Genomic DNA, 57,671 nt, shown 5'->3' on the forward strand with positions numbered 1-57,671 from the left:
GGACCTATGACTGTGGTTTCTGCGGCATTAGTGGCAGGTGCTATAGAGCTAGCAGGTAGCCTTGAGGCAGCAATGCCAATTATAATCTTAACCTTTCTTCTTGGTGGTGTTTTTCAGATTGTATTTGGACTACTTAATATTGCTGGTTATGTAAAGTACTTTCCTTATCCAGTTGTGTCTGGCTTTATGAGTGGTGTGGGTCTTATTATTGTAATCTTACAGTTATTTCCTTTTGTAGGATTGGAGTCGGCTAAATCTACTTGGTTAGTTATTACAGATCTCCCACGTTTATTTGCAGAATTTAATTGGCAGGCACTTGCCTTAGGAGGGCTTACCGTAGTTATCTATTATGCTTTTCCCTATATCACAAAAGTAATTCCTAGTGCTTTGGTAGCACTTATTGCAGCGTCCTTAGTAGGTTATTTTTTAAAATGGGATGTACCTGTAATTGGCGAAATCCCATCAGGATTACCTTCACTACAGCTTGATGGTATTTTCTCGATTGATGCGAGTGCTTATTCTCTAGTGGCTGAGTATGCCTTAGTATTGGCAGTTTTAGGTTCTATAGATTCTTTATTGACCTCTGTTATTGCTGATAACATGACAAAGACAAAGCACAATAGTAACAGAGAATTAATTGGACAAGGAATAGGAAATGCAATTGCATCTGTATTTGGTGGAATTCCTGGTGCAGGAGCAACAAAAGGGACAGTTATTAATATCAATTCTGGTGGTCGTACACGTCTATCTGGTGCTACTCATGGCTTATTTTTATTAGCAGTGTTGTTAGGATTAGGCACATTAGCAGCGCATATTCCATTATGTGTATTAGCAGGTTTATTAATACCAATAGCATTTAAAATTATTGATGTAAAAGGATTGAAACACTTATTAGTAGTGCCTAGAGCTGATGCCATAGTCTTAATTATTGTTTTATTAATTACAACCTTTGGAAGTTTAATACAAGCTGTAGGGATTGGATTATTATTAGCCTCTCTATTATTTATGAAGCGTGCTAGTGATATTGGTGAAAAAGGTTTAGAAGTAGGTACCATTGCAGGTTTCGATGGTGAAAAGCCTTGGCAAGATGAGATTGAGTTTTATGATAAGTATAAGGATAAGGTTTATATAAAACATTTGTATGGACCATTGTTTTTTGGTTTTACCTCTCATTTTCAGGATGAGATTGCTAATATACCAAAGGAGGTAAAGGCACTTATCATACGTATGGATCGAGTTCCCTATATTGATCAGTCTGGTTTGTACGCTTTAGAAAATGCAGTCTTAGACCTCGAAAAGCGAGGCGTTCAGGTATTGTTAACTGCCGTTCAGGAACAGCCTAAAGACAAACTTATTTCAATAGATATTGTTCCCGATCTAATTTCGGAGGAGCATATTTTTAGTAATATACAAGATGCCTTCGATGCACTTAAAGCGCAGTTTAAGCTTTAAGTTGTAACAACATTTTTATATCGGAGCGTTTATAGGGACTGTTTGACTCAAGTTCTTGTTCTACAAACCCATATTTTCTATAAAGATAGATCGCATTTTCAAGTTTGGTATTAGAATAGAGGAGAAGGGCTTTTAAATGATGTGACTTGCCAAAATCGATACAGTGTTGTAACAATCTCTGTCCTATTTTTTTGCCTCGTTCTTGAGGTAATACAGCCATCTTAGTTAATTCTAAAACACCTTCAGTTTCTGTTGGCATTAGGGCTACTGTGCCAACGATTTTAGAGTCTATTTTGGCAAAAAATATAAATCCACCTTTATCGATGATATAATCCTCCGGTTTGCTCAATACCTCTTCGTCAAAGGGCTCTACATAAAAATAGGTTTGTAACCATTCAATATTTAAATCGTAAAAATACTTGGCGTAAGCACTATCAAAATCTATGATATCAATGACCATGGGCTTTAATGAAATCTGTAATTAAATAACTAATAGCTTTACCAACATTCACAGGTGATTTTTTGAAAGGAACCGCTTCACATATATGTAAGTAAGTCGCTAATTTATTCGAGCCAAAATGATGAACAAATTGTCTAGCCTGATTCATAGAAAAACCTGAAGGTGTCATGGCGCTACTAGGCATGTTTTCAATAGCATCACAATCTACCTCAATACCAAAGGGTGTATTAGCTATAAAATTGGAAGCATTTATTAATTCAGATTCAAAGCTAATTTTCTTTTGAATTTCTATAGCTTCAAATGTATTGTATTTAACATCCTTTATTTTATTTAAGGTTTTTAAAATGGTATTCGATGTATAATTTTCATGTAGCCCAAAAATAAAATAGCGTTTAAGAAATCCTTCAGCATAAGCATAACTAAATCCGTTTCCACTATGTCGCCCTTCTTCAGATCTAAAATCTGTATGGGCATCTAGATTTACAACATTTATTTTACTGTTTGATGCCAGTGCACTTCCTTTAATATTGCCATAGGCATTGTTATGACCACCACCAATAATTATAGGCACTTTACCAGCTTTAACAATAGTAGACACTAAATAACACACGTCTTTGTCAATTTCATCAACTATTTTACGTAGTCGTGGTATCTGTTTTTTCTTATTGTTAAGTTCTTCTATTTCGTTGATGTAATCTTGGTAATCTAAATGGCCTAAAATTAGAATTCTTTTTGCGTTAATAAAGCCATTACTCTGAGTATTCAAAAGGCTACTTAGTACTACATCCCAAGCCTTTCTACATCCTTTTTTTCCATAGTTTGCTCTAACTCCGATATCTTCTTTTATACCAAAAACGACATAGTCGACATCTAAAGCTTGGATATCTTCGTATATGTTATTGAGAGATGGTAATAACTTAATGTTTTCACCAAATTTCGTTTCACCTTTTCTAAGGTTAATTAGAGCATTTCTAGTTTGTTTAGTAAGTAAAACAAGGTTTTTCATAAGGTGAATTAATTAAAGATAAATGTACATTTTTATTTTATCTTTAATGAAGTTAAAAAAGGAATAACAATAACTTAAAACATAATTTATGGAAGGTTCACAAAAGTCTAATAGCGGTTTAAAAATAGGTTTAGGCATACTATTGGTTTTATTTTTAGGAACAGCATTTTACACGTCAAAACTTTACAGTGAAAAGCAAGAGACAGAACGTGTATTAATTAGCGAGAAACAACAAGTAATGAAAGATCTTAGCAATATGGCTAAAGATTATGACGATGCTATCGCAGAAGGAGAAAGAACTAATCAAGATTTGATTGATGCTCGCGAGCGTATTCAAAATCTTATGGATTCATTAAAGGTATCTCAGAATAGTGTGAATAGCTTATGGAGATACAGAAAGAAGTACTTGGCACTTCAAGAGGAGATGGAAATATTACTTGAAGAAAACGATCGTCTTAAAGTAGAGAACGAACTGCTTGCGGTATCATTAGATAGTACTCAAGTACAGTTAAAAGAACGTACAATGTTTACAGATTCTTTACTAGTTCAAAATACAGAATTAGCAAATGTAGTTGAAGATGCCGCTTCGCTTCAAACGGTTGGTCTTAAAGGATTAGGTGTTATTGAACGACGCAGCGGTAAACAAATACCAACTGAACGTGCTAAACGTAGTGATAAGATTAAAATTTGTTTTACTGTAGCCAAGAACACATTAACTGAGGCTGGTGACAAAGAATTATATGTGCAGGTTATAGACCCAAAGAATAATGTATTGGGTGCTAATGGTCAGGTACAATTTGAGGATCAGGTTTTAAATTACAGTATCATTAGTCGTTTTAACTACGAAAATAGAAACTTAGATATATGTGAATACATTAGTGCTTCGGACGAATCAAAGTTTGAAGAAGGGCGTTACCGCGTCAATGTATTTAATGATAAAGAGCTTATTTCTGCTTCAGAATTTGTATTGAAGTAAGACTGAGCTTAAAAATTGGTTGATTGATAGCAAAAAATCCAGAATTAATGATTCTGGATTTTTTTATTCTAGTAACTGTCCATTAATAATAATCTGCTCTACAGGATTATGGGCAAACTGGTAAGGAATCTCACTATAATGATCCATTGGCTTTGTAATTATAAAATTGGCCTTTTTACCTCTCGTAACACTGCCGTACATGTTGCTTATTCCCATGGCGTAAGCACCATTAATCGTAGCGGCATTAATAGCTTCTTCTGGTGTTAGTTTTAATTTAACGCAGGCCGCACCGACAATAAAATTCATATTACCACTTGGTGCAGATCCAGGATTGTAGTCTGAAGCAATGGCCAATGGTAGACCAGAATCTATGAGCTTTCTTGCTGGAGTATAAGGAATACCTAAGAAAAAGGAACAACCTGGTAAAGCGACTGGCATGGTGTTGCTTCCTTTTAAGGCCTTTATATCAGAATCATCCAATAATTCTAAATGATCTACAGAAAGGGCATTATGTTTTACACCCATGGCCACTCCTCCTAAAACATTAAATTGGTTAACATGGATTTTAGGTCTGAAATTATAGGACTTACCAGCTTTTAGGATACTTTCTAAATCCTCAATATCAAAATAGCCCTCTTCGCAGAAAACATCAATAAAATGCGAAATATTTAGTTCACTAGCCTTAGGTATCAAAGACTCTGTAATCTGCTTTACATATTTCTTTTTGTCTTTTCTGAAGGGTTCAGGAATCGCATGTGCGGCGAGTAGAGTAGGTGTAATAAAAGCTAAAGTATCTTGTTTAATACGCTTTATTACTTTTAGCATCTTTAATTCTGCATCTACTGAGAGTCCATAGCCTGTTTTAATTTCAACAGCTCCGGTACCCATTTTTATGACCTCATCTAATCGTTTGATGGATTGGTTGTAAATATCATCCTCAGAGGTTTCCTGAAGCACTTTGGCCGAATTTAAAATACCACCACCAAGATTTGCTATTTCAGCATAACTTAAACCATTTATCCTATCAACAAACTCACTTGTTCTATCACCAGCATAAACAATATGCGTATGCGAGTCGCACCAAGACGGTAATACGATTCTGCCAGTGGCATCGATTGTGGTTTCTGCTTCAATAGGATGGTAATCCTCCATTTTACCATATTCAATAATCGTATCGTGTTCAATGTATAAATACGCATTTTCCAAAACGCTTAATTGATTCATATCCTTACCCTTTACGATAGTGACATTATGGTCATAAACTTGGAGGAGTTGCTTGATATTAGTTATTAGAATTGACATAGTTAGTGGATGGTTTAGTGTAAAGATTGTTAATTTTTCTCAATAAAAAAAACGCCACTCTTTACAGAATGGCGTTTCTAAATTATTGAAAATCCTCTTATTTAAGACTTCCAACCATATCTTCTGGTTTAACCCAATCTTCATATTCTTCAGCTGTTACATACCCTAAATTAATGGCCTCCTCTTTTAAGGTTGTTCCGTTTTTATGGGCTGTATTTGCAATTTCAGCAGCCTTGTAATAACCAATTTTAGTATTTAATGCGGTTACTAACATTAAAGAATTATTTAATAACTCTTTTATCACAGCATGATTTGGTTCTATACCACTTGCACAGTTAACATCAAAACTAACGCAAGCATCTCCGATTAATTGAGCTGATTGTAAAATGTTAGCAGCCATCATTGGTTTAAATACATTAAGTTCATAGTGTCCTTGTGTTCCACCAACACCAATGGCGACATCATTACCCATTACTTGCGCACAAACCATTGTCATTGCTTCACACTGCGTAGGGTTAACTTTTCCCGGCATTATAGAACTTCCTGGTTCGTTTGCAGGGATTGTAATTTCACCAATACCAGAACGAGGTCCAGAGGCCATCATACGTATGTCATTAGCTATTTTATTAAGTGAAACAGCAATCTGTTTTAAAGCACCATGTGTTTCAACAATAGCATCATGTGCTGCTAATGCTTCAAATTTATTTTCAGCGGTCACAAATGGAAGGTCTGTAAATTCAGCAATATACTTAGCCACCAAAACATCGTACCCTTGTGGTGTATTAAGACCAGTTCCAACTGCAGTACCACCTAATGCGAGCTCACTTAAATGTGATAAAGTGTTTTCTAGTGCTTTAAGACCATGATCTAATTGAGAAACATAGCCAGAAAACTCTTGCCCTAAAGTTAATGGTGTAGCATCCATTAAATGCGTACGACCAATTTTTACAACATCTTTAAATGCAATAGATTTATTGTGTAATGTATTTCGTAATTGAATAACACCAGGTATTGTAGTTTCTACAACTTTTTTATAGGCGGCAATATGCATACCAGTTGGGAAAGTGTCATTTGAAGATTGCGACTTATTGACATCATCATTAGGTTGAATAGTCTTTTCACCCTCACCAATAACTTTACCTGCTATTTGGTGTGCACGATTAGCAATCACTTCATTAACATTCATGTTACTTTGAGTACCAGAACCTGTTTGCCAAATTACCAATGGAAATTGATCATTGTGCTTATTATCTAATATTTCATCACATACTTGTGCTATTAAATCTCTTTTTTCTTTAGATAAAACACCTAATTCACAGTTGGTATAAGCTGCTGCTTTTTTGAGGTAAGCAAAGCCATGTACAACTTCTAATGGCATCGTTGCTGGTGCACCGATTTTAAAGTTATTTCTCGAACGTTCTGTCTGAGCACCCCAGAGTTTATCTGCTGGTACCTTAACTTCGCCCATTGTATCTTTTTCTATTCTATAATTCATGTTTCAATAAATTTAAAAGCTTTGCAAAATTAAAGATTTAGAATCTTCTAAATACTGAAGAAAGTCATTTTCTTTCTAATAAGAGACTAATAAAGTAAGCAGAACACCTCTGATTTAAAATAAGAGCTTGAAATGACTATTTATCTATGATTTTACCATCAATCATGGTGAGTTTTCGATCTGCCATATTAGCTAAATCTTCATTATGCGTAACAATGACAAAAGTCTGGTTAAACTCATCTCTGAGTTTAAAGAAAAGCTTATGTAGTTGTTCAGCAGATTCACTATCTAAATTTCCTGATGGTTCGTCTGCAAAGATGATATTTGGGTTATTAATTAAAGCCCTAGCAACTGCTACACGTTGTTGCTCTCCACCTGACAAGCTATTAGGTTTATGATTCAAACGGTTTCCTAATCCGAGATATTCTAAGAGCTCTATTGCTCTTTTTTCAGCCTCAGGTTTACTTGTATTATTAATAAACGCTGGAATACATACATTTTCTAAAGCCGTAAATTCTGGTAGTAATTGATGAAACTGAAAAATAAACCCAATATTCTGGTTTCTAAATTTAGCTAGTGCCTTTTCTTTGAGGTCTTTTATTTTAGCTTCATTTATTATTAATTGAGTATTCGCGGTATAGTCTGGTTTATCTAAAGTTCCCAATATCTGAAGCAATGTAGTTTTTCCTGCTCCAGAAGCACCTACTATCGAAATTATTTCACTTTCGTTAATGGTAATATCAACACCTTTAAGAACTTTTAAGTCCTTGTAGGCTTTTCTAATATCTTTTGCAGAAATGATTGTTTTACCCATACCAGCGTGAAAGTAACACTAAAAGTGTAATTGCACAATATTAGGAAGAGGATTGTTTCTTTTTAAATACGGATTTTATTCCGTTATAATCTATAAAGTATTGGACGCGTAATGAAAAGGTATTTCTTATAGGTTGTTGAAATAACAAATCGAGACTTTCGGTAAAGTTATCATCAGCATTTTCATCGAAATTAAACAACTGATTTCTATATAATGCCGTAAGGAAACTGCCAGGTGCAAACTGCCATGAATAACTTAAATCTACATTCCACGTGCTAAAGTTAATGTCTGGGTCGCCTCCAATATTATCTTTATTAAAACCATCTGCTGTAGTTAATCGTCCATTATCTAACAATGTAAACATATCATAGTCATACATTACGGTATCCCAATAGTGTCTAAAAGTAAGGCCTAAACTATGAAATGGATTAAAGGTATAGTTACCAGAAAGGGTATTGGTAACTATTTGTCTGTTACGTTCACCAAGTATAGGGACACCATTAACATTTGTTGCGTAACCACGGTCTCCATTGCGATAGTCAAAATTTAATCCATAAACCATTAGTAACTTATCTGAAAAACGGAAACGTGGTTCAAATTCAAAATCATAACGGAAAAGGTCACGTCCTTCCTCAAATAATGTTGCCACATTTGCTCTTATATCTATTGCAAACGCTCTATTATAATTAGTTGATACCCAACCGCCAGTACTCACAGAATTCTCAAAGATAAAGGCGCGTCCATCCCGAGATTCAAAAAAGTCATACTGCTTACCTGGTTGTACATTTAATCTAAAACCATAAGCGTCTAATTTTCTGGTAAATGCTCGATAACCACCACCTATATTAAATCTTGAGAAGGTATTTGGATCTACTAATCTTCTATAATTAGTAAAGAAATTAAAACGATAACTATTTAATCGACCTGAGGGTTCAAAGGTTTGATAAGAAAAGTCGAAACCAAAGTCATTTCTATTATTTCTAAGGTTAAGACCTAAATCATTTATATCATACTTAGTGTCTGCAAATCTATGATCAAAGCTATACCTAAAATTACCAGCTACTTTACCGACAAATAAAAAGCTACTAAATCCTGTTTCTGTTGATGCGTTCTGGTAATTTACATTACTCATACGAAGTTCGGTGTCTAATCTGTAGGTATTCTTTTTGTTAACGAGATTTGCCACTAATGCCGTAGCATTGCCATCCCTAAATTCTCCTTCTCTGGTAACATTGGTGTTAATAAGGCTAATTGCAGAATTACCTCCAAATTGTTTTTCTACTACTAATATGTTATAGTTTGTAAAAGGTTCAACAACCTCCTCTCTTGTTTCACCTGTATCCTCATTAGTAATGGTACCATAAGTCTTTTCTGTAATGGCATTTAAAATACCTAAACCCCAACCATCTTTTGTTCGTCCTGAGACTTTTAGTGCATTAAGTACTTTAACTTCTCCTGGCACATTTGCGGACTCATTAGTAGCCAAAATAAGTTCACCCGTTGGAGCACTACCAATTCGCCTTGAAAAAAACAGGCCACCCTTAGAAAATAGGTCTACACCTTCTGTAAAGAATTGTCTCTGTTCAGAGAAGGTTTGTTCAAACGGACCTAGATTTAATACGATATTATCAAAACCAGCTTGACTGAAATCTGGAATCAACGTTGCATCTAAAGTGAAGTTATCTGTAATACCATATTTTATATCCATACCAAAGCGCAGATCAGAATCTACCTCACCATCAAAAGTGTTTAATATTCCGGTTGTAAAAGGGTAGAGGTTAAGCCTAACAGGTGGTTTAATATTATCTAAACCTGTCATTTCTCCATTATAAAGACCAACATAACCTTTGGTTGGGTCAATCGGATTCCAAGTATATTGAGAACGGTCTCTTCTAAATTGTCTATGAAATTGTAAACCCCAAGTTGGTTCTTCTTGATCTGCAAAGCGAAGCGTGCGATAAGGTATTTTCATTTCGACAGTCCAACCGTCATCTTTCATTTCAACAGCACTATTCCATACAGCATTCCAACCAAAATCCTCACCTATACTTGGATTTGAAATGGCATCAGCTTGTTGGCCAGAGCTAAATACAAAGAAGCTCGTATCGTTTTGTGCATCGTTATTTGGATTTAATACAACTAAGAAAAAATCTGTTTGACCAAAGTTATCACGATTAACCAATTGTTTCATGACAAGATTAGGATCATCGTAGAGGTAAGCAGCAACATAAATCGCTTGGTCATCGTAAGTGACTTTAACTTCTGTGCGTTGTTCCTCAGGAAGCGGATTTCCAATTTCTGGTCTAAATTGAATGAAGTCTGTGGCAATCTCTGCATTTTTCCAAGCAATATCATCTAATTTACCATCTATTTTCGGCGCTTTCGATGTACGTTCAATCTGAAGTGATTTTTTTTCTTGGGAGACGGAAAGTTGAAAAAATAAAATGACTAAGACTAAAGATAATATGAAACGTGGTTGCATAGTTTTGGGTGGGAAGTATTAACTGAAGTCTATTTTTTGAGCTATCTATTTGTATTAAAATGCAAAGCTACATTTACTCATAGGCATGCGCTCTTAATTAATCGTTAAAAAGGTTTAAAGGATGTTAACGTATTTTAAGATGAAATGGCAGTATTAATTAATTTGGAATACTTATTGCAAATTAAAAGTAAACAATAAAACACTTTAATGAATAAACTTAAATTATTAGCAATAAGCCTCTTATGCGATGCTCTGGGTTACGTATCCTTATTTTTCCCTCTTTTTGATTTTATTTGGGCACCCTTGTCGGCATATCTTATGACTAAATTGTATAAGGGTAAAGAAGGCAAAATTGCTGCGGTAATTTCATTTATTGAAGAGGCTTTGCCCTTCCTAGATGTTATTCCAACTTTTACCTTAATGTGGATATACACCTATGTCTTAAAAACAAAAACTCAAAATATTAATGCATAAAAAAAGCACTCATTAGGAGTGCTTTTTTTGGTTTAAGTTTAATAAATATTAAAGGATGGCAACACCTGTCCAAGTAATATTAAAATCTTCTGATCCTCCAGTTGCAGAACCAAATTCATTTGAATCATCTACTGTAGATGGCTCATGAATTAATCTGATTTGTAGATTTCCATTACTTACTGCACCTGCAACCCAAGTTGTATTAACACCTAGTTTGCTTCCGTCAGGTCCAGCGATATCACCTGCATCTCTTGTCATGGTAAGATTAATACCATTTACAGCATATGCAAAAAAGTGCTCGTCTGCTTCTGGAATGATATCGTCATTTAACACATCATCAGCAGGGTTTTCTTGTTCATTAGTGATAGCTAACGTAAGAGCATAAGTCGCACCACTGGTAAAAGTACCAACAATATTCTCAGTAGAAGTACCATCCTCAAAACCATCTGGTGCTGTACTTGTTAAAGTTACAACATCCGTTGCATCTGCAGTATTTGTAAATGTTAAGGTTAAGTCTGTAATAAACTCCTCTTCAAGTACTGGATCTGGATCATCATCATCTGAACATGACGTGAAAGTAGTTACTAGCGCCATACATATTATTGCGCTTAGAAAAAATTTAGTAGATTTCATAAAATTAAAATTTAAATAATTGATTTTCATTGTATTAAAGTTTGAATATTAAGTTAAAAATTTATTTAATAGTTAAGTTGCAATTGCAACGTTATGTTTCTTCCTAGTTCGTCTGCGAAAAATCTCAAACGATTTAAGTAATTTCTGTATGTGGTATCCAACAGATTATTTATGCCAAAACTTACATTTAAATTAGTCCTGTTTTTTATACTAAAAGTAGCATCAGCATAGAAATGCAATAAATGATATGCAGGTGGAGGTGAACTTATATCAACTAAGATCATTTCCTCATTGAGTTCATCTTCTACCTCGAAATTAAAATCAGGAAAATCTTTTTGTTCAAACACACATTCTGATTTTAAGCTGGCAGAAAAGTTGTTCCAAGATTCGTTATTATAGGTAATTTGATTTGTCGTATTGAATGGTGGGATATCTATTATTGCCATATCTGTACTTAAATCATTACCTTTTATATAGGCAGTTTTATTTTGAAATTGCCATTTGTCATTTATTTTATAGTTAACCGAAACATCTAAACCATACATTTCTGCGTCAGTTTGCTGGTATTCCCATAAAGGAAAAGGTCCTCTAACTGTACTAATGAAGTCAAAAGGTCTTAAGTAAATAAAATCTTTAATTCTATTATAAAAAACTTCAGTAGTTAGATTTAAATTATTGGTATTATAAATGTATGACGCAGAAACCCTATTTGAAATTTCTTGAACAAATCGTATATCTCCTAATTCAAATCGTGCGGCAGAATGATGAAGTCCATCACTAAATAACTCTGCTACATTTGGTGGTCTACTGGCTAGACTATAGTTAATTAAAACTGAGTTTTTGTCATTAATACTGTAATTTATGCCAGCCGATGCAGATAAATTATGATAGTCGAAAATAGGATTTGTAAGGTATTGGGTTGGAGTTTCATCAATTATTATATCTGAGAAATCCTCATCATAACCACGTTCTTCCCAACGTGATTTTCTATAGAATTTTTTGGCATCAATCCTGTTAAAATCATAACGAATTCCAGCATCACCAAGTAGGTTATCATTTATCTTAAATTCGGTAGTCACATAAGTGCCAAAATCATATTTATTATAATCAGGGATAATACGTCTTACACCCGTTTCAGGATCAGCAAAGTTGTCCTGAAAGCGACCCATTAATCCAAAATTTATTTTTTGGTTTAAATTAGAGTCTAAACTAACATCTGCTAAAAGTGAATGAGTCTGCAAAGTTAAATCAATTGCAGGTATATTTCTTCTGTCACCTAGTCTAACATCAAATTCAAGACGTTGATTATTTTGATAGTCATACTGAAGATTCAGCTTTCCAAAGTTCTTAAAACGCTTGTAAAATTTAGCTTTTGCTAAATGATGTATAATTTCTTGTTTAGGCGCATTAATATCATAGCTAAAATCTTCAATCAAAAATGGCTGTCCAGAATTTATTGCACGCTCTAAATCAAAAACGCTTCCAATGTGTGAGGTACCTAAAATACCAATCTCATTATCTAAGTAACTGTAATAGAATTCAAAACCAGTTTCAAAATTTGATTTCCCAAACCGAACCGAGATACCCTTTGAGTCTAATCCCGTATTGGTTAAATTATAGTCAGGTGCTTCAAAGTCCCCATTTCGTTTATACGAGCCCTGAAATGATGCGTACCAGCCAGAACTATAGTTTTTATTTAAACTTGTTGAAATATTATAACCGCGACCGTTAGTTTGTCCACCCAATATAGTTTTTCCATACAAGGTATCTAGTCTAATAATACGTTTTGGATTTATTATGACAACGCCTCCTACGGCATCACCGCCATATGCAAGTGCACCTGAGCCTTTTATTACTGAAATCTGATTGGCACTATTTACGTCAACATTTGGAGCATGTTCAATTCCCCATTCTTGATCTTGTAATCGTACTTCATTATTCATAATAAGAACTCTACTACTATGTAAACCATTAATCATAGGTTTTACAATTGTATTACCAGTGTTTATTGATGATACTCCTGGAACTTCTTTTAAGACGTCACCAAGGCTTAAACTACTATATTGATCAATTAAATCACTCTTTAGAACTGTTTCTTGTGCTGTAGTGGAATTAGTTTGATCTTTGCCCACAACGACAACTTCATTTAATTGCTCTAAATGATGTTCTAAAACTATTGATTCATATGTATCACCTTTAACATTAATCTGCACTACTTTCGTTTTACATGCCAAATGAGAGATTTCAATTTTATATGTTTTATCACATAAATTCTCAAATTTGAATTTTCCTTCTTTATCTGATATTGCAATCTTATTTGTACCTATAAGTTTTATTGTGGCATTTTCTAAAACAGTGTTGTCGTGAAAATCTGAGACTTGCCCAATCAACAGATTGGTGCAATTTTGAGAATAGCCAAAACTTATAACCAGTAGAAATAAGACTAATAAGATATTTTTCATTTTTTAATTATAATATCTTTGTTATTAATCTTGTTATTCCGTTATTGACGTATTAAATAAGGTATGGTGGTGCTTTATTTCTTCTAGAAAAACTCAGAATGGGATTATAGAATGAATCATAATACCCGATAACGTCTTTTTTATTAAAAGTATCATCATTTGACAATCCAACGAACTTATATTCGAAGGAATTATCATAATCCAAACTATTAAGGTTAATTGCAATTAAGCATATCTCACATGGAATTTCTTGATCATTATCATGATCTTGAGTATTGCTTGTAGTTTGATCAGAATTTTCGTGATGGAGGTAGACATGAAGTCCTATGGTATTACTAGTTAGTAATAGTGATAGAAAAAATAGTGCTATAAACTTAATAAAGTTCTTCCTCATTCTGTCTCCAAACCTAGTATTTACTAGATATCAAGGTCTTTTAATTCTTATTTTCGATCTTTAAAAAAACCAAATCGTCTGAGCATTTTTTTTTCGAATTCCCAAAAAAACCTAAACTGTCCAAACAACCAGCCAAATATAATTAAAAGTATTTGATAAAATACAAGGCCAATAATAATAAATAATACCCAATATAGGATAGGGTTTAAGTTTTCTTTAGTAATCCCTAAAAACTTTATTATAGGCCGTCCAATAAGCATTGAAGAAGATCCTGTAATTGCAAAAACAATGAACACACGTATCATTTCCCATCTGTAATTGAGTATCCATTTGTTTTCCAGCTTTTTAAACAAAAAGAGGGTGATTTTAATTAGGATGTAAGCGATTACAACCGCAACGATAAGAACCCAATAAATTTCACTTTCAGAAAGTAGTGCTTTCGAAATTTTATAGGCAGAATAACATACACCAATTAACCCAAGTAAAGGGAATAAAAGTTGCCAATTTTCTTGAATCTCCCATTTTTCCTTAAAAGCCTTCATAATTTGCATTTGCGGTGCAAAATTACGTCAAATTCTAGGAACAAAAGCGGTTAATCGTTGATTATATTTAAGTTGAAAGTAAACGAAATAGTTGTAAAGAAGGTAGTTGACTTCATAACCATAGTCGGTATTAACATCGTAATCAATTCGTAACTCATACAAACTTGGGTCGTAAACTTGTGGTTGGAGGTTACGTTGATTCCAAGACTGAACTAACAAGGCGTTTCTCGATTCTAAAAAAGTCTGAGAGTGAAAACCTCTTGGTCTAGCGGTACCCATAAGCCATTGTCTAAAACCAGGCTCTATAATTATTATCTCATAATCTGTTTCATCACTACTTATTGAGACTGTATCAGGTTCAACTAAAGCATCTTCAGAATCATGATTAATGACTTGGCTGGTGTTATAGGATTTACAACTGAAAATTAATGCTAGAATTGTAAGGATATTTATAAGCTTCTTCATAGACTATAAATTTAAAAATTAAAACTCATTTTTTTCATAATGATTATACAAATCAAAGCGGTTTGCATCAAATTAAAAAGCTAAATATTGTGTAGGGTTAGTCTTAATGAGTGAAATGGCAATAAAACCTATTCAAATAAAAAAGTAGCTCCAAAAAGAGCTACTTTTTTATTTATATATAATAGATGACTATTTTCCGAATAAACCTCCGAGTAACCCACCAAGGCCACCTTTCTTTTTACTACCTCCAAGTACCATACCTGCAACATCATCAATCACACTACCATCACCATCTGCATCAAGAATTTGTTCTAAAAAGCTCTGTTCATTTTTGGTTTGACTACCACCTAACATTCCACCAATAAGGCCTGTTAATTGATTTTCTGAACTTACGTTGCTCTGACGTGCTTGCTTCCCAAGAACACCCATTAATATAGGAGCTGCAACTTTTAAAATATCACCAACAGAACCTGCATCAATTCCTGCTTTCTGACCAATTACTTTTTGCACGCCTTGTTGTCTACCACCTAAAACATGACCTAATATTTTTGCACCATCAACCTTTACATCTTCATCAACACCACCACCAAAAAGGCCTCCTAAGTTGTCTAATATACTACCATCGTGCTTACTGTTTAAAGCACCCATTAACCCTTGTGCACCTTGAGGGGTTGAGGCATTGCGCTCCATAGCTTTCATTAATACTGGTAGCGCCATTGTTAAAACACTGCTTGTTTTGCTTGAATCATTTCCTGTAGAACCAGAAACACCATTTATAATAGTTTTTCCAAGATCACTGTTTAATAAGTCTAAAATCCCTGACATACTTCTTTTTTTATCGATTAATTTTTTACGTTTTTGAAGGTACAAAAAAAGTCCCAACATAGTTAGGACTCATAAGTTTTAAGAAAGTCACAGATAATTTTAAATTATCCTAGAATACTTACAATTTGATCTGCTAATTCTACACCAATACGATCTTGTGCTTCATTTGTTGCGGCACCAGTATGAGGTGTAAGTGAAAGTGATGAATTCATAAGTAATTGAACCTCTGGCTGTGGCTCTTTTTCAAATACATCTAGAGCAGCTCTCGCTACTTTACCACTTTCAATTGCTTTTACTAATGCAACTTCATTAACAACACCGCCACGCGCCGCATTAGCCAAAATGACACCATCTTTCATTAATTGAAAGTCCTTTTCATCTATAACATATTCCTTCTGAGCAGGGACATGTAAAGTGATAAAATCAGCATTCTTTAAAACCTCTTCCTTAGAGGTTGTTTTAATATTGAAACTTACTTTTTGCCCATCGTAAAAATCTAAATCCAAGTTTGTCTCCTCAATAAATGGATCATAAGCCACAACCTTCATACCGGCTCCAATACCAATCTTAGCCGTTGCTTGTCCAATTCTACCAAATCCAATGACACCTAAAGTTTTACCTTTAAGTTCTATACCCTTAGCATAAGCTTTCTTTAAGCTCTTAAAGTTTTTGTCACCTTCTAATGGCATATCTCTATTAGAATTGTGTAAAAATCTTGCTAATCCATAGAAATGACCAAAAACAAGCTCTGCAACAGAGTGTGAAGATGCTGCAGGTGTATTTATGACATGGATCCCTTTTTCTCTTGCGTACTCAACATCGATATTATCCATACCAACACCACCACGTCCAATTATTTTAAGTCCAGGGCAATTATCGATAATGTCTTTTCTCACTTTAGTTGCACTACGTACCAGTAATACAGAAATGTCATTATCATTTATATAATTCTGAAGCTGCTCTTGTGCAACAGTTGTCGTCAATACTTCATAACCAGCTTTTTCTAAAGCAGTAATACCACTTTGAGAAACGCCATCATTCGCTAATACTTTCATTTTTCTTTTCGTTTTATGCTTTTCTTTCTAATTCACTCATAACTTCTACCAAGGCCTTAACACTGTCGAGACTTAAGGCATTGTACATAGACGCTCTATAACCACCAACACTGCGATGACCATTAAGACCATTGATACCTGCTTCTTTCCACATCGCATCAAAGGTTTCCTTAAGGTTTTCATTTTCTAAGGTAAAGGTAGCATTCATTGTAGAGCGGTCTTCCTTAACGGCATAACCTTTAAATAATGGGTTTAGGTCTATTTCTGAGTAGATTAAACGCGCTTTCTTCTCATTTTCTTCTTCAATTGCCTTAATACCACCTAAGTCTTTGAGCCATTTTAGTGTTAACATGGAAACATATACTGGGAATACAGGAGGTGTATTGAACATACTGCCTTTTCCAATATGAATTTTATAATCCATCATTGATGGAATTTTTCTTGAAACTTTTCCTAAAACATCTTCCTTTACCACAACTAGTGTTGTACCTGCAGGCCCCATATTTTTTTGAGCTCCTGCATAGATAATGTCAAACTGAGAAAAATCGAGTTGACGTGAAAAAATATCACTACTCATATCACATACCATTGGAATTGGAGAATTTGGAAATTCCTTAATCTGTGTTCCGAAAATGGTATTGTTTGATGTGCAATGGAAGTAGTCATAGTCTTCTGGAATATCATAACCCTTAGGAATATAATTATATCCAGCGCTTTTAGAGGAGGCTACTTCATAAATATCATCATAAATTTTAGCTTCTTTTATGGCTTTATCAGACCATGTACCAGTGTTAAGATAACCAGCTCTCTTTTCTAGCATATTAAGCGCAACCATTAAAAATTGGGTACTCGCCCCACCTTGTAAGAATAAAGCTTTGTAACCTTTACCTTCAAGACCTAAAAGCTCTAAGGCTAACGATCTCGCATTTTCCATTATATCTACAAATGGTTTGCTACGATGTGAGATTTCTATAAGGGATAAGCCATCGTCATAGTTAACTACAGCCTCAGCTGCTTTTTCCATTACAGACTTAGGTAATACGCAAGGACCTGCACTAAAATTATGTTTTTTCATGATAGTTATTTTAGAGGTACAAAAATGCTAATTTATTAAGGAATAAGCATTAGCAATTTGATAATTTTTAGATTATGTTTTTAACAAGAATTCAACAGTGTCAACATTGTCTGCATAATCCCATAATTGAGGCTTCTGTGTTTGACCAAATAGCACCTCATCTTGCATAAAATCTTTTGATACAATACACTGTATATCTTCTTTGTCCTCAGTCAATTTTTGCCTTAAATGATCTAGGTCATTGTAGTATTCAAAAAACAAGGTAGCAATAGGAGAGGCATAGGACTCATCTTCTTTTAACATTAAGAATCCATTCTCGAGCATATCATATTCACTCATTAAGTAAACCGCCTTATTGTAATCATAATTATTGGCATATTTTGCTTCATGTATTATAGGATGCCATTTGTAAACAGCATTAAAAAAGGCATCAAAATTATAATCCTTTGGAACAAATAATTTAGATACACTTCTGCAACCTAAACCATAGTATCTAAAGATATCGTCAGATAAAGCTTCGAGTTCTTCCTTACTTTCATTTCCTTTAAGGATTGCTACCGAATTACGATTTTTTCTGATGATAGAGGGTTTATTACGGAAGTAATATTCGAAATACCGTGCTGTATTATTACTTCCTGTTGCGATTACCGCATCAAAGTCATTTAGTTTTTCTTCGGTAAATCTAATTTTACCTTTAAAGCCAGGTTCTATATGTTCTAAATATTTGGCTAAATAGGGTAATAAATGTTTATCGTTTGATGAGAGTTTCACCAAGACACGATGACCAGAAAGTAATACAGAAATAAAATCATGGAACCCAACCATAGGAATATTTCCTGCCATAATAATAGCAATTTCTTTCTCTTCAACTGAATTAAAGTTATACTTTGATAACCATTGTTCAATACTATTGTTATTCAGTATTTTAGACCAAGATTCTAAAGCGAAATATATGTTTTCTTTTGTAAACCATCCATTAGATTCTTTTGCCAATTTTATTTGATGCTTAAAACCATCAAAAAACATAGTATTAGATGCGTTAGAATCTTTTTTCTCACTTTCAGAATCCGAAAATTGACCTAAAAACAATCCTAGTTTAGAGAAAGCGTTAATTCTTCGTTGTAAATCCATTGGGTGTTTGGTAAAAAGTCTTTTTGGCTTTATTTTTGCAACTGCAAAATTAAGGAAAAGAAAAACGATTATGGCAATTATAATTACTGATGAATGCATTAATTGTGGCGCTTGTGAGCCAGAGTGCCCAAATACCGCTATATATGAAGGCGCAGATGATTGGAGATATTCAGATGGGACAAGTTTAACCGGTAGAATTGTATTACCAAATGGAAAGGAGGTGGATGCAGACGAAACGCAACAACCTATAAGTGATGAAGTCTATTATATCGCACCTGATAAATGTACTGAGTGTATGGGCTTTCATGAAGAACCACAGTGTGCAGCTGTTTGTCCGGTAGATTGTTGTGTGCCAGATGAGGATGTAGTTGAAACCGAAGAGGAATTGTTAGGCAAACAACGTTTTATGCATCCAGAAGATTAAACCTAAAAATATCTAGATAAACCTATCCTAAGCCATGCTTAGGATTTTTTTATATCCAATTGTAACGCTTTTATCGAGATGTATACCTATAAATTAAAAATTGTAACTTATGTCAAGTAAAAAAGAAAGTAAACTTCCATTAGGAATAGCAATAGGTACTGCTGTAGGAATTGCTACAGATAAAATTGGGTTATGGATACCTATGGGAATTGCTATTGGAGTAGCAATAGGTGCTTTTCTTCAGGGAATTACAAAAGAGAATTAAGAACTATAAAAGTATGGCTGGGCTTGCGACTAAAGAGACCAATAAAAGCGTAGAAGGTTTTATTAATGCTGTAGATAGCAAGTCTAAACAAGATGATAGTAGAGTCTTACTTAAACTAATAGAAGAGGTTACAGGTTATAAACCAAAGGTTTGGGGTGACAATTTTATTATTGGATTTGGCAAATACAAATACAAGCGAAAGCAAGGAAAAGAGGAGTACGAGTGGTTTAATGTAGGATTTGCGCCAAGGAAGACAAAAATCACTATCTATTTAACCTTTGATATAAATAAGGAACAAGAACTAATTTCCAAATTAGGTAAATGTAAATGGGGAAAAGGGTGTTTATATGTGAACAAGCTTCAAGATATTGACCTTAATATTCTAAGGAAACTAATTTTAAAAAGTAAAGATGCTACTTGGCATTAGTCCTAGTTAAATTACATGGATAATTCATCATTATTATCTGTCTTAATTAACTACATTTGCACTCGCAAAATAAGTAATACATGAAAGCTGGAATTGTAGGATTACCAAACGTAGGAAAGTCAACACTTTTTAACTGTTTATCTAATGCCAAAGCACAAAGTGCAAATTTTCCATTTTGTACAATTGAGCCAAATATTGGTGTTGTTAATGTGCCAGACCAAAGATTATCCAAGCTAGAAGAACTTGTAAATCCAGAAAAAGTAATTCCTGCTACTGTAGAAATCGTTGATATAGCTGGTTTGGTAAAAGGAGCCAGTAAAGGCGAAGGTTTAGGAAATCAGTTCTTAGCCAATATTCGTGAAACTGATGCCATACTCCATGTTTTACGTTGTTTTGATCATGATAATATTGTTCATGTTGATGGTTCTGTAGATCCAATTAGAGATAAAGAAACTATTGATATGGAACTTCAGTTGAAGGATCTAGAGACTGCAGAGAAAAAGCTCGACAAAGTTAAGCGTGCGGCCAAAACAGGTAATAAAGAAGCACAGGCTGAAGAAGCTGTTCTTTTAAAGATAAAAGATGGATTAGAAGCAGGAAATTCTGTACGTGCATTAGATTTTTCTGATGAGGATTATGCAGAGTATGTAAAACCGTTACAATTTATTACTGATAAGCCAGTAATGTATGTTTGTAATGTGGATGAGTCGTCAGCTACAAGTGGGAATGCTTATGTAGAAACAGTGAGAGAAGCCGTTAAAGACGAAAATGCCGAAGTTTTAGTTTTGGCGGTTGGTACAGAAGCAGACATTAATGAATTAGATGATTATGAGGAGCGTCAAATGTTTCTTGCTGATATTGGTCTAGATGAGCCAGGCTCTGCGAAATTGATAAGATCGGCATACAAACTATTAAAGCAACAGACCTATTTTACTGCTGGACCAAAAGAGGTAAGAGCGTGGACAGTTACTGTGGGAGCATCAGCACCTCAAGCGGCAGGAGTCATCCATACAGACTTTGAAAAGGGTTTTATTAGAGCAGAGGTTATAAGTTTTGATGACTATGTTAGTTTTGGTAGTGAGTCTAAAGTAAAAGAGGCAGGTAAAATGCGCGTTGAAGGTAAAAATTATATTGTTAAAGATGGTGATGTGATGCATTTCTTATTTAACGTTTAGTACCTAAAAATATATTAAAACTAAATGGCCAATGTTCTCAACAACATTGGCCTTTTAATTGTTAATTACTTTAGTAAAACCATATTTCATTTTATAGGCTATAGTCTTATATTAGCGTTCTATCTAAAAATTTTTTGTCCTAAACTTTATGTCAGCACAGTCTAACTATACTGAAGAAAATATACGTTCACTCGATTGGAAAGAACATATCAGAATGCGTCCTGGTATGTATATCGGAAAATTAGGTGATGGTTCATCACCTGATGATGGAATCTATATTTTAATCAAGGAGGTTTTAGACAACTCTATTGATGAGTTTGTGATGGGTGCAGGTAAGACTATTGAAATTTCCATTCAAGGCGAACGTGTTACCGTTAGAGACTATGGACGAGGTATACCGCTTGGAAAAGTTGTAGATGTAGTTTCTAAAATGAACACAGGTGGTAAGTACGATACCAAAGCCTTTAAGAAATCAGTTGGTCTTAACGGTGTTGGTACTAAAGCCGTAAATGCGCTTTCTACCTATTTTAGAGTAGAATCAACTCGAGATAATAAATCGGCTTCAGCTGAATTTGCGTTGGGTGAACTTACCAATAAAGAAATGTTGGAAGAGACCTCTCGTCGAAAGGGTACTAAAGTCACGTTTGTGCCAGACAACTCTATTTTTAAGAATTATAAATTTAGAAATGAGTATGTGGTTAAGATGCTTAAAAACTATGTTTACCTCAATCCAGGTCTTACAATAGTTTTTAATGGTGAAAAGTTTTTCTCTGAAAATGGACTTAAAGATTTATTATCAGAGAATATTTCAGAGTCAGATTTACTGTATCCAATTGTTCATCTGCGTGGTGATGATATAGAAGTAGCTATAACTCATAGTAAAACCCAATATAGCGAGGAATACCATTCGTTTGTAAATGGTCAAAATACTACACAAGGAGGGACACACCTATCTGCCTTTAGAGAGGCGATTGTAAAGACGATTAGAGAATACTATGGTAAAAATTATGACGCTTCAGATATTCGTAAGTCCGTAGTAGCTGCTATTGCCATAAAGGTGATGGAACCAGTATTTGAGAGTCAGACAAAAACAAAATTGGGTTCTACAGATATGGGTGGTGATTTGCCTACAGTAAGAACTTATATCAATGATTTTGTAAAACGTTATTTAGACAATTATCTTCATAAAAATCCAGATACTGCAGAGAAAATCCAAAGAAAGATTTTACAAGCAGAACGCGAGCGTAAAGAGCTCTCAGGCATTAGAAAATTAGCAAAGGAGCGCGCAAAAAAAGCCAGTTTGCATAATAAAAAACTAAGAGACTGTCGTGTACATTTTGGTGATACTAAGAATGAGCGTAATCTTGAAACCACACTTTTTATAACTGAGGGTGATTCGGCTTCTGGTAGTATTACAAAATCTCGTGATGTAAATACACAAGCCGTATTTAGCTTAAAAGGAAAGCCATTAAACTCTTATGGATTAAGTAAAAAGATTGTTTATGAGAATGAAGAATTCAATTTGCTTCAAGCAGCATTAAATATTGAAGAATCTATAGAAGATCTTAGGTATAATAATATCGTCATTGCTACAGATGCCGATGTTGATGGGATGCACATCAGATTACTCCTTATTACATTCTTTTTACAGTTTTTCCCGGAGGTCATAAAGGAAGGTCATCTTTATATCCTACAAACACCATTGTTTAGGGTGCGTAATAAAAAGGAGACTATTTACTGTTATAGTGAAGAGGAACGAAAAAATGCAATTGATAAACTAAAACCAAAACCAGAAATAACAAGATTTAAAGGATTAGGTGAAATCTCTCCAGACGAGTTTAAGCACTTCATTGGGGAAGATATTCGCTTAGACCCTGTGATGTTAGATAAAGACATGTCTATAGAGGAATTATTATCCTTCTATATGGGAAAAAACACCCCTTCAAGACAAGAATTTATCATCGAGAATCTTAAAGTTGAATTAGATGTAGTTGAAGACTAATCGAACTAATAAAGTTGTGTTGTAAGACTTATGTCAGAAGAAAGCCAAGACTTAGAAAATACGAATAACGAACAAAATCAAGAGCCCCAAGAAACCATTACTAGAGTCACTGGTATGTATAAGGACTGGTTTCTTGATTATGCCTCTTATGTGATCTTAGAGCGCGCTGTACCTGCCATTGAAGATGGTTTTAAGCCTGTACAGCGTCGTATTATGCATTCTATGAAAGACCTTGATGACGGTCGCTATAATAAGGTGGCCAATATTGTCGGTCATACGATGCAGTATCATCCTCATGGAGATGCAAGTATTGCAGATGCAATGGTTCAGATTGGGCAGAAGGATCTACTAATCGATACCCAAGGTAACTGGGGAAATATATTAACTGGTGATAGAGCTGCAGCTTCGAGATACATCGAGGCACGACTTTCTAAATTCGCGTTAGATGTAGTCTATAATCCTAAGATTACAGAGTGGCAAGCCTCTTATGACGGCAGACGGAAGGAACCAATTAATCTTCCCGTTATGTTTCCTCTCTTATTGGCTCAAGGTGGTGAAGGGATTGCTGTTGGTTTGTCGACCAAAATATTACCACATAATTTTATTGAATTAATTGACGCTTCAGTAAAACACCTCAAGGGTAAGCGATTTACACTTGTTCCTGATTTTCCTACGGCTGGGATTGCAGACTTTTCAAATTATAATGATGGCATGCGTGGTGGTAAGGTTAGAGTAAGGGCTAAAATTTCACAATTAAGCAAAAATACTCTGGTCATTACCGAAATTCCTTTTGGAACGACGACGTCATCTTTAATTGATTCTATTTTAAAGGCTAACGATAAGGGTAAAATTAAAATTAAGCGTATTGAAGATAATACGGCTGCAGAGGTAGAAATCCTTATTCATTTGCCGTCTGGTCTTTCACCTGATAAGACTATAGATGCCTTATACGCATTTACGAATTGCGAGACATCAATTTCACCATTGGGTTGTGTTATTGAAGATAATAAACCATTCTTTGTTGGCGTATCTGAGATGTTACGTCGATCAACCGATAATACGGTTCAGCTTTTAAAACAAGAACTGGAAATAAAGCTTGGTGAATTTGAAGAGCAATGGCATTTTGCTTCTCTTGAGCGTATCTTCATAGAAAATAGAATATATCGCGATATTGAAGAAGAGGAAACATGGGAAGGCGTTATTAAAGCTATTGACAATGGTTTAAAACCTCATATTAAACATTTAAAAAGAGCGGTAACAGAAGAAGATATTGTCCGTTTAACTGAGATTCGAATAAAACGTATTTCAAAATTTGATATTGATAAAGCGCAACAAAAGATTGATGCTTTAGAAGATCAGATTGCTGAGGTAAAACATAACCTAGCCAATCTTATTGATTATTCCATTGCTTATTTTGAGCGATTGAAAAAGGATTATGGTGAAGGTAAAGAGCGTAAAACAGAAATTAAAGTTTTTGATGATGTTGATGCTACAAAAGTAGTTATTCGGAATACTAAGCTTTATGTAAATAGAGAAGAAGGTTTTGTAGGAACATCCTTAAGACGTGACGAATATGTTTGTGACTGTAGTGATATTGATGATATCATAGTTTTTACCAAAGAAGGTAAAATGATGGTTACCAAAGTTGATAGTAAAACTTTTGTTGGTAAAAATATTATTCATGTTGCTGTATTTAAGAAAAAGGATAAGCGTACCATTTACAATATGATCTATAGGGATGGTAAAGGAGGTCCATCTTATGTTAAGCGCTTTGCGGTTACCAGTATTACTAGAGACCGAGAATATGACTTAACTAACGGAAATAAAAATTCTGTCATTTGGTATTTCTCAGCTAATCCTAATGGTGAAGCAGAAGTTGTAACTGTGATGTTAAGACAAGTTGGAAGTATTAAAAAGTTGAAGTGGGATCTCGATTTTGCTGAAATTTTAATAAAAGGTCGTGCATCTAAAGGTAACCTCGTAACGAAATACTCTATAAAACGTATAGAGCTAAAGGAAAAAGGTGTTTCTACTTTAAAACCGCGTAAGATATGGTTTGATGATACCGTACAACGACTCAATGTTGATGGTAGAGGCGAACTAATTGGTGAGTTTAGAGGTGAAGATCGATTATTAATAATTACCCAATCTGGTATTGTAAAAACTATAATACCAGAGTTAACAACTCATTTTGATAATGATATGATTGTTCTTGAAAAGTGGATTCCTAAAAAGCCTATTTCTGCAATCTATTATGATGGTGATAAGGAGCGCTATTACGTGAAGCGTTTTTTAATAGAAAATGAGGGTAGAGAAGAGTCATTTATTTCAGATCATCAAAATTCACAACTCGAGATTGTTTCGACAGATTGGCGTCCAATGGCAGATGTAGAATTTACTAAAGTTCGTGGGAAAGACAGAAAGCCAAATATGGAGGTTAATTTAGAAGAATTTATTGCAATCAAGGGTATAAGTGCTTTGGGTAATCAACTTACCAAGGAAAAAATTAATCAAATTAATCTACTAGAGCCTTTGCCATATGAAGCTCCGCAAGAAGTTCATGCTGATGACTTAGAAGTCGTTGATGAGGTGACGGTAGAACCGGAAAATAAAAACGAAGCTCAAGAACAGCAAACGCAACAAAATACAAAGGATGCCAATACGGAGGATCCTGAAGTAGATGATACTGGTCAGGCGAGTTTGTTTTAGTTGTTAAGTTTTTTGGTTCTATAGTTGAGAAACTCCACAAACAGGGAGAAAGCAATCGCAAAATATAGATAACCCTTAGGTATTGCACCAACGGTTTTTCCAAAGAACTGTGTATTCGATAGATGTGCTGCTTCTGTTATTAGCATAAATCCAATAAGTATTAAAAATGCTAAACCAAGAATCTGCATACTTGGATGGCGATCTATAAATTTTCTAATTGGGTTGGCAAATCCGATCATAACAACTATCGATATTACAACGGCTATGATCATTAAAACTAGTGTATAGTTATTGTTTGGGTGTAAACCATTAGTCATTCCAACAGCTGTAAGTATTGAATCAACTGAAAAAATAAAATCTATAATTAGAATTTGGGTTAAGGCCTGTGATAAAGAGTTAATTACCTTTGATTTTAATCCGTCCTCATCATGTGATGGCACTTCCACTTTTTCTCTTATTTCTGAAGTGCTCTTGTAAATTAAAAATAAGCCTCCAGTAAATAAGATAACTGCTTGCCAACTAAAAGCAATTGTTAGCCAGCTATTTTCAAGGGTGTAAAATGGTTCGCTTAAACCAATAAGAAAGGATACAAAAAAGAGCAAAATTATTCTTTGTACCATTGCCAGTACCAATCCTATATTTGTAGCCTTAGCTCGTTGTTCTTGAGGTAATTTGTTAGCAGCAATTGAGATAAATACGATATTATCAATTCCTAACACGATTTCTAAAAACGTTAGTGTTATTAATGCCATTATAGCATCGTATGTCATTAAGAATTCTAACATTTTTAGTCTATTTTGTAAGCTATTCCTTTTTCAACAACAAGCGGGCGGTTTGGTTTTTTAATCGCTAATTTATATTCAAAAGTATAGGAGCTGTCTGTAGTGGACAAGATTTTCATATGAATAGCATCCTTTTCAATATTAGATTTTGGATTTAACTTTTTCAATACAAATTCACAATCATTAATCCATCTCACTGAGGATGTATCTATTTTACCATCATAATAATCGATATTCAAAGCCTCTGTTCTTTTAAATCGACCAGTTTTTTCCTGGCCATTTAAGTTATAGGTAAACTCAAAGGTTCCGGTTTTATAATCATTACAACTTCTTGTTACATTGTAACAACTAGTCATTAATAGCGGAAAAAGAAAAATTAGAGTACGCTTCATTGTTTATTTACAAAAATACAAATAGAACAAGTATGATTAAGGCTTGTAGCTCTTAAATGAACCATCTTCGTAGAAAATAACAATTTTCTCAATTGCCTTTTCTGTATTAACCATGTTTGAGGTATGTTCATTATGAATCTGAGAGTTTTGTTGTGTACTAATAGGAGAGGTCTTTTCAATTGGAAAAGTTCCTTTACCGTTTAACAACCAATAGAGTTCTACATTGGGATATGCATTAAGAACCTTCATTACAAAATCTAAGCTCGGCTTATTTCTTCCCGATAATACATGTGAAATGCTCGAGCGCTGTACTCCAATTTTTTCAGCAAAACTAGAAGCTGATTCATCATGAAAATCTATGACTTTTTGAAGTCTTTGAGAAAATTCTGAAACGTTTACCATTGTAAACAAACTGTTTATTTAAATATACGTTACAAATGTAAACATTAGATGCAATACAATTGTAATTTTTTATAAAATACAGAATTTATATTTAAATAATTAGATTATATATATTAATTTAAACAACTGAAATACAATATTATATAATATAAAATTGATTTTGTTTGCATAATTTTTAATTTTTTAAATCTAATATTTAAAAACCGTGTTGCATATTGTAAAAAAATACAAAAAAAGTATGTAGTCAGGTTTACAAATGTGAAATTTTTATGGTTTATTTTTGTGACTTAAAACAATGAAATGAACATTAAAGATTTAATAAATAATTATTCAAAAATTAAGGAAGCAAGATTGCACGGACGATATATCACTAACCAGTCTATTGAATCTTGTCTCAAAGATCTTGAATTTAATTATGAGGTAATTGGACGATCTGTTGAGGAAAGACCAATTTATGGAATTCAATTAGGTCAGGGGAAAAATCGTGTATTAATGTGGTCGCAGATGCACGGCAATGAATCGACTACTACTAAATCTATATTTGACTTTTTTAAAGTATTGAAATATGATAAAGAGTTTTCTGATTTTATTTTAGAAAAGTGTACGTTGTATATTATACCAATTCTTAATCCCGATGGTGCTTATAACTACACACGTTTAAATGCAAATAAAATTGACTTAAATCGTGATGCACAAGATTTATCACAACCTGAAAGTCGCGTGCTCAATACAATTTTTGAGGCTTTTAATCCTCACTTCTGTTTTAACTTACATGGACAACGGACAATATTTGGTGTTGGAGAATCTGGGAAATCATCATCTATCTCTTTTTTAGCACCTGCTCAGGATGAGGAGAGGTCTATTACTAACAATAGGAAAATTGCGATGACTATCGTTGCCGATATGTATTCTACTTTAAATGAATATTTGATTGGACATATTGGCCGATATGATGATGCGTTTAATATTAACTGTGTTGGTGATACCTTTCAAAGTAAAGGTATTCCAACTATTTTGTTCGAAGCTGGTCATATTAATGGCGATTATAATCGGGAAGAGGTACGAAAATACATTCTTGTGGCAATGTTAAAGGCGTTGACATCAATTTCAAAATTTAATAATAAGTCTTGCGATTATTCTACATATAATAACATTCTAAATAATTCAAAATCCTTCTATGATATTATCATCCGAAATGCTTTGATTAATTCAAATGATAAACACAGTGTTGATATTGCAATTCAATATGATGAAGTATTGATTGATGAAAAAATTGAATTTATTCCTCGAATAAAAGCCATTGCAAACTTAAGTTCCTTTTATGGTCATGTCGAAATTGAAGCAGGCAGAAAAGTGGTAAAATCTTCATCAGGATCAGTACTGAAAGTTACTAACGAAATCGATTTCGTTCTGTTAAATAATGAGAAAATAGCACTAAAACCATAAAATATTTCAATAATAATGCGTATTTGCCAATAAAAATACTTTATTTTTGCATATACTTTAAAGAAATTGAAATTATGGCGAAGTTTAAATTAGACGAAATTGACCACCAAATATTAGATATGCTCATTGACAATACCAGGATTCCCTTTACTGATATTGCCAAAAAATTATTAATCTCAGCCGGAACTGTGCATGTCAGAGTTAAGAAAATGGAGGAGGCTGGAATTATAAAAGGTTCATCCTTAACCTTAGATTACAAAAAGTTGGGTTATTCCTTTATTGCCTATGTTGGTGTGTTTTTACAAAATACGTCTCAGACAAAATTTGTGCTAGAGCGCATTGAAAGTATACCATATGTAACTGTTGCACACATTACAACTGGTAAATTCAATATTTTTTGTAAGATAAGAGCAAAGGATACGATGCATGCTAAAGAGATTATCTTTATGTTAGATGATATCGACGGTGTTTATAGAACTGAAACTATGATTTCTTTAGAAGAGAGTATTAATGACAAAAAACGATTAATGCACACTATCTTTAACGAACTGTAAAAAGTATTTTTTTCTAATATATAAAGCTCTTAATAATAATTAAGGGCTTTTTTTAATTTTTAATTAAAATGATTTCAGACCAAATAAGCAATACCGAGTATAATCCTTATTATACCCAATATATAAATAACGCCTGTGACATAGATATAGTTAAAGGTCTAAAAGAAAATCTAGAAAGAAACTTATCATTTTATTCTGACATTCCAGAAGAAAAACATAATTACGCCTATGCAGAAGGGAAGTGGACAATAAAACAAGTACTACTTCACATTATTGATACCGAACGTATTTTTGCCTATCGTGCCTTGAGAATAGCAAGGAATGACAAAACACCATTAGCAGGTTTTGAGCAGGATGACTATATAGACAATGCAATTACTTCAGTTAGATCAATGGAAAGTCTATTAGGTGAATATGAATCAGTACGCAACGCTTCAATATCACTTTTTGAAAGCTTAAATGCAGAAGAGCTTAAAAGGGTTGGTGTAGCAAGTAATTCACCAATTTCAGTTAGGGCAATTGGTTATATTCTAACAGGTCATGAAAATCACCATAACCGTGTCATAAAGCAAAAATATCTTTAAATACTTAAATTATTATAATAAGAAAAAGCCGCAAGAATTAGGTCTTTACTAACTTCACAATCAATTCTAGGGCTACCAATGGCATCTAATAGTACAAACTTCACCTTTCCGTGACTGTTTTTCTTATCGTGTCGTAGAAGTTTTATAATAATATCTTGATCAATATCATTAATTTCGACTTTTTCAAAATACTTTATAAAGCACCTTGTTATATTGTCTAATTCATCCTTAGAAAGACTATTTTGAACTGAAGAAATATAAGCTTCTAATATCATACCTATTGCAATGGCTTCACCATGTAAAAGCGGTGTTTTATCTCCATTCTCCAGAAAATAACTTTCTATAGCATGACCAAGCGTGTGTCCAAAGTTCAAAACTTTACGTAGCCCTTTCTCCGTAGGATCTTCAGAAACTACTTCATTTTTAATTTCTACAGATCTGTAAACCAGATTATCGATATTAGAGTCATCAATTTTATCAATGGATTTAAGTTCTTCCCAATAAGCTTTATCCCCTATTAAACCGTGTTTGAGCATTTCGGCAAAACCAGAAATCACATGGTTTGGTGGTAATGTTTCGAGATAGGAAGTATCTACTAATACCATACTACCTTCACTTATCACACCAACTTGATTCTTAAGAGCTCCTAGATCAACACCAGTCTTTCCACCAACAGAAGCATCTACCATGGCTAACAATGATGTAGGTACATTTATATAATCAATTCCTCTCATATACGTACTTGCAACAAAACCTCCTAAATCCGTAACAACACCACCTCCTAAATTTATTAAAAGGCTTTTACGATCTGCTCCGTACTCAGACATAGCTTCCCATACACCCATGCAAATATCTATGGTTTTATGATCTTCACCTTCAGGCATTTCCATGACTTCAACTACGATATCGTTAGATTCTAGCAATGACAAAAATTTTGGAAGACAAAACTCATGTGTATTGGTATCAACAAGCACAAAAATCATAGAAGGATTTGATGCTTTAATATGCTTATTTAATTCAAGATAGACCTGTGAATTAAAATGAACAACCGAGTTTTTCGTTTGAATAGATTTCATTTTAGAAGCTACATTTCGAACTGTGAAAATACTTAGATTTTGGAAAAAAAATGTGCTATTATAAATATATTTGCATTTAAATTATCTTCAGTTATGATCGACCGTAATTTATTCAATAATACAAGGATTGCATTCAATTTAAAATCAGATTCTGAATTGGAGCGTGCCTATTTTTTGTTTAAGATGATATCGTCCCAACCACTAGTTCGTATAGGAACTGCCGCGACAAATTTTGCTTTAAAGGCAAACCTGCCAGTAGAAGGATTAATTAGGTCTACCGTTTTTGATCATTTTTGTGGTGGAGTGAATGAAGATGATTGCTTAGATGTAGTGCAAAAATTATATGGTAAAGGTGTTTCTAGTGTATTGGATTTCTCGGTGGAAGGAAAAGAGGAGGAGCAACAGTTTGACAAGGCATTGAATAAAACTTTAGAGCTTATTGAGTTTGCTGACAAAAAAGAAGAAATGCCAATCGCTGTATTTAAACCCACAGGATTTGGTAGATTTCACTTATATCAAAAAATAGGAGAGGGTAAGGCCCTAACGGAAGCGGAAGAACAGGAATGGAATAGGGTGAAGGAGCGATTCCATATGGTATGCAAACTTGGAAAAGATAAGGATGTAGAAATTCTTATAGATGCTGAAGAAAGCTGGATGCAAGACGCAGCCGATGAGTTAGTTGAAGAGCTTATGCGTTCGTATAATACTGAGAAACCAATAGTTTTTAACACCTTACAATGTTACCGTTGGGATAGACTCGACTATTTAAAATCGTTACACCAAAGGGCAAAGAAAGAAGGTTTTAAAATTGGTATGAAAATAGTACGCGGTGCCTATATGGAAAAAGAAAGGGTTCGGGCAGAGGAAAAGGGCTATCAATCTCCGATTTGTAAAGATAAATCTGTTACAGATGAAAATTTTAATAACACTTTGGGCTATATCTTGAGTAATCTCAGTGATATTGCAGTATTTATCGGCACCCACAATGAAGATAGTAGCTATTTAGCGATGGAATTGATGGAAAAGTATACTATTAAAAAAAATGACAATAATGTATGGTTTGGTCAATTATATGGCATGAGTGACCATATCAGTTATAATCTAGCTTCTGAGGGCTATAACGTTGCTAAATATATTCCTTTCGGTCCGGTTAAAGATGTTATGCCTTACCTAATTAGACGAGCAGAAGAAAATACATCTGTTGCGGGTCAAACCAATAGAGAATTAGAATTAATTAAGACTGAAAGGAAGCGTAGGAAGCTCTAAAGTTTAAACTTTAGACTATGACTTCGAAAACTGATACCATTTTTTCTTCTTGTTAGGATTGTTGCCATAACCATAACCATAGCCGTAACCTTTCTTACCTGATTTGACACCATTAAGTAACAATGTCATGTTTGGTAACCTCTTATCATCATAGAGTGGTTGAGCGACATGAATAAGTTGTCTTCTATCCACACCATTAGCACTAACGACGTATATAAACATATCCGCGTGATCTGAGATAAGCAAGGTATCGCTTACCAAACCAACAGCCGAGGTATCTACAATTATATAATCATAATTCTTTTCTGCAAAAGCGAATATTTCATCTACTCGATCACTCATTAATAACTCTGACGGGTTTGGTGGAATAGAACCTGAAGGTAAAATATCAAGATACTTGTTTTCTGGATGATTATGAATAACTTCTGTTGGTTTTAAGGAAAGATCGGCTATATAGTCAGATAGTCCTTTGTTTGATTCCAATTTAATACCCAAATAGTCAATTATTTTGGGTACTCGTATATCCATTTCTATTAAAAGCACTTTTTTCTCTGAAAAAGAAATTGAATTTGACAAATTCGTGCTGGTATGGGATTTTCCCTCTTGTGCTTTAGTCGATGTAATAAATATCTTTTTCCCTCGATTTTTAACATTTTTAAGCATAAAATCGAGATTAGATCTTACGATTCGAAACGCTTCTGCTTTTGGTGAGTAATCAATTTGTCTGATTAGCTTTTCCTTTTTTGCCGTTTTTGGTATATCACCAATAAACGGTATATCATTAAGATTTTCGATTAAATCTTTTTTGGTATATAACTTTGTATCTAATAGACTCATTGTATATAGTAATAGAATAGGTAAACCTAATCCAGCAAGAAAAGAGGCTATATAGGTCATTAAGGGATTTGGAGACACGGGTAAATGAGAAGAATAGGCTTTATCAACAATTTTAGCAACAGGAGAATACATTCCAAGCTGAATAGTTGACTCTTCTCTTTTTTCTAATAAGAATAAATAAAGAGATTCTTTAATTCCTTGTTGTCGTTCTATATTTCTAAATTGTCTTGCTTGGGTAGGGGCGCGATATATTTGACTGCGTATTCTATTTTCTTCTTTTCCCAAATTTGTTAAGGTTAATTGGGAAGTTTCTTTCATCGCGTTCAATGAAGACTTTAAATTAGATTTTAAGGCTTTAATTTGATTGTTAAGATTAACAACAACTGGATTTTGTTCAGTAGAGTTTTCTAATAACTTATCTCTCTGTACAACTAGTTGATTAAAACTTTTAGTCAATAAGTTAATATTTGCATCTCTCAATCCAATTTCGGTAGGTAATAATTCATTTACTTTGTCAGTCGCATCAATTTCTTCCTCCAAAAAGGATATCATTTGAATTTTATTGGAGGTGTTGGAAATCTCTGATTGTAATTCTTTTTCTGCCTTTAAATTTAAATTTGTCTGTGCCCCAAGGCCTGTCAGTTTGTTTTGTTTTTGCAATTTTTCAGCCGTAAAATCAACTTGCTCCAACTCCTCTGAAACTCTTTCTAATCTTTTATTAATAAAATCTGAAGTTACTTTTATAACTTTATTTTTATCATTTAGTGCATCTTCATTGTATGCTCCGATTAGAGTATTTAATATATCAACTGCTTTATAAGAATTTTTTAAATTTAATTCTAGTTTAACTATACTCGATCCTTCCTCGGTGACAAATTTAAGCTTCTCTTGTAAGCTGCTAACAATACTATTTGAATTCCTAAGAATAATTTTGAAGTTTTGATTAATATATGTCTGAGCTATTTTATTATTTGGAGTTATAATTATACCACCAAAACCAGTCTCAAGTTTTTCACCAAAGGATTTTAACTTTGCTTGATTAATATCTCTATCTGTAAATTTCTTTACGTCTTCTTTAAAAATTAAATATTCCGTAGGAGATTTTATCCTAATATATAATGTAGTATCAATGCTATGGACAATCGAATCTGATTCAAAGAAACTTAAACTTAAAGGTGGCTTTTTGTAAAGCTCACTTTCCTTAACATTACCTTGCGTTATGATTGAAACATTAAGATTCAAGTCTTCAACAACTTGTTTCAGTAAATTTCTAGACTTTATTAATTCAATTTGATCTTTAATCTTATTTGTGCCATCAGAGAATAAGCCTTCTTTTGCTATTTCACGAATAGATGGTAATTTTTGTGATTGTTTTTCATCTTTTATTTTAATTGTAGCAGTGGCAAAATATTCGTAATCCGCATACCTCAAATAGGTGTATCCGCAGACCAAAGCCATTACAACCGAAATTGTTAATAACTTCCAATTAGACAAAACCACATCTAAGATGTCATTTAATTCGTTATTATTTTTCATGCTCTAATTCTAAAAATTATCTAATTATTAGAGTTTGCCAAAAATATTGCTACTATTGTAGTTAATGTACCAATTGCCGAAATCAGTACATTGTTATTTTGGTTATATGTAGATGATCTTATCCGAGCTTTATTAGGTTCAACATAAATCACATCATTTTGTTGCAAATAATAAACTGGTGAATTTACAGTTTTTATAGAGGTTAAATCTACATTGGCAAATCTTTTCTTTCCATCAATTTCTCTAATTATCAGTACGTTTTTTCGTTCTCCATAAATAGTTAAGTCATTAGCCATTCCTAGGGCTTCAAGCAAAGTTATACGTTCATCCTGAATTGTAAATGTACCAGGATTTGATACCTCGCCTATTATAGTTATAGTAAAATTTGCTAATCTAATATTCACAATCGGATCATTTGCATAATCACTTATTCTTTCGGTAAGCAATGATGTCAATTCTGTTCTCGTTAGCCCAGACACTTTTATGAGGCCTAATACTGGAAACAAGATATTACCGTTGTAATCAACCAAATAGGATTGAACTTGTAAGTTTGCCTGTGCATTTAAACCTGCACCTGCATTGTTAGCTATCACAGGTAAATTGAAAGGACGGACTGTCTCAGGATCTAATGCAGAGACGTTGATTGTTAAAATGTCGTCTGGCTTATAAACTAACTGTTCAGGTTCAGAAACCAATACACCGGCCTCAATTGGTTCATCTTGAAAATACACTAAATTTTTCCTTGATGCACAAGATGATATAATTAAAGATACTATTGCAATTATTATTAAATTATTTTTTTTCATATTGATTTGATTAATTAGCTCTTGAGTTTTTATCATCTAAAACTTCAAATGTTGAATTATTGGACTTGTATTCAGGAATAAGGGATTTAATAACTGAGACAATCTCAAGTGGTTGAGTGAGTGAATTAATTTGAGTTAATTTAGATATTTTATTTTCAACTTCATTGATGTTAACCTTTCTAGATTTGGCAATCATAATCTTTTCGTGATATGTTTTTTTAGTATTTTCACCATCAGCTAATAATTCTTCATAAATTTTTTCCCCTGGTCTCAGACCAGTAATTTTAATATTTATGTCTTCAGGATATCTTAATCCAGAAAGTACAATCATATTTTTAGCCAAATTATAAATTTTGATTGGATCACCCATATCGAAAACAAATATTTCACCACCATTACCCATTGCTGCGGCTTCTAAGACCAATTGGCAAGCTTCGGGTATTGTCATAAAATATCTCGTGATTTCTTTATGCGTTACAGTTAAAGGTCCTCCTTTTTCAATTTGCTTTTTAAATAGAGGAATTACTGAACCATTAGATCCTAAAACATTTCCAAACCGGGTGGTAATAAATTTGGTGTTACCTTTTCCCTTTAGGCAAGATACATAGAGTTCTGCAATTCTTTTTGTCGCACCCATTACGTTTGTAGGATTAACAGCTTTATCAGTGGAAATCAGAACAAATTTATCAATACTATGTTTTACCGCAATATCAGCAACATTTTTAGTTCCTCCAATATTAACCGTAACAGCTTCATAAGGGTTGTGCTCCATTAATGGGACATGTTTATATGCTGCAGCATGGAAGACAACTTTAGGCTTAAATAAATTAAAAATTTGATCAATTCTTGTTTTATTTCTTACATCAGCAACAATTGCTTCAATATTTTTAAATCCTTCTTGCCTAAATTCTTGTTGAATATCATATAAAGCTGATTCAGCATTATCAACTAATATGAGTTTTTTATAATTATAAAGACTAATTTTTCTGGAGATTTCACTTCCAATTGATCCAGCAGCTCCAGTTATTAATATTACTTTATTATCATATTGATATTCGAGATCTGGATTTTTTATATGTATAGGATCTCTTCCAAGTAAATCTTCGATTTTTACTTCCTTTATTTGGCCTACACTTAAATCACCATCAATCCAATTTTGAACAGGAGGAACAATTTTTACCTTTAGTCCTAACGCGAATAAGTTACTGGTTATTTGCAATAATCTCGTTGGGTCAATATTCTGAATTGAAATTATTACGTCTTTTACATTATTGTTTTCAATATATCTACTGTCAATTTCACTAAGGCGGAAGACTTTTATTAGATTGATTTTCTTCCCTATCTTTCTTTCATCATCATCAATAAAACCAACTACTTGCATAGAGTTCTTTGTGTCGTTAACAATAGCGTCATAGGTAAGCATGCCAGAATTTCCTGCTCCAAAAATTAACACATTAGAAATAGTCTTTAAATCTTGGTTTATATAGTTATAAGCAGATTTAATAAATAATTTTGAACCAATAAGGAAAAGAATATTTAACAGAAGATGAATGTAAATAACCGAGCCAGAAATATTAAAAATACTGTCAATAACACTTATTTTTCGGCTAATAAATGTTGCAATTATCAATATAGTTGCTAAAATATTGGCACCAATTATAATATTAACGATATCCTTAAAACCAGTAAAACGAACAACACCTTTATAAGACCCGACAGAAACAAAGCTTACAATAGCAACAAATGCGATGTACGGTATTTGTTCTAAAAAATCCTTTAAACTAAAATCTAATTTAAAATTGAACCGTATTAAATAAGCCAAGAAAAATGTAGAGATGACTACAATTACATCAAATAATAGCACTAACCATTTTGATGCATACTTTTTAGATATTCTATTTAAAATATTATCTAACATTTTGAAAATATTCCTTTACTTTATTTACTACACGAGCTAAATCCGATTTAGTTAAATTTGAGCCACTAGGGAGACATAAGCCTCTTTCAAATAAATTTTCTGAAATTCCATTTAAATATTTTGGTGCATCTTTAAATACAGGTTGTAAATGCATGGGTTTCCAAAGAGGTCTCGACTCTATATTATCTGTTAAAAGAAACTCTCTTAATGCTTCTCTAATCTTGTATGAAGGTAATAAAATTGTTGTTAACCAACGATTGGAAAACATGCCTTTAGGCTCGTTTAAAAATTGAATGGGATTGATGTCGCAAAAAGAATTCTTATAAAAATCAAAATTATGCCTTCGTTTGGATACATGTGAATTTAGAATTGTCATTTGGCCTCTACCAATTCCGGCCACTATATTAGACATTCTATAATTATATCCTATTTTACTATGCTCATAATGAGGAGCATTATCTCTTGCTTGTGTCGATAAAAATACCGCCTCATCTTTAATTTCTTTAGTTTTTGCCACCAAGGCACCACCACCGGAAGTTGTAATTATTTTGTTACCATTAAAAGATAATATAGATATATCACCAAAAGTTCCACACTTTACACCTTTGTAAGTGCTTCCAAGCGATTCTGCACTGTCCTCCAATATTGGTATGTCATATTTTTTGGAAATGGAAATAATATCATCAACTTTGTATGGCATTCCATATAAATGAACAGCAATAATAGCTTTTGGTTTTTTTCCAAGTGAAAGCCTATGCTTTATGGCTATTTCAAGTTGTTCGGGACAAAGATTCCAAGTGTCACGTTCACTATCAACAAAAATTGGCACAGCGCCTTGATATAAGATAGGATTAGCAGAAGCAGAAAATGTTTTACTTTGACATATGACTTCATCTCCTTTAGAAACGCCCAGTAAAATTAAACCTAAATGTAAAGCAGAGGTGCCTGACGCTAAAGCTGCAACACAAGAATTATTACCCAAATAATTTTGTAAGTCTTCTTCAAAACCATTTACGTTAGGTCCAAGAGGCGCTACCCAATTAGTATCAAAGGCCTCTTTTATATATTTTTGTTCTTTACCACTCATGTGTGGTGAAGACAACCATATTTTAGTATTCATAGGTTATAATTTGAAGCTATAAACTTAGATAAGTTATAAATAAAGGTGTTTGGGACCTAATAAATAGCTTAGCGCTAATATAAGTGCATTATTATAAATCTAAAGGCCAATCTAAATTAATACGATAAAAGGTTAATTTTAAACGTTATATAAAAAAAATATACAAGAAATTCAGTTAAAATTAATTTATACGATAAAAGTAATTGACATACAATAAATATAAGTTTTATAATACTTCATTCGAGCCCATAAATTCAGGCATCGCTCCACCATTTTCAGTATTTATATCCTTGCGATTGAGTACGTTGGAAATTGTCATAAAAAATATTTTCACATCCAAAGTAAAGGATTGGTTTTTAACATAAAAAACATCATACTTAAATTTTTGATCCCAACTAATTGTATTTCGTCCATTTACCTGTGCCCAACCTGTTATTCCTGGAACAACATTTAGACGCTTAATTTGTTCGGAATTATATCGAGGCACATATTTTGGAAGTAAAGGACGTGGGCCTATTAAGCTCATTTCCCCTTTTAAAATGTTAAATAACTGTGGTAGTTCATCTAACGATAGTTTTCTACATAAATTTCCAACAGGTGTAATTCGTTTCTCATCAGGTAACAAATTTCCATTTGAATCCTTTTTATCATTCATCGTTTTAAGTTTAACAATTGTAAAAATTCTTGCATTTTTGCCCGTTCGTTCTTGATAAAAAAATGGTTTTCCTTGATTATAATATGATAAAAGTATTATAAGGATTACTAGAAGAGGAGATAGTATTATAATTCCAGTAAGTGCAAATAATAAGTCAATAAATCTTTTAATAAATATTCTGTAAATTTTCATCTGAGTAAATTTTAGTCTTCATTAATCCAATGAGTTGTATAATTTTAAAATTTCGTTCCAAACAACTTTTCTTTGATATTTTTCTATGACGTTTTTTCTAGCGTTTTTGGACATAGTTTTAATTAAACTAATATCAAGAATAAGCGTTTGTATGGCTTCTTTTAATTTTTCGCTATTTTTCTTGGGAACAATTAATCCGTTATATTCTGGTATAATAATTTCGTTACATCCATTTATATTACTTACGATGCAAGCTTTGCCCATACTTCCAGCTTCCAATACAACATTAGGAAACCCTTCTCTATAACTAGGGAAAACAAAAATATCACAAAGACTATAATAAGGTCTTACATCGTCTGTTGCACCAACAGCAATAATATTCTCTCTTGTATTAATTAGATGATTTGTTTGTTTGTCCAATGGATCTAAATGATCTTCTTTAGGACCTACTAGAATTAATTTAATCTTTTTATTAAGTTTATTAACGCTGTCAAAGGCATCAACCAATTCTTTTATGCCTTTATCCTTTACAATTCTTCCTACAAATAATAAAATGATATCGTCTTGGTTAATTTCATATTTAATTCTTAGTTTATCAACGTCATGTTTATTAATATTTTCAGGATTAAAATGTTCAATATCAACTCCGTTTGAGCTACCATTTCCTAAAACTTTCAGTTTAGCCTCGGAACAAAATCTTTCTTTTATTATTATTTCTCTCATTCCAAAGGAGTTAGGTAGAATCATTGTAGAACAACCATAGGTGAATTTTTCCACAACATTGAGTAGAATACGTTTTGCTCCCGTAACTTCAACTAGTGGTAGCCCTGCAATTGTGTGAAGTCTATGTTTGACCCCAGCAAGTTTTGCTGCAAACATTCCCAAAGTTCCTGCTTTTGGAGTATGGGTATGTACTATAAAAGGTTTTTCCTTCTTAAATATTTTATACAAATTATAAACTCCTATCAGGTCTTTTATTGGAGTGATTTTGCGAGTCATTGAAACCTCCATTGTACGTACCCCTTCTCTTTTTTGGTATGCAGATAAATGCTGATCCTCATCACTAGCAATACCAATCATATTATAATACGAGCTCATAAAGGAGAGTTGGCCTTTTAAAAGTCCTTTTAGTGAACTTGAGACAGTTGTTATTCTTATGATTTTCTTCATATTATAAAATTGAGTACGTGTTTAAATACCATTTTTGAAAAATATAATAGCACCATACGCGCATACTATTATCATTTGCCCCAGAAATATGCTCTTTTACTAGTTGTGTAATGTAATCTACATTAAATATATCCTGAGATTTTAAAAAACTAGGATCAATAAATGATTGAAGTTCTGGATTAAGACTTCCTCTTAACCAATCACCAACAGGTACTCCAAATCCACGTTTTGATTTATTCAAAAAATTAGGGGCAAATTTATCTGCAAATGCTTCTTTTAGAATATACTTTTTATTCCATCCTTTAAGAAGATATTCCTCTGGTAATGAATTGGTCAAATCCCATATAGATTTGTTCAAAAATGGGGCTCGGCATTCTAAGGAAGTAAGCATACTTGCACGATCGACTTTAACCAGCATATCACCTTCTAAGCTAATATCTTTATCGACCAGTCTGAAATCTGTAATGGATTTTGGATGTTGTTGATTTATACGTTTTTTGGAAGATTTGAATGTGTCATAGATCAAATTTGTTTCTTTAAGTAAGTTTCGTTTTTCATCGTCAGTGAAGGCAAGAGATATTATATTCCAATATTGACTACCATCATAATTTATTGCTTTTAAAAGCCTATTGAGTTTAAAACGCTTTCCTCTGTTATCATCTTTTGTTTTTAAAATACTATTAGAAAGTTTTAATATTTGATTGTGTATGCCTTGAGGAACAAAGGTTGTATATCTATTGTTTAGCTTACCCATATAGTATTTGTTATAGCCTCCAAAAACTTCGTCACCACCATCACCTGTTAATGCTACTTTCACATAATCGCTAGCGTGTTTAGAAACGAGGTAGGTTGGCAATGCTGATGAGTCTGCAAATGGCTCATCAAAATTTAATAAAATATCATCAACTCCATTTTTAAAATCACTTTCTTTAACTACGAATTCGTGATGATTGCTGTTAACAAGTTTGGCAACAATCTGTGATTTATCGGTTTCATTATATTCCTTTTTTTCAAATCCAATAGAAAAGGTTTCTATTTTTGAATCTGAAATTTCTGAAAGGCAATAAGTAACAATTGATGAATCAACACCACCGGATAAAAATGTACCTAAAGAAACATCAGCGACTGATCTGCTTTCCACACTTGACATTATGGAGTCATAGACTTCTTTTTTTGCATCTTCAAACGAAATTTCTTTCTTTTCAATTGGGCTAAAAGGTTCAATACTATGAATTTGAAAATCATTTTCATTGAGATCATATTCTATAAAGCTATTGCTTTCTAGTTTTTGAATGCCTTCATATATCGTATGTGGCGCAGGTATATAAGTCAACCTAAAGTACAGGTTCAACCCTTCTTTAGATATTTGAGGTTTATGGTTTAAGGAAGAAATTATAGATTTTAATTCTGATGCCCAAATAAACTCAGTATCAGTTTTAGTGTAGTACAAAGGTTTTTCGCCAAAAAAATCTCTTGTAATGTATGCAATATTTTTTTTCTTATCATGAATACTAAAGGCAAACATGCCATCTAATTCTTTGAATGAGGACACACCATATTTTTCGTAGGCTTTTAAAATTACTTCAGTGTCACTAGTAGTTTTGAAAATAGTACCTTGAGATTCTAGTTTTTCTTTTATTGTTTTATAATTATAAATTTCACCATTAAAGACAATACTGATATTGCCATCTTCACTCTGCATTGGTTGTTTTCCTGTACTTAGGTCAATAATAGACAGTCTACGCATTGCCATAGCCACAGTTTGATTATCAGAATTGTCATAATAAAAACCATCCTCATCTGGTCCTCTATGAAAAATTAGCTGATTCATTTTAGACAGTCTTCTTTTAATGTTTACTTTATCAGTACTTTTTTTAGATATTATGCCATTTATTCCACACATATTTCAATAATTACGATCTAAATTATTTATTACTTTTACGTAACGTTTTAACACTTTATATTTTTCAAAATCCTTGACCCTTGTATAAACATTCGTTTTACAAGATTCTGAAAATGAATTGTCTTTTAAAAAATATTTAATTCCTTTAGTCATTAAGGATTGATTGTTAACAGGAACTAAAATTCCATAATTTGTTATCATAAGGTCATTTAATGATTCTTTTAATTCCATAATTTCTTTTGGTCCAGATTGACAGTTCGTTGTAAGAACAGGTAAATTACACGCCATAGCCTCTAATAATACATTTGGAAATCCTTCATGATTTGAGCCAAAGATGAATAAATCAGCGCTCTTTAGATATTTAAATGGATTCGGTTCATAACCCATTAAAAAAACTTGATCGTCTAAACCTAACTCTTTTATGAGATTTTTAAGATACCCTCGCAATGGACCTTCACCAAAAATATAAAGGCGCGTACTTTGATTAGAAAGATTCTGTATAGAATTAATCAGCATTTCATGATTTTTTCCTTGGTCTAATCGTCCAATGGTAATAATATTAAAATAGCGATTATCAAAAAAGTTATCTAATGGTTTGATCTTCTCGATAGTTTTAAGGTCAATAGGGTTGTGAATTACGCAAGTTTTTATTTGAGGGACGTTAAAATTTGTAATTAGATCCTCAATATTTTCATTTGAATTACCAACAACTAGATCAGACTTTTTGTATAGAAATGATATTAGCCATTTATTGAAGATTGATTGAAATCCTGAGTAATTATATTGAAGTGAAGGGAAAGCTCTTTCATTGCATATTACCCTGATGCCTGATCTTCTTGTTTTATTAGCCAAGATATTAATGAAATTTGGTCTAGTAAGAAAGCTACAACTATGAGTGATTTCTAAATCCGATAAAAGTTTTGAATATCTTAATGCGAGCAATGGAATTTTAAGTGCTTTGAAGATTCCTGACTCATTACTATCAGAATTTTCCAAATAATGAATTTTTAGATCATTGGGGATTGTATACTTAATTGTAGAATTCATTAAAACTAAATGAATTTCAATATCTTTTTCAATAAAATAATGAGATAAATAGGACACAACACGTTCAGCACCACCACTAGCCAATGAATATATCAAAACCGCTATTCTCATTTAGAATCGATTAGACTAAGAAATAAATTTTCATATTTCTTTACAATTATATCACTGCTATATCTATTACTTACAGTCTTGCTGACTTCAATAGGATTAAAGTCATATCTTTCATTTATATCATATAATTGATTTTTAAATTCTTCTACAGTATTAACAATTACTCCATTTTTCTTCGAATTTAAAATCTCGTTTATACCTCCTGGGGCATTATAGGCTAAAACTGGAGTGCCAACCATACAACTTTCTATTATTGAATTAGGAAATCCCTCTGTATATGAACCTTGTAAGTATAGATCTGCATTAGTCAAGAATTCTCCAACTTTTTTGGTGAATGGAATATGAGTAACCTTTTTTGTCAAGTTATAGGCTTCAATTTTTGTAAATATTTCATTGTGTAGTTTTCCCCTACCAATAATTGTATAATGAAAATCAAAATCAACCATTGATAATGCTTCTAATATCCTGTCATGCCCCTTTTCTTTATCAAATCTTGCAACTGTTATAAATTGAATAGGGTTATTTTTATTTAGGCGCTTTTTGACTTTAAAATCATCAGTAATTGGATTATTTATAACTACTAACCTGTCATCTTTAATTTTATAATTATTCTTTAAATCATCGAGCATGTCTTGTGATTGACATATAATTGTATCGAAAAAGTTAAATCTTTTATCTGCAAGCTTGCTTTTAATTGACTTATCATAATTCTCATCTAAGCTTGATAATACACTTAGAACATTAACTTCTCTTGCTATAAATTTAATTTTTCTAAAAATTAATGTAAAAACGGCAGTTAATGCATTGAGGTGACCAATCGCACTTATAACCAAATCAGGTTTAGTTTTTCTTAAAAACTTATAAAATGAAATCGCTCCTGAGCTAACACTATCTTTGCCTAAATAAACTACTTTAATACCAGAGATATCATAAGAAGCATCTTTGGCATGGCCTATTACTAATAATGTCGTATCAAATCTTTCTCTATCTATTTTTTGAGCAATGTAGGACATTACACGTTCAGCTCCACCTGGAAGTAGGTTTGGTAGAGCAAAAACAACAGTTATTTTCTTATCTAACTTCATACCCTTTATTGCTTTTGAGCCACTGAGTTAAGACTAATAATTTCCATATTATGCCTTCATGATTCCATTTATTATTTAAATGTTCATCTATTTGTTTACTCACTACAGAGGCGTCGATATGGGGAATGTTTTTCAAAGAATCCTTATTCAATTCAGATTTCACATAATCCTTTAATTCATTTCGGAACCAAACTTTGAATGGCATTGTAAACCCAGCCTTAGGTCTGTCAAAAATAGATTTAGGTAAATCAGAATAAAGAATGTCTTTTAAGATTCGCTTTTTATTGTTTTTAAAGTACTTGAATTCAGTAGGTAAGGAACGCGAAAATTCAATTATTCTGTGGTCCATTAGTGGTGACCTTGCCTCGAGTGAAAAGGCCATGGTCGCCCGATCAACCTTAGTATTAATATCCCAATTTAAATAAGTTTTTAAATCAAAGTCGGAAACTCTTTCTAGTAGATTCTTATTTTTATTTAGTAAATAGGAAAGTTCTTCAATATCTGAGAAATCATTATAATTTGAACTTGTTATTGAGTTTAAATAAGCTTGATTTATTGATTTCTCTGTCATGAATTTTGACAGAATTTTATATCTGTAGTTTGGATGTAATGCAACTATTTTGGATAATAGATTCCTTATAAAGAAAGGTAATTTCATAAATGAATCTCCCTTTTTTATCCAATCATAACGTTGATAACCTAAAAAGCTTTCATCACCTGCATCACCTGATAAGGCAACAGTTACGTGTTTTCTTGTATGCTTAGCTAATAGCATTGATGGTATGGCAGATGAATCAGAAAAAGGTTCGTCATAATATTTCGTGAAATTATCAATTAGTTCCAAACCTTCATTATAATTACATTCAATTGTTGTATGGTCTGTTTTAAGAATTTTGGCCACCTTTTCTGCATATACGCTTTCGTCGAACCCCTTATCATTAAATTTTACTGAAAAACTTTTTACTTTTTTGTTTTGAGTTTTTACAGCAGTTGCTGCGATCAATGAAGAATCAATTCCTCCAGATAAAAAAACACCAACGGGAACATCGGCAAACATCCGAATGTTAACAGCATCATTAATCAAAGTACTTAGTTTTGACTTTGCGTCTTGAAAACTACCTTGAAATTTAGAGGTGCCTGAATTGTCAATATCCCAATATTTTTTTATCTGTAAGATCCCTTTTTTTAAATCAAATTTAAAGGTATGCCCTGCCTTTAATTTTTTAATTTCATTGAAGATTGAGTAAGGATCTGGAATTGTACCCCATCCAAGATATAATTCTATTGCTTTATTCGAAATTGATAGACTTTTATTGTGTAATTGAATTGAAGATATCTGACTCGAAAATTCAAAATCTTGACCGTTATGATAATAGTAAAACGGCTTTTGTCCAAGTCGGTCTCTCGCCCCGAATAGCGTATTGTTCAATCTATCAAAGATTACAAACGCAAACATTCCATTAAGGTGGTCAACACAAGATTCGCCATATTCTAAATATAAAGCACATAATACTTCGGTATCGCTCTCTGTTTTAAAGCTGTACCCAAGTGTAATTAATCTGGATTTAAGTAGTTGAAAATTATAAATCTCACCATTAAAAACAATTTCAATGTTTTTATAATTCATCGGTTGATTAGAACGTTCATCTAAATCGATAATTGAAAGTCGATTATGTCCTAAGATAACTACAGAGTCATTGTTATTATAAAATTTGAAATTAGATTGATCTGGTCCTCGAAACTGTGTACGCTTTAACTTATCACTTACTTGATCGTTATTATAGTTTATGGTACTTCCGTAAATTCCACACATTGTAGTTGTCTTTTTTTTTCATAAAGCAATTAAAAAAAATGGTTGAAAAATTTAACACATCTTAAATTGCTAGACTTAGTTTTTGATAATTTGAGGACTGATACTTTAAAATTGTATAAGGCAAACATTATAAAATTTAATATCATATCACTGGCAATTTGCTATAATAGAAATCGTCTATCAAAAATATTCTATGAAAAGTAAAAATAAACTGTTATCAACAAGAAAATGTGATTAATTTAATATTTGCCCGCATAGTAAAAAATAAAATTCAAACTTTTTGTGACATTTTATTCAACTGTGTCAGAAGAATTTAAGGAATATAAATCTATTTTATAAGCTATATATAAAAATATAGCGATTAAATAAGGTTGATTAATAATTGTTTGAAGACTTAACATGAAAATGGTTAGTGAAATTAACATTGGAATTATAAAAAGTTTGGTATTCATTGGTGATTTTAAAGCTCTAAAATAATATACTCCTAAAAGAAATATAAAAAATATGAAAACAAAAACTCCAGCGTCAGCCCAAACTCCTAATATGGTATTATGACCTCTTTGAGACGCAGCGAAGTCCAAGCCATTTCCAAAAAATGGTTTTTGAGATATTTTGTCATATAAATTTGAAGCTAACTCGTCTCTACCTGAAGCATCAACTTTATCAAAATTAAATGAGAGGATATTAACAATATTGTTAATCTTATCGCGCTGTTGTCCAACTAAATTTAAATTTGCTGTAAGATTATTTAAATTTAGAAGTATGACATAAAACATTGGTAGCATAATCCCAAGCAAAAGTAATCTTACACCAGTAAAAAAATTTATATTTAATATTACAAGAGATATGATTAAAACCATAAACCCTGTATTCGAAAAGGTTATAAACAAACTGTAAGAAAAAATAATAAGCAGAATTATTTTCATTATTTTCTGCCTAAAGGTTTGAAAAGGGAACATTTTATAAGCAAAAATAAACCCTAATAATGATACTAATGCCATATTATTCGCATCTCCATAAACTCCTTGTGCACGGTCCACCTTAAATATGGGAATGCTAGCATGCACAATATCAAAATTTATAGTATACCAATAAATATTTATAATACATACTAGAGTAAGTGAGATTAATAAGATATTCTCAAAAATATTAATATGCTCTTTTAATTTAAAATATTGATAAAATCCTATTGTGTAAAATACTGGAATTAGACCAACCATTAAATTACCGGGGTTATGGTTTATAATTCCAGCTGATAACGAAAAAATAAAATAAAGTGTATAAAAAATAAACCAAAGTCTAGCTGTTTTTGAGGTGGTTCCTATAATCTGCAACATTAAACCAGCACCAGCAAGATTAAATAATAAGTTAGTGTAAGCTAATAATTGAGCATATGTATCACTTATGAAAAGCGTAACCATTTCCTGTATATTAAATGTAGTGGAAATGAAGGGAAAGAGAATAAAAAAGTTAATTACAAATAAGCGATACTTCAAGTTTTAATGTTTTCAGTTTTTAAAATTAATTAAGAATTTAAATACTATCCGTGAATTAATTTATCAAAAATTATCATATAATCCTTATAAATTTTTTCAATTTCAAATCGATCTAAAGATTTCGTGGCATTTTGTGCCAATAATTCTCTTTTTTCTTCATCAACAATTAGTTTTTCTAATTCTACTGCCATAAGTTCATGGTTTTGATCCTCAACTAAGATTCCATTATGGTCATGATTTATTATTTCTGAGGGGCCAGTTGTGCAATTATATGAAATGCATGTCATTCCTTGCGACATCGCTTCTATTAAAACCATTGGAAGTCCTTCTCTTCTCGAGGTCATTATATAAATTTCAGATTTTTGCATTATCTCAGCAACATTATCAGAATACCCAACAAATATTACTGAATTTTCAATACCATTTTTCAGGCATAATTCTTTTATATAATTTGTGCCTTTAGTTCCACCCCCAACAAGCTTAAGTTTCCAATCTTTGTGTTTCTTAAGTATAGGTGCAATTAATTCTATGAGGTTATCAAATCCTTTAATGTGATACTTATCTAATACACTTACGGCTAATATTACTTTTTCTCTATTACGTTTTTCTTCATAAAATATACTGAATGTACTTGGATTCGGCATTAAAAATGCCTTCACCCCGAAGCTTTCATAGAAATCTCTATCAAATTTGGTCAAGACAGTAAGTGCATTAACATATTTGTAAGCGTATTTTCGGGTAAATCTGCCAATAAAATCCGTGGCTGACAGATGATTGGTGTGTTCAGCTGCAATTAATTTAATCTTATAAAACCTACTTACCAATGTCGCAATTAAATTTGTGTGTATCATGTAGGACATTAATATATCAGGTCTTCGTGATTTTTTTGAGTAATGACCAATTAAATTCAAATAACTTCTAATCATATGATTTTTTATTTTACCATGATGAAGTCTAACTCGTTTTATTGTTTTGTTTGGCTTGAATATTTCTGGTTCGTTGAAAGTGATAATCGTTACTTCATGCCCTTTTTCATCAAAATAATTTGCCAAAAGAATCAGAACCTTTTCTGCTCCGCCTGGAACTAGTGAGTTGATAACAAAATCAATCTTCATAATTAATTTTTTTGAATTGCTTATGTGTAAATAAAAAATAAATAAATGCGCTAATAATTAAAACAAAAGTTGTACTTAAGGCTAATCCATATACCCCATAATATTTTATTAAAATTAAATTTAATAAAACATTAATCAAGAGATTAAATAATGAAATCCAAGCCATAAACCTGTTTTTATTTATACTGGTTAGAAATTTCACAATAATGCGTGTACACAAATAAAACGGGACGCTGAAAAGCAGTATTTGTTGAATATAGGTGACTTTCATTGTGTCATTTCTTTTGAAATTTCCATGTTCCAACCATAATGTTATTATGGTTTCAGACGCAAATATCAAAATTACGACTATAACAAGGCTAGAAAAAAAGACTATTTTCAAGACTTTATATAGGTATTTAAATGCATAAATTGGATTTAAGCTAACCAATCTAGAAAAATGGGGTAACAAAACATTACCCATTGCCATTATTATAATGGTAATGCTGAACGCGGATATGCGATTCCCGTAATTTAGAGCGGCAATTGAACCAACTACAAGAGATCCAGCAAAAAATTGATCAATAAATTCATTCATAATGGACAGAAAACTAGATGATATTTTTGGTGGTAATTGTCGCAACATTTGTTTAGAATTGGAATTTATTTTTGGAGCCTTGAAGTCAATACATATTAATTTTCTAGAGAATAATATAAGATATACAAAGGCAAAAAAACTACCTGTTAAAGTACCATATGCTAGAGTCATTTCCACTAATGATTCTTCATATAAAAAGAGAAATAAAATAATCGTAATAATTGGAATGACATCGGCAAATGTTGATATTAGAAATTTATTTTCTATTTCTAGTAAACCACTAAGAACATTTGATATCCCCCAGAATAATAAACAAGGTAATAATATATTTAGTTGTCTTTTTACTAAATCATAATAAAGGTCTGTATGGTTTGGGAAAATCAATTCTAAGAATAGATCTATTGATATTAATGTTATAAATATTGATACTACAGAAATCGTTAAGGTCATTAAGAAAACTATAGTTTGGAAACTCTTCTTATCGCCATTTTGTTTCAATTCAATTATATAATTTGGAATAAATAAATTCTTCATTGAACTAATAAAAACACTTTGGACAAAAGTGGGAATCAAAATCGCAACAAGAAAAGTATCTAAGAGTTCAGAAAGACCATACGTACCTGCAATTACAGTTTCTTTATAAAATGATAAAATCTTGACACAAAAAGTGATAAACGCAACAATAAGCATATTCCTTAGAATTGCATTTTTTGTAACTTTTCTTACATAGTTTTTTACTAATTCTATGATCTTATTTGTTATCAAGAGATTTTATAAATTATATTTTGGCAGACAAAGATGAAAATTTTTTATTGATTGATATATTTTTCTGTTCAAACACTATACTTCTTAGTCTATCTACATTTTTTTTTAATTTTTTTCAATCGTATAATCTTTTAGGACATTTCGAACGTATTTATATTGTAAGTTTGAATTAAAATAGAAAATACTTACAAAAAATTACATATTACCGAATAAAATGACAAAATACTAACATACATCGATAATATTTGTATTTAAACTATTTTTTCATATATATTTCGGAACCAAATCTAAAAGAACCGTTAATGAAGGCCCCAAGAACAACTTTAACCGTAACAATAGCTGTATTGTTTTTTCTCTTAACTAGCTTATTAATTAGTGCTCAGCAATTAGCATTTCCCTCGGCTAAAGGTGCAGGAGCATATGCGACTGGAGGGAGGGGTGGAAAAGTTTGTATCGTAAACACTTTAGAATGGAATCCACCTGGCAATTATGAATATGATGAATCTACAGATTCTTACAGTGGAAGTTTCTATGAATTGTTTTATGAGTTAGAAATTCCGTCTAAGTACATTGTTTTTGAGGTTAGTGGCACGATAGAAGTTCCTAGTTGGACTCAATTAACTTTTAAAAATAAATCATTTAAAGGAAATATGACCATAGCTGGTCAAACTGCACCTGGTAAAATTAACTTTAGTACAGACTATTTTCAGATAATGGATATTGAAAATGTAATTTGGCGCTTTTGCTCATTTACACAGCGTTTAGATGATTTTGGAGGAATAACAGGAGGAAATGGTGACGCATTAACCATTACTCCAGAACCAATTATTAAAAATGGAGTAACATATGATCATTATGTTTCAAACTTAATTTTTGATCATTGTAGTTTTTTTTATGGCCGAGATGAAGGTTTTGATATCAGCGGAAGAGCAGATTCAGTAGGATCTAATGGTATAGGAGCGGGTAACCCCATAACAGCTGTAACAGTTCAAAACTGTTTTTTAGGAGGTAATGTAAAAGGAGCTTTATTAGGATGTTGGACAGAAGCTGACGATAGAGTAGATGGAATAAGAGGAAATTCTTTTTTGAATACAGCTTTCGTTGATAGTGGCTATAGATATCCAAATAGTGCATGTTTTGGTGATATGCAAATTGATGATGTAAATATTTATGTTGAGAATCCGACAAATCGCCTCAACGCAATGACCGGCAGTGGTAAAATGAACATATTGAATTATTATGTGAGATATGGTAATCGTCAATATGCTAAACAGCGACTTCAGTTCAAAAATAACGGTCCAGCATCACTTTGGTCAGAAGACCATGTTATTGTAAGTGAAAATGGTATCAATGAAACCGGTTCGCCAGATTATGATCATGAACTAGGAATATGGGATATATTTGCATCTAGTGATTTACCTGAATATGATCCATTACCTGAAGTAGTTAAGGCGCCTTCAAAATTTTCATTTATTGGTGAGGCACCTATTGAATTATCTCCTTATGATTTATATGATGAAGTTCTTCTGAAATCTGGTAATAATAAACGTTTAGATGAAAATGGTGGCGTAATTATAGATGAGTATCCTTTAGATACTTTTTATAAAAATCTAGCCTCAGATTCTGAAATTGCAACTGCAGATTATAGATATCCGGCAACTTTAGCTGAAAAATATCCATCGTTAAACAGTGGAGAACCTTATATTGATTCAGATAAGGACGGTATGCCAGATGCTTGGGAGATTTTAACTTTTTCGGATTTATCTACATCTGCAAATACAGATTCTGATAATGATGGATACACAAATCTAGAAGAATATTTAAATTTAGTTGATTCGGAGTTTTTGGGAAACGTCGAGGCCACAGGGGTCGATCTGACACCGAACGTGGCAACCATAAATGTTTCAGAGACATTATTGTTAAACACTCAATTTACACCTGTAAATACTACAGATCAAACAGGTGTTTGGACTTCCGAGAATGATGCTATTGCTTCTGTAGATGCGAACGGCTTAGTAACAGGAAATTCAGAAGGATCAGTAGAGGTTCGGTTTGTGTCTAATGATGGTGGTTTCACTGCTACTTCGCAAATAACGGTTATTCCATTACCATTAATTGCTAATGCTGGTGACGATCAAACCATTTGTGAGGGCCAAGAAATTCAGCTTACAGCCGAAGAAGCACCAAGTTATTTGTGGAGCACAGGAGAGACAACTCAAAGTATTAATGTATCTCCAATTATTACAACCACATACACACTAACTGTCACAGACGGTAATTCAACGGAAATAGATGAAGTCACTGTTTTTGTAGATTCATTGCCAGATTTAACAGTGAGTGAAGATGTGTCCATAGTTGAAGGCGAAAACATTGAACTTAGTGCTACAGGTGCAAATACCTATTTATGGAGTACAGGTGAAACTACAAGTTCAATCAATGTTAGTCCATTAGAAACTACTACTTATAATGTAATAGGTACCAATGGAGTATGTGAAGTCTCAGAAAATGTAACGGTTACCGTCGAACCTCTATTAAATGTCGATTTAGGTGATGATCAGCAAATTTGTGAGGGTAGTGGTGAAAGCATAATTTTAGATGCAGGCAGTGGAGATACTTATCTTTGGAATACTGGTGAAACAACTCAAACTATTATGGTTGACCCAGTTTCAACATCAACTTATTCTGTTACAGTTACGAGTGGTACGCAACAAGATACTGATTCCATTACAATATTTGTAGAACCAAATCCAAATGTTGTTATTCTTAATGGGGATTCGGTTGATATTTTGAATGGTGATTTTGTGACGCTATCTGCGACTGGAGCAAATACTTATGAATGGAACAATGGTGCGACCCAACCTAATATTGCTGTTAGTCCATCACAAACTACTGTATATGAGGTTAGAGGTTATATAAATGAGTGCTATGATGAAAAACAGGTGGTAGTTAATGTGATACCTGAGGTAGAAGCGGATGCAGGAGATGATGTCGAGATCTGTCTTGGAGAAACTGTGATTTTAACAGCAACTGGCGGCGACGAATATGCTTGGAGTAATGGTGAGATTACACAATCAATTGAAGTTTCACCAACTGAAACTACGCAATACACGGTCACTGTATTTAACGCTTTAGATTTTGATGAAGATTCTGTTGTAGTAACAGTTATTTCAAATTGTGAAGAAAGCATAGAAGAGCTAGACCCAACAATTAATGAGGATGAGCCCTTTGATTTTACGTTTGATATATTTCCTAATCCGACGTCTAATTATATTGACGTTAGAATTGCTGGTATTGAGAATCTAGCAAGAATTTATATTTATGATATGATGGGGAAATTAATATATCAAAAGCGTGTTCAAAATGAAAGTACTAATGTCAGTTCTATTTCAAGGTTTGATATGAGTAATTTAATTCCAGGTATATATTATGTTCAATTTCAAAATCTGGAAAAAACTTTAGCAAAAAAGTTAATAGTTCAATAACGTTTATATATTAAAATACCAATTGTGTAGGTTAGTCAATTAAAATATACTTGTAAGGCTTAGATCAATAGTAGATATAGAACGCAATGGCAAATATTAATGATATTATGATGTTAATATAAAGTTTATAAAAAACTTAATTCTATACGCGCAGTCAAATAACTTCTAATTCTTAGATACCTTTATTTTATCTCTATATCCTGTTTAAGTATTTCTATAAACTTATCTGTTAAGATTTGTGCGCCTAAATGATTAAGGTGAATGACATCATTAAAGTACTTTGAATCTTCTTTTACTAAAGTTGTATCCATTGAAAAGTCTATTACTTTAGCACCACTTCCAGAAACTAACTTGTAAATTGTTTTTTTATAAACTGGGTCAATATTTTCAAGTTTTGGAGGAATATATACATAAGTTATAATACCTTTACTTGATGCATATTCAATAAACTTCTTGAAATAGGTTTCAGTCTCATTTTTAACTTCAAAACTTACACCATCTTTAATCTTTTTTAACTCACTTCCTTTTTTAATATCTTTAATTTCTAATGGGACATATCCTTTCAAATTTGTATTTCTATCATCGAATATTCTGATTATTTGAGAATTAAATTTATAACCATCTAATATAAGTTTTAAACTATCTTTCGGCGATAATTCATCGACAACCTCTTTCACAAACTCATTATTATCATAATAAGGATATATTCTTGTAATATAGTCTGTTTCATTTAAAGTTAATTGGTGAGAACTAATTAAAACAACTTTTGGTATATTCTTATCAACAATTGTCTTTAATAATGGAAACTGATAATAGACACCACAACCGTCGGATGCTAAATTAAAGGCCTTATATCCAGTTTGATTTAGAATTCTTTCACTTATAAATGTATGTGATACTTCTGAGGCCCCGAAAAATAATATATCTTCATCTACTTTACCAGAAAAACCATAATTAGCATTTTGTAAATTAATATTATTTGTTTTTGAATGGAAGTATCCGATTAAGTATCCTAATGTCTGATCGGCAAGAAAAACAATGGTTAAAAACAAAAGAAGTTTCGCAGTAAATATTTTCATAATTCTACTAAAATTTGAAATATATAAATTGGCCACCATTTAAAATACCAATCCATAAAATTAAAAGGGTAATGGTAATATAGGAAAACCATCTTATTGTAATATAAGGGCTATCAAACGTACGGAATTTGTTAGGAAAATATTCAGCTTTAAAATCACTTAATAGCAAAATTGATGCTCCAATTAAACCATAAGTTAAAGTGGTTTTGTCTAAAAACAAAATGCCTTTATCTAAAATTATTTTCTCAAAAGCTAATAGTGAATCGTTAATTGAGTTTGATCTTCCAAAAACTTCCGAGAAAGCAAATAATAAATAGGTAAAACATATAAAGAAAGATACATATAGTATATTTTGTTTTAAATTGTATTTAGTCTCAAGCTTAATTCTCTTAGTGTTAATGCTAGCTTCAAAACTTAAATAAGCACCTTGTATAACACCCCAAATAAAGAAGTTAATGGTACCTTCATGCCATAAACCACTTAAAATAAAGGTGACCATTAATGCTAAGATTATTCCTTTAAGTTTTAATGACCTAAATGAAAATGCTAATGGTGTATATACATAATCAGTAAGCCATTTAATAAGTGAGATATGCCATCTTCTCCAAAATTCTGCCATGGAAGTTGAGAAAAAAGGTCGATTAAAGTTTGACATTACATCAATACCTAATATTTTAGCGACTCCTATAGCGAGTAAAGAATATCCACCAAGATCTCCGTAGACTTGTATTGGATATAATAAAGTAGCCAATAATATAGTGTTACCATTGTGGTTTTGCAAATTCTCAAACACTACATCAATATAAATAGCTAGTCTATCGGCAACAACAAGTTTCATAAAATAACCCCAAAGCATAAGCTTTAGTCCTTTTTTCACATTCTCTGGTTTCAAAAGAATATTATTTCTAAACTGTGGTATTAAGTTATTTGCTCTTTCTATAGGGCCTGATAGGATTAAAGGAAAAAAGGAAATAAACAAACCTAAAACACCAATATTTTTTTCCACCTCAATTTCTTCATTGTATACATCTATGGTATAACCAATAGCCATAAATGTATAATAGGAAATACCTACTGGAAGTAAAAATGATATTTTAGGCAGAACCCATCTTAAATTATTTTGAGCCATTATTTCATAAATAAAATTATTAATGGGCTCAAAATATTTAAATAAAAAAAGTGGTAATAATATTAAAGAAACATTTAGGTATAAAAAGAACTTCTGCCTTTTTTCAGTTTTTGACCTAGTAATTTGTATTGTATTTACAAAAGTAGATAATGTTATGAAAATACATAATACACCAAATACAGGTTCTATGTTAAAGTAAAACCCATAACTAATAATAAGCAAGCTCAACCATCTATATTTCTTTGGAGTAAGAAATACAATGATTATTGCTATTGGAAAAAAAAATAAAAAATTTAATGATGTAAAAGTCATTATAAATTTGTTCTATTGACTATTATAATTTAGATTGAATAATATCTATTAGAACACCAACATTCTTCATTTTATTTAAATCTTTTAGTTTAAATTTTAAACCAAATGTATTTTCAATTTCTGTAATTAAAATCATGTGTGTTAGAGAATCCCATCCGTCAACATCTGATGCGGTGAGTGAATTGGATAAGTCTAAAGTTTCACTTTTAAAGGTTTTGCGAAATATTTCAGTGAGTGTACTATTGATTTGTTCTGTTTCCATTAGTGTAATTTAATTAGATTTTAAAAGTTTTTAATTTATCTGAGTTTCAACCTTTATGAACAAGTTTAATGATTTTCTTTTTGTCAACTTTATCACTTGTGTTTAAAGGAAATGAATCTAAATGATAAATTTTAGTGGGAACCATATAATGTGGGAGTTTATTTTTCAAGTAGTTTAATATTTCTTCTTTGTTAGGGTTTTTGTCTTCTAGGCAAATTGCGATTTCATTCGCTCCAGTTTCTCCTAAAAAAGTAAAGGCAATAGCGTTTTTACCGTTAATTGAGTTTCTTGAATGATGCTCTATTTCACCTAATTCAATTCTAAATCCTTGAATTTTCACTTGGTTATCAATTCTGCCATAATATAATAGATCGTTATCTTTATCAAACATGCATAAGTCACCTGTTTTATAATATCTAGCTTTTTTACCATCGATAAGTATTTCTTTAAATACTTTTTTGTTTAATTCAGGGTTATTCCAATAACCCATTGTTATTTGGTTTCCAGCAACATACATTTCACCTTTTTCACCTATTGGTACAGGCTGAAATTCTTCATTCAAAATAATGGCTTCTATACCTTTAAAAGGTTTACCTATTCCTAATACTCCATTAGATTCCTTATTTTTATTTGTACGACTATATTCGTATGAAGTACAGTATATTGTCGCTTCTGTTGGGCCATAAAAATTGAAAATTTTTGCGTTTGGAATGC

General features: G+C 32.3%; 50 protein-coding genes (2 of these 50 only partly in view). 14 read left to right on the forward strand and 36 right to left on the reverse strand.

The genetic code is table 11. From position 1 onward, the window contains the following. Positions 1-1,452: the 3' portion of a SulP family inorganic anion transporter gene (locus ACRHOC_RS05915; RefSeq protein WP_431157664.1), read on the forward strand. 204 nt of this gene lie to the left of the window's left edge; 1,452 of the gene's 1,656 nt are visible here — the last part of the coding sequence; its start codon lies beyond the left edge, outside the window; the stop codon is at positions 1,450-1,452. Here ACRHOC_RS05915 and ACRHOC_RS05920 read toward each other — a convergent pair. Further along, the gene (locus ACRHOC_RS05920) at positions 1,442-1,912 is read right to left on the reverse strand and encodes a GNAT family N-acetyltransferase (protein WP_431157665.1); all 471 of its coding nucleotides are present in this window, start codon (positions 1,910-1,912) and stop codon (positions 1,442-1,444) included. The genes ACRHOC_RS05915 and ACRHOC_RS05920 overlap by 11 nt on opposite strands. Further along, on the reverse strand, positions 1,902-2,918 hold the full coding sequence (locus tag ACRHOC_RS05925) for a formimidoylglutamase (protein WP_431157666.1): 1,017 nt from the start codon (positions 2,916-2,918) through the stop codon (positions 1,902-1,904). Before ACRHOC_RS05925 ends, ACRHOC_RS05920 begins: the two co-directional genes overlap by 11 nt. Positions 2,919-3,006: 88 nt before the next feature. Here ACRHOC_RS05925 and ACRHOC_RS05930 point away from each other — a divergent pair, with 88 nt between their 5' ends. Next, positions 3,007-3,894 carry a chromosome partitioning protein ParA gene (locus tag ACRHOC_RS05930; protein WP_431157667.1) on the forward strand — a complete coding sequence of 296 codons (888 nt, stop codon included), beginning with the start codon at positions 3,007-3,009 and terminating at the stop codon, positions 3,892-3,894. A 63-nt stretch (positions 3,895-3,957) separates the two neighbouring features. On the opposite strand, the gene hutI is transcribed toward ACRHOC_RS05930, so the two are convergent. The 4 genes from hutI to ACRHOC_RS05950 form a co-directional block, all read right to left on the reverse strand. Then, positions 3,958-5,196: an imidazolonepropionase gene (hutI, locus tag ACRHOC_RS05935; RefSeq protein WP_431157668.1), complete on the reverse strand. Its 1,239-nt coding sequence runs from the start codon at positions 5,194-5,196 to the stop codon at positions 3,958-3,960. Positions 5,197-5,293: 97 nt separating this feature from the next. Continuing rightward, a complete protein-coding gene (gene fumC, locus ACRHOC_RS05940) occupies positions 5,294-6,691 on the reverse strand; it encodes a class II fumarate hydratase (RefSeq protein ID WP_431157669.1) in 1,398 nt (465 codons plus the stop codon). A 136-nt stretch (positions 6,692-6,827) separates the two neighbouring features. Next, a complete protein-coding gene (locus ACRHOC_RS05945) occupies positions 6,828-7,493 on the reverse strand; it encodes an ABC transporter ATP-binding protein (RefSeq protein ID WP_431157958.1) in 666 nt (221 codons plus the stop codon). 52 nt (positions 7,494-7,545) lie between these two features. Continuing rightward, positions 7,546-9,987, reverse strand: coding sequence for a DUF5916 domain-containing protein (locus ACRHOC_RS05950; RefSeq protein ID WP_431157670.1), 2,442 nt, complete (start codon positions 9,985-9,987; stop codon positions 7,546-7,548). A 207-nt stretch (positions 9,988-10,194) separates the two neighbouring features. Between ACRHOC_RS05950 and ACRHOC_RS05955 the strand changes: the two genes are divergently transcribed. Further along, positions 10,195-10,461: a hypothetical protein gene (locus ACRHOC_RS05955; RefSeq protein ID WP_431157671.1), complete on the forward strand. Its 267-nt coding sequence runs from the start codon at positions 10,195-10,197 to the stop codon at positions 10,459-10,461. Positions 10,462-10,509: 48 nt separating this feature from the next. Here the strand turns inward: ACRHOC_RS05955 and ACRHOC_RS05960 are convergent, their stop codons facing one another. From ACRHOC_RS05960 to ACRHOC_RS06000, 9 genes are all read right to left on the reverse strand, one after another. Next, the gene (locus tag ACRHOC_RS05960; RefSeq protein ID WP_431157672.1) at positions 10,510-11,094 is read right to left on the reverse strand and encodes a hypothetical protein; all 585 of its coding nucleotides are present in this window, start codon (positions 11,092-11,094) and stop codon (positions 10,510-10,512) included. A gap of 65 nt (positions 11,095-11,159) precedes the next feature. Next, positions 11,160-13,556: a TonB-dependent receptor gene (locus ACRHOC_RS05965; RefSeq protein WP_431157673.1), complete on the reverse strand. Its 2,397-nt coding sequence runs from the start codon at positions 13,554-13,556 to the stop codon at positions 11,160-11,162. A 52-nt stretch (positions 13,557-13,608) separates the two neighbouring features. Then, positions 13,609-13,950 (reverse strand): hypothetical protein, encoded by a 342-nt coding sequence (locus ACRHOC_RS05970; protein ID WP_431157674.1) that lies wholly within the window; start codon positions 13,948-13,950, stop codon positions 13,609-13,611. 47 nt (positions 13,951-13,997) lie between these two features. Further along, positions 13,998-14,492 carry a DUF6787 family protein gene (locus ACRHOC_RS05975; RefSeq protein ID WP_431157675.1) on the reverse strand — a complete coding sequence of 165 codons (495 nt, stop codon included), beginning with the start codon at positions 14,490-14,492 and terminating at the stop codon, positions 13,998-14,000. Between the two features lie 27 nt (positions 14,493-14,519). Further along, on the reverse strand, positions 14,520-14,957 hold the full coding sequence (locus ACRHOC_RS05980) for a DUF6146 family protein (RefSeq protein ID WP_431157676.1): 438 nt from the start codon (positions 14,955-14,957) through the stop codon (positions 14,520-14,522). Between the two features lie 189 nt (positions 14,958-15,146). Beyond that, on the reverse strand, positions 15,147-15,782 hold the full coding sequence (locus tag ACRHOC_RS05985) for a DUF937 domain-containing protein (RefSeq protein ID WP_431157677.1): 636 nt from the start codon (positions 15,780-15,782) through the stop codon (positions 15,147-15,149). Between the two features lie 104 nt (positions 15,783-15,886). Continuing rightward, positions 15,887-16,837 carry a D-2-hydroxyacid dehydrogenase gene (locus ACRHOC_RS05990; RefSeq protein ID WP_431157678.1) on the reverse strand — a complete coding sequence of 317 codons (951 nt, stop codon included), beginning with the start codon at positions 16,835-16,837 and terminating at the stop codon, positions 15,887-15,889. Positions 16,838-16,850: 13 nt separating this feature from the next. Beyond that, positions 16,851-17,912 (reverse strand): 3-phosphoserine/phosphohydroxythreonine transaminase, encoded by a 1,062-nt coding sequence (gene serC / locus ACRHOC_RS05995; protein WP_431157679.1) that lies wholly within the window; start codon positions 17,910-17,912, stop codon positions 16,851-16,853. Positions 17,913-17,984: 72 nt separating this feature from the next. Then, the gene (locus ACRHOC_RS06000) at positions 17,985-19,043 is read right to left on the reverse strand and encodes an acyl-CoA reductase (protein WP_431157680.1); all 1,059 of its coding nucleotides are present in this window, start codon (positions 19,041-19,043) and stop codon (positions 17,985-17,987) included. Between the two features lie 70 nt (positions 19,044-19,113). On the opposite strand from ACRHOC_RS06000, the gene ACRHOC_RS06005 reads away from it, so the two are divergent. From ACRHOC_RS06005 to ACRHOC_RS06030, 6 genes are all read left to right on the forward strand, one after another. Beyond that, positions 19,114-19,467, forward strand: a complete 354-nt coding sequence (locus ACRHOC_RS06005) for a 4Fe-4S dicluster domain-containing protein (RefSeq protein WP_431157681.1) — start codon at positions 19,114-19,116, stop codon at positions 19,465-19,467. A gap of 109 nt (positions 19,468-19,576) precedes the next feature. Further along, on the forward strand, positions 19,577-19,732 hold the full coding sequence (locus ACRHOC_RS06010) for a hypothetical protein (protein ID WP_431157682.1): 156 nt from the start codon (positions 19,577-19,579) through the stop codon (positions 19,730-19,732). A gap of 13 nt (positions 19,733-19,745) precedes the next feature. After that, complete coding sequence (locus ACRHOC_RS06015) at positions 19,746-20,159, forward strand: DUF1801 domain-containing protein (protein WP_431157683.1); 414 nt, start codon at positions 19,746-19,748, stop codon at positions 20,157-20,159. A gap of 80 nt (positions 20,160-20,239) precedes the next feature. Then, positions 20,240-21,334 carry a redox-regulated ATPase YchF gene (gene ychF, locus ACRHOC_RS06020; RefSeq protein ID WP_431157684.1) on the forward strand — a complete coding sequence of 365 codons (1,095 nt, stop codon included), beginning with the start codon at positions 20,240-20,242 and terminating at the stop codon, positions 21,332-21,334. Between the two features lie 148 nt (positions 21,335-21,482). Further along, positions 21,483-23,336, forward strand: a complete 1,854-nt coding sequence (locus tag ACRHOC_RS06025; RefSeq protein WP_431157685.1) for a DNA topoisomerase IV subunit B — start codon at positions 21,483-21,485, stop codon at positions 23,334-23,336. 30 nt (positions 23,337-23,366) lie between these two features. Continuing rightward, positions 23,367-26,045 (forward strand): DNA gyrase/topoisomerase IV subunit A, encoded by a 2,679-nt coding sequence (locus tag ACRHOC_RS06030; protein ID WP_431157686.1) that lies wholly within the window; start codon positions 23,367-23,369, stop codon positions 26,043-26,045. Here ACRHOC_RS06030 and ACRHOC_RS06035 read toward each other — a convergent pair. Genes ACRHOC_RS06035 through ACRHOC_RS06045 form a run of 3 tightly spaced genes read right to left on the reverse strand, consistent with a single transcriptional unit; the run spans position 26,042 to position 27,621 of the window. Beyond that, the gene (locus tag ACRHOC_RS06035; RefSeq protein WP_431157687.1) at positions 26,042-26,830 is read right to left on the reverse strand and encodes a TerC family protein; all 789 of its coding nucleotides are present in this window, start codon (positions 26,828-26,830) and stop codon (positions 26,042-26,044) included. The genes ACRHOC_RS06030 and ACRHOC_RS06035 overlap by 4 nt on opposite strands. 2 nt (positions 26,831-26,832) lie before the next feature. Continuing rightward, positions 26,833-27,219: a hypothetical protein gene (locus tag ACRHOC_RS06040; protein WP_431157688.1), complete on the reverse strand. Its 387-nt coding sequence runs from the start codon at positions 27,217-27,219 to the stop codon at positions 26,833-26,835. 36 nt (positions 27,220-27,255) lie between these two features. After that, complete coding sequence (locus ACRHOC_RS06045; protein WP_431157689.1) at positions 27,256-27,621, reverse strand: helix-turn-helix domain-containing protein; 366 nt, start codon at positions 27,619-27,621, stop codon at positions 27,256-27,258. A gap of 300 nt (positions 27,622-27,921) precedes the next feature. Between ACRHOC_RS06045 and ACRHOC_RS06050 the strand changes: the two genes are divergently transcribed. The 3 genes from ACRHOC_RS06050 to ACRHOC_RS06060 all read left to right on the forward strand — a co-directional run bounded on the left by ACRHOC_RS06050 (position 27,922) and on the right by ACRHOC_RS06060 (position 30,205). Beyond that, entirely contained in the window at positions 27,922-29,067 is a 1,146-nt protein-coding gene (locus tag ACRHOC_RS06050) for a M14 family metallopeptidase (protein ID WP_431157690.1), read from the forward strand. Between the two features lie 74 nt (positions 29,068-29,141). Next, positions 29,142-29,621 carry an Lrp/AsnC family transcriptional regulator gene (locus ACRHOC_RS06055; RefSeq protein ID WP_114301533.1) on the forward strand — a complete coding sequence of 160 codons (480 nt, stop codon included), beginning with the start codon at positions 29,142-29,144 and terminating at the stop codon, positions 29,619-29,621. 68 nt (positions 29,622-29,689) lie between these two features. Continuing rightward, complete coding sequence (locus ACRHOC_RS06060) at positions 29,690-30,205, forward strand: DinB family protein (protein WP_431157691.1); 516 nt, start codon at positions 29,690-29,692, stop codon at positions 30,203-30,205. Here the strand turns inward: ACRHOC_RS06060 and aroB are convergent. Further along, positions 30,202-31,281, reverse strand: coding sequence for a 3-dehydroquinate synthase (gene aroB / locus ACRHOC_RS06065; protein ID WP_431157692.1), 1,080 nt, complete (start codon positions 31,279-31,281; stop codon positions 30,202-30,204). The two genes, ACRHOC_RS06060 and aroB, sit on opposite strands and share 4 nt — an antisense overlap. 93 nt (positions 31,282-31,374) lie before the next feature. Here aroB and ACRHOC_RS06070 point away from each other — a divergent pair, with 93 nt between their 5' ends. Beyond that, complete coding sequence (locus tag ACRHOC_RS06070; protein WP_431157693.1) at positions 31,375-32,547, forward strand: proline dehydrogenase family protein; 1,173 nt, start codon at positions 31,375-31,377, stop codon at positions 32,545-32,547. A 15-nt stretch (positions 32,548-32,562) separates the two neighbouring features. Here the strand turns inward: ACRHOC_RS06070 and ACRHOC_RS06075 are convergent, their stop codons facing one another. The 13 genes from ACRHOC_RS06075 to murJ all read right to left on the reverse strand — a co-directional run bounded on the left by ACRHOC_RS06075 (position 32,563) and on the right by murJ (position 50,618). Continuing rightward, positions 32,563-34,920 (reverse strand): GumC family protein, encoded by a 2,358-nt coding sequence (locus ACRHOC_RS06075; RefSeq protein ID WP_431157694.1) that lies wholly within the window; start codon positions 34,918-34,920, stop codon positions 32,563-32,565. A 20-nt stretch (positions 34,921-34,940) separates the two neighbouring features. Further along, a complete protein-coding gene (locus tag ACRHOC_RS06080) occupies positions 34,941-35,726 on the reverse strand; it encodes a polysaccharide biosynthesis/export family protein (protein WP_431157695.1) in 786 nt (261 codons plus the stop codon). 10 nt (positions 35,727-35,736) lie between these two features. Further along, a complete protein-coding gene (locus ACRHOC_RS06085) occupies positions 35,737-37,644 on the reverse strand; it encodes a polysaccharide biosynthesis protein (protein ID WP_431157696.1) in 1,908 nt (635 codons plus the stop codon). Then, entirely contained in the window at positions 37,634-38,764 is a 1,131-nt protein-coding gene (locus tag ACRHOC_RS06090) for a DegT/DnrJ/EryC1/StrS family aminotransferase (RefSeq protein WP_431157697.1), read from the reverse strand. The genes ACRHOC_RS06085 and ACRHOC_RS06090 overlap by 11 nt, the downstream gene beginning before the upstream one ends. Positions 38,765-38,990: 226 nt before the next feature. Next, positions 38,991-39,611, reverse strand: coding sequence for a sugar transferase (locus ACRHOC_RS06095; protein ID WP_431157698.1), 621 nt, complete (start codon positions 39,609-39,611; stop codon positions 38,991-38,993). Positions 39,612-39,632: 21 nt separating this feature from the next. Then, on the reverse strand, positions 39,633-40,781 hold the full coding sequence (locus ACRHOC_RS06100; RefSeq protein WP_431157699.1) for a glycosyltransferase family 4 protein: 1,149 nt from the start codon (positions 40,779-40,781) through the stop codon (positions 39,633-39,635). A gap of 1 nt (position 40,782) precedes the next feature. After that, a complete protein-coding gene (gene asnB / locus ACRHOC_RS06105; protein ID WP_431157700.1) occupies positions 40,783-42,684 on the reverse strand; it encodes an asparagine synthase (glutamine-hydrolyzing) in 1,902 nt (633 codons plus the stop codon). A gap of 3 nt (positions 42,685-42,687) precedes the next feature. Continuing rightward, a complete protein-coding gene (locus ACRHOC_RS06110; protein WP_431157701.1) occupies positions 42,688-43,842 on the reverse strand; it encodes a glycosyltransferase in 1,155 nt (384 codons plus the stop codon). After that, complete coding sequence (locus ACRHOC_RS06115; protein ID WP_431157702.1) at positions 43,839-44,927, reverse strand: glycosyltransferase; 1,089 nt, start codon at positions 44,925-44,927, stop codon at positions 43,839-43,841. Before ACRHOC_RS06115 ends, ACRHOC_RS06110 begins: the two co-directional genes overlap by 4 nt. Then, complete coding sequence (asnB, locus tag ACRHOC_RS06120; protein WP_431157703.1) at positions 44,914-46,740, reverse strand: asparagine synthase (glutamine-hydrolyzing); 1,827 nt, start codon at positions 46,738-46,740, stop codon at positions 44,914-44,916. The genes ACRHOC_RS06115 and asnB (ACRHOC_RS06120) overlap by 14 nt, the downstream gene beginning before the upstream one ends. A gap of 290 nt (positions 46,741-47,030) precedes the next feature. Further along, entirely contained in the window at positions 47,031-48,161 is a 1,131-nt protein-coding gene (locus ACRHOC_RS06125) for an O-antigen ligase family protein (RefSeq protein ID WP_431157704.1), read from the reverse strand. A 119-nt stretch (positions 48,162-48,280) separates the two neighbouring features. Further along, positions 48,281-49,351 (reverse strand): glycosyltransferase family 4 protein, encoded by a 1,071-nt coding sequence (locus ACRHOC_RS06130; RefSeq protein ID WP_431157705.1) that lies wholly within the window; start codon positions 49,349-49,351, stop codon positions 48,281-48,283. Then, a complete protein-coding gene (murJ, locus tag ACRHOC_RS06135) occupies positions 49,341-50,618 on the reverse strand; it encodes a murein biosynthesis integral membrane protein MurJ (protein ID WP_431157706.1) in 1,278 nt (425 codons plus the stop codon). Before murJ ends, ACRHOC_RS06130 begins: the two co-directional genes overlap by 11 nt. Positions 50,619-50,995: 377 nt before the next feature. On the opposite strand from murJ, the gene ACRHOC_RS06140 reads away from it, so the two are divergent. Then, positions 50,996-54,175: an Ig-like domain-containing protein gene (locus tag ACRHOC_RS06140; protein ID WP_431157707.1), complete on the forward strand. Its 3,180-nt coding sequence runs from the start codon at positions 50,996-50,998 to the stop codon at positions 54,173-54,175. Positions 54,176-54,357: 182 nt separating this feature from the next. Here ACRHOC_RS06140 and ACRHOC_RS06145 read toward each other — a convergent pair whose 3' ends face one another. The 4 genes from ACRHOC_RS06145 to ACRHOC_RS06160 all read right to left on the reverse strand — a co-directional run. Further along, positions 54,358-55,254, reverse strand: coding sequence for a hypothetical protein (locus ACRHOC_RS06145; RefSeq protein WP_431157708.1), 897 nt, complete (start codon positions 55,252-55,254; stop codon positions 54,358-54,360). A gap of 7 nt (positions 55,255-55,261) precedes the next feature. Then, positions 55,262-56,383 (reverse strand): MBOAT family O-acyltransferase, encoded by a 1,122-nt coding sequence (locus ACRHOC_RS06150; RefSeq protein ID WP_431157709.1) that lies wholly within the window; start codon positions 56,381-56,383, stop codon positions 55,262-55,264. A 334-nt stretch (positions 56,384-56,717) separates the two neighbouring features. Further along, a complete protein-coding gene (locus tag ACRHOC_RS06155; protein ID WP_431157710.1) occupies positions 56,718-56,957 on the reverse strand; it encodes an acyl carrier protein in 240 nt (79 codons plus the stop codon). Positions 56,958-57,003: 46 nt separating this feature from the next. Next, positions 57,004-57,671 carry the 3' end of an AMP-binding protein gene (locus ACRHOC_RS06160; protein ID WP_431157711.1) on the reverse strand. Its footprint extends 829 nt past the window's final position, so only the last 668 of its 1,497 coding nucleotides appear in the window; the start codon falls outside the window, past its right edge; it ends in the stop codon at positions 57,004-57,006.

The organism is Winogradskyella poriferorum (genome assembly GCF_050618035.1).
Classification (GTDB): domain Bacteria; phylum Bacteroidota; class Bacteroidia; order Flavobacteriales; family Flavobacteriaceae; genus Winogradskyella; species Winogradskyella poriferorum_A.

Coding starts and splice junctions, on each gene's coding strand:
- ACRHOC_RS05920 (WP_431157665.1), bottom strand. CDS start 1,912: ATGGTCATTGATATCATAGATTTTGATAGTGCTTACGCCAAGTATTTT.
- ACRHOC_RS05925 (WP_431157666.1), bottom strand. CDS start 2,918: ATGAAAAACCTTGTTTTACTTACTAAACAAACTAGAAATGCTCTAATT.
- ACRHOC_RS05930 (WP_431157667.1), top strand. CDS start 3,007: ATGGAAGGTTCACAAAAGTCTAATAGCGGTTTAAAAATAGGTTTAGGC.
- hutI (WP_431157668.1), bottom strand. CDS start 5,196: ATGTCAATTCTAATAACTAATATCAAGCAACTCCTCCAAGTTTATGAC.
- fumC (WP_431157669.1), bottom strand. CDS start 6,691: ATGAATTATAGAATAGAAAAAGATACAATGGGCGAAGTTAAGGTACCA.
- ACRHOC_RS05950 (WP_431157670.1), bottom strand. CDS start 9,987: ATGCAACCACGTTTCATATTATCTTTAGTCTTAGTCATTTTATTTTTT.
- ACRHOC_RS05955 (WP_431157671.1), top strand. CDS start 10,195: ATGAATAAACTTAAATTATTAGCAATAAGCCTCTTATGCGATGCTCTG.
- ACRHOC_RS05960 (WP_431157672.1), bottom strand. CDS start 11,094: ATGAAATCTACTAAATTTTTTCTAAGCGCAATAATATGTATGGCGCTA.
- ACRHOC_RS05965 (WP_431157673.1), bottom strand. CDS start 13,556: ATGAAAAATATCTTATTAGTCTTATTTCTACTGGTTATAAGTTTTGGC.
- ACRHOC_RS05970 (WP_431157674.1), bottom strand. CDS start 13,950: ATGAGGAAGAACTTTATTAAGTTTATAGCACTATTTTTTCTATCACTA.
- ACRHOC_RS05975 (WP_431157675.1), bottom strand. CDS start 14,492: ATGAAGGCTTTTAAGGAAAAATGGGAGATTCAAGAAAATTGGCAACTT.
- ACRHOC_RS05980 (WP_431157676.1), bottom strand. CDS start 14,957: ATGAAGAAGCTTATAAATATCCTTACAATTCTAGCATTAATTTTCAGT.
- ACRHOC_RS05985 (WP_431157677.1), bottom strand. CDS start 15,782: ATGTCAGGGATTTTAGACTTATTAAACAGTGATCTTGGAAAAACTATT.
- ACRHOC_RS05990 (WP_431157678.1), bottom strand. CDS start 16,837: ATGAAAGTATTAGCGAATGATGGCGTTTCTCAAAGTGGTATTACTGCT.
- serC (WP_431157679.1), bottom strand. CDS start 17,912: ATGAAAAAACATAATTTTAGTGCAGGTCCTTGCGTATTACCTAAGTCT.
- ACRHOC_RS06000 (WP_431157680.1), bottom strand. CDS start 19,043: ATGGATTTACAACGAAGAATTAACGCTTTCTCTAAACTAGGATTGTTT.
- ACRHOC_RS06005 (WP_431157681.1), top strand. CDS start 19,114: ATGGCAATTATAATTACTGATGAATGCATTAATTGTGGCGCTTGTGAG.
- ACRHOC_RS06010 (WP_431157682.1), top strand. CDS start 19,577: ATGTCAAGTAAAAAAGAAAGTAAACTTCCATTAGGAATAGCAATAGGT.
- ACRHOC_RS06015 (WP_431157683.1), top strand. CDS start 19,746: ATGGCTGGGCTTGCGACTAAAGAGACCAATAAAAGCGTAGAAGGTTTT.
- ychF (WP_431157684.1), top strand. CDS start 20,240: ATGAAAGCTGGAATTGTAGGATTACCAAACGTAGGAAAGTCAACACTT.
- ACRHOC_RS06025 (WP_431157685.1), top strand. CDS start 21,483: ATGTCAGCACAGTCTAACTATACTGAAGAAAATATACGTTCACTCGAT.
- ACRHOC_RS06030 (WP_431157686.1), top strand. CDS start 23,367: ATGTCAGAAGAAAGCCAAGACTTAGAAAATACGAATAACGAACAAAAT.
- ACRHOC_RS06035 (WP_431157687.1), bottom strand. CDS start 26,830: ATGTTAGAATTCTTAATGACATACGATGCTATAATGGCATTAATAACA.
- ACRHOC_RS06040 (WP_431157688.1), bottom strand. CDS start 27,219: ATGAAGCGTACTCTAATTTTTCTTTTTCCGCTATTAATGACTAGTTGT.
- ACRHOC_RS06045 (WP_431157689.1), bottom strand. CDS start 27,621: ATGGTAAACGTTTCAGAATTTTCTCAAAGACTTCAAAAAGTCATAGAT.
- ACRHOC_RS06050 (WP_431157690.1), top strand. CDS start 27,922: ATGAACATTAAAGATTTAATAAATAATTATTCAAAAATTAAGGAAGCA.
- ACRHOC_RS06055 (WP_114301533.1), top strand. CDS start 29,142: ATGGCGAAGTTTAAATTAGACGAAATTGACCACCAAATATTAGATATG.
- ACRHOC_RS06060 (WP_431157691.1), top strand. CDS start 29,690: ATGATTTCAGACCAAATAAGCAATACCGAGTATAATCCTTATTATACC.
- aroB (WP_431157692.1), bottom strand. CDS start 31,281: ATGAAATCTATTCAAACGAAAAACTCGGTTGTTCATTTTAATTCACAG.
- ACRHOC_RS06070 (WP_431157693.1), top strand. CDS start 31,375: ATGATCGACCGTAATTTATTCAATAATACAAGGATTGCATTCAATTTA.
- ACRHOC_RS06075 (WP_431157694.1), bottom strand. CDS start 34,920: ATGAAAAATAATAACGAATTAAATGACATCTTAGATGTGGTTTTGTCT.
- ACRHOC_RS06080 (WP_431157695.1), bottom strand. CDS start 35,726: ATGAAAAAAAATAATTTAATAATAATTGCAATAGTATCTTTAATTATA.
- ACRHOC_RS06085 (WP_431157696.1), bottom strand. CDS start 37,644: ATGTTAGATAATATTTTAAATAGAATATCTAAAAAGTATGCATCAAAA.
- ACRHOC_RS06090 (WP_431157697.1), bottom strand. CDS start 38,764: ATGAATACTAAAATATGGTTGTCTTCACCACACATGAGTGGTAAAGAA.
- ACRHOC_RS06095 (WP_431157698.1), bottom strand. CDS start 39,611: ATGAAAATTTACAGAATATTTATTAAAAGATTTATTGACTTATTATTT.
- ACRHOC_RS06100 (WP_431157699.1), bottom strand. CDS start 40,781: ATGAAGAAAATCATAAGAATAACAACTGTCTCAAGTTCACTAAAAGGA.
- asnB (WP_431157700.1), bottom strand. CDS start 42,684: ATGTGTGGAATAAATGGCATAATATCTAAAAAAAGTACTGATAAAGTA.
- ACRHOC_RS06110 (WP_431157701.1), bottom strand. CDS start 43,842: ATGAGAATAGCGGTTTTGATATATTCATTGGCTAGTGGTGGTGCTGAA.
- ACRHOC_RS06115 (WP_431157702.1), bottom strand. CDS start 44,927: ATGAAGTTAGATAAGAAAATAACTGTTGTTTTTGCTCTACCAAACCTA.
- asnB (WP_431157703.1), bottom strand. CDS start 46,740: ATGTGTGGAATTTACGGAAGTACCATAAACTATAATAACGATCAAGTA.
- ACRHOC_RS06125 (WP_431157704.1), bottom strand. CDS start 48,161: ATGGTTACGCTTTTCATAAGTGATACATATGCTCAATTATTAGCTTAC.
- ACRHOC_RS06130 (WP_431157705.1), bottom strand. CDS start 49,351: ATGAAGATTGATTTTGTTATCAACTCACTAGTTCCAGGCGGAGCAGAA.
- murJ (WP_431157706.1), bottom strand. CDS start 50,618: ATGCTTATTGTTGCGTTTATCACTTTTTGTGTCAAGATTTTATCATTT.
- ACRHOC_RS06140 (WP_431157707.1), top strand. CDS start 50,996: ATGAAGGCCCCAAGAACAACTTTAACCGTAACAATAGCTGTATTGTTT.
- ACRHOC_RS06145 (WP_431157708.1), bottom strand. CDS start 55,254: ATGAAAATATTTACTGCGAAACTTCTTTTGTTTTTAACCATTGTTTTT.
- ACRHOC_RS06150 (WP_431157709.1), bottom strand. CDS start 56,383: ATGGCTCAAAATAATTTAAGATGGGTTCTGCCTAAAATATCATTTTTA.
- ACRHOC_RS06155 (WP_431157710.1), bottom strand. CDS start 56,957: ATGGAAACAGAACAAATCAATAGTACACTCACTGAAATATTTCGCAAA.